The organism is Massilia pseudoviolaceinigra (assembly GCF_030846505.1).
Lineage (GTDB): Bacteria > Pseudomonadota > Gammaproteobacteria > Burkholderiales > Burkholderiaceae_D > Telluria_A > Telluria_A violaceinigra.
This window is the reverse complement of sequence record NZ_JAVCWL010000042.1, coordinates 1-57149: the sequence shown is the minus strand read 5'-3', so window position 1 is coordinate 57149 and position 57149 is coordinate 1. Positions and strand designations below refer to the sequence as shown.

Genomic DNA, 57149 nt, shown 5'->3' with positions numbered 1-57149 from the left:
CTCGGGCAGGCCGCCGGCCCGGTACACCATGCGTGCGCGCCGCGTGCGCGGATCGCGCCCGATGGCCCCTTCGCGAAACAGCTCCAGGCATTGCTGGCGCACTTTTTCGGCGTCGGCGCCCAGGCGTTGGGCCAGCGGGGCTACTTGCGTGGGCCCGTGCGCGAGTGCGGCCAGAATGTTATAGCGAAGTTGATCGACCAGATGACGTCTCATGCCGCCCTCCAGTAAGCGTCGATGGCTTGGGCCAGGGCATCGCTGTCGAGGCGATGGCGCAGCGCGGTCAATTCGCCGATCACGCCACCGGCGGCGATGGTGGCGTTGCGGCTCGCTCGCCAGGCGCATGCGATGGCGAGCAACTGGCGCGCTTCATGATTGAGTTCTGGTTGGACGGTCATCTGTTCTCCTTGGTGGAATGCCTGCCGCTGGCGCGGGCGTGGCGGGACGGCCGCCATCGCAATTGGCAATGGCGCCGGACTTGGGGTCAAACTGGTCGAACTGCCGGGTCAGGCCCGGCGGGCATCAAGCTGCGCGGGCACTGGTGAGGCAAACCCATCGCTGTGACTGATCGCGCAAGCCGTCAGCACAACACGCAGGCCGGCTGGGCGGACGCGTCAGGTGGCTTGAACCGGCCCCGCGAACTGCAGGAGATCGCGACCTCCTGCCGAAGCAAGACCCTGGTAAAGCCGGGCAAGACCCGGATCGGTATCGTTGTGTTCATAACCACTATATTAGTCTTACTAATCGCTTTTGTCAACAGTCAGACTGATTGCATTTTATTAGTTTTACTTATATTGTTCGGTCTATGCCAGCCCTCCCCCTAAACCAACACGAGCTCGCGGAAGCAGCGCAGCTCAAGCAACTCTTCATTGAGTGGCAACACGCGCGCCGCAGCCAAGGGCTGCCCGCGTCCCAGGAAGCCGCCGCCAACCAGATGGAATTTGGCCAAAGCGCGTTGAACCAATATCTCAACGGAAAAATTCCATTGAATATCGACGTCGCCATCAAGTTTTCGAAGCTGCTGGGCGTGCCGATCTCGGCCTTCAGCACGGCGCTGGCCGCGCATGCGGACGACTACGCCGCCGCCAAGGATGCGATGGCCATGGCGCAGTCGCGCGAGAACGATTTCCGCCTCGTCGGCAGGCGCATCACGATCGATGCCGATCAGGATGAATACATCCCCATCAAGAAGGTCAGCCTGACGCTGCGCGCCGGCGTCATGGGCTTCGAGGCCTCGCAAGAGGATCAAACCGACACGACCATCAATCTGCCGCGCCGCTTCATCGAGAAAAACGACCTGGTGCCGCAATGCCTGCTGGCCATCAGCGTCAAGGGCGACAGCATGTGGCCGCTGATGATCGAAGGCGATGTCGTGGTCATCAATATCGCGGACACCAAACCGATCAACAACGAGTTGTACGCGGTAAATTTCGATGGCGAAGCCGTGGTCAAGCAACTGGTGCGCGACGGCCGCGAATGGTATCTATCTTCCATGAATCCGGACCCGGCGTACCACCGGCGGGCTTGCCGCGGTGGTGAATGCATCATCGTCGGACGCGTGGTGCGCCAGGAAGCGCGCACGCTGATGAATCGCGTCTGAGGAGTCCGGGGACACGCCATTGCAGCTCGTCACCGGTCGACCTATCTCCGCCGAGCCCGCCCTCTTCGGGCATTTTTATGGACCTGGCGCACGCATTCGCGGCGAAAATTATCAGCCGGACTACTTGCCTTTATAATTAGTCGGCCGAATATTCAAAGCCGGTGCGCGCATTGCACCGGCTCCAACACGCGTTCTTGGCGTTCATTGCCGCGACGCCATGACTGACTATGAACGGCCCATCACGTGTCGCGGCGGAGCTATGGGCTGAGCACCGGGGCCAGTCAGCGGAGCGGAAACAAAGAGAAGTCGGGCGCAGCACCCACAAGAAAAAACCCGCTACGCCGTGAGGCGTGCGGGTTCTGACTTTGATGCATGTACTTGGTGCCGATTGCCGGAATCGAACTGGCGACCTTCACATTACGAATGTGCTGCTCTACCAACTGAGCTAAATCGGCGAAGACGCGTATTCTAGCAAAGAACGCTGCAAAATTGCTAGTGCGAATGCGCGTTCTTTTACTTTTTTGTGAAAAAGACCACTTTTACTCGGCGTGATAGCTGCTCACGCGCTCGACTTCGCTCTTCGATCCCAGGAACACCGGCACCCTCTGGTGCAGCTTGTGCGGGGCGATATCGAGGATACGGGTGCGCCCGTCGGTCGCGGCGCCGCCGGCCTGCTCGACGATCATCGCCATCGGGTTCGCTTCGTACATCAGGCGCAGCTTGCCCGGCATCGAGGTGTCGCGCGTATCGGCCGGGTACATGAAGATCCCGCCGCGGTTCAGGATGCGGTGCACGTCGGCCACCATCGAGGCGACCCAGCGCATATTGAAGTCCTTGCCGCGCACGCCGGTCGACCCGGCCAGCAGCTCGTCGACATAGCGCTGCACCGGCGCATGCCAGTGGCGCGAGTTCGACATATTGATCGCGAATTCCTTGGTCGCCTCGGGAATCATCATGTGGCGCTGGGTCAGCACCCACGAGCCCATTTCGCGGTCCAGGGTGAAGCAGTTCACGCCATTGCCGGTGGTGAGCACCAGCATGGTCTGCGGGCCGTACACGGCGTAGCCGGCGGCGACCTGCATGCTGCCAGCCTGCATGAAGTCCGCTTCGGTCGGCGTGCCCATGCCTTCCGGCGCCTTCAGTACCGAGAAAATGGTGCCGATCGAGACGTTCACGTCGATGTTCGACGAGCCGTCGAGCGGGTCGAACAAGAGCATGTACTCGCCCATCGGATAGCGGTTCGGGATCGGATGGATGGACTCCATCTCTTCCGACGCCATGGCCGCCAGGTGGCCGCCCCATTCGTTCGCTTCGAGCAGGATCTCGTTGGAGATCACGTCGAGCTTTTTCTGCACTTCGCCCTGGATGTTCTCGGTGTCGGCGCTGCCGAGGATATCGCCGAGCGCTCCCTTGCCGACCGCATGGCTGATGGTCTTGCAGGCACGTGCGACCACTTCGATCAGCAGGCGCAGTTCGGCCGGGATGGAGTTGTGCAGCCGTTGTTCTTCGACCAGGTGTTGCGTGAGACTGACGCGTTTCATTCACTTCCCTTTGGTTTGTTTACATTCTTTGCTGACGACGGCATCAGTTGGCAAGCGCCTTGCTCACCACCTCGCGCACGTCGTTCGATAATTTTTTCACGCCGGCGACCTTTTGCAAGGCCTTTTTCATTGGCGCCTGCAGCGCCGGCGCGTACCTGCGCCAGCGGTCCATGGAGCGCGCCAGGCGGCTGGCCACCTGCGGATTCAAGGCGTCGAGCGCGATGACCTGCTCGGCCCAGAACGCGTAGCCGCTGCCGTCCGGCGCATGGAACTGCGACGGATTGCCGACGCAGAAAGTAAATACCAGGCTGCGCGCGCGGTTCGGGTTCTTGATGTTGAAGGCCGCATGGCGCATCAATTCGCGCACCGCGGCGACATCGGTCGCCGGGGCTGACGCCTGCATCGCGAACCACTTGTCGATCACCAGCGCCTCGTTGTCGAAGTCGGCGTAGAACGACTGTAGCGCGACCTGCGCCGAGGCAGCGCCGGCATGGATCAGGGCCGCCAGCGCGGCTACCCGGTCGGTCATATTGCCGGCGTTGTCGAACTGCGCCTGCGCCAGGGCGATGCCCTCTTCGCTGGAAGTGGACGCGAGGTAAGCCAGGGCCAGGTTTTTCAGGCCGCGCCGTCCCGCCGACAGGGCGTCGGGACTGTACGCGCCGGGCGTCTGGTTGGCGGCGTACTGGGCGCGCAAGTCGACGCGCAGCGCTTGGCCGATGGTGCGCCGCACGAACTGGCGCGCCTGGTGGATGGCCTGCGGATTGACCACGTGCATCTGCTCGGCCATCATGGTTTCGGACGGCAGCAGCAAGGCTTGTTCGCGGAAGGCGGCATCGAGCGATTCGTCGGCCAGGATCTTGCGCAGCGCCTCGATGAAGGTGGTGTCGAGGGTCAAGGTGTCACCTTTGGCCACGGCATCGGTCAGCTTGAGCAGGCGCGCCATCGCCAGGCGCTGGCCGGCTTCCCAGCGGTTGACCGGGTCGCTGTCGTGGCTGAACAGGTGCAGCAGTTCGGTGTCGGTGTAGTCGTATTCGAGCACCACGGGCGCGGAAAAATCGCGCAGGATCGATGGCGTCGGCGCTTCCTTCACGCCGGAAAAGCGGAAGGTCCGCGTTTCTTCGGTCAGTTCCAGCACCGCGGTGACGGCATCGAGGCCATCGACGTTCAGGTGCAGGTCGCGCCCGTCGGCGCCCAGCAGGCCCACCGCCACCGGAATATGAAACGGCAGCTTGTCTTCCTGCCCGGGCGTGGCCGGACAGCGTTGGGTCAGGGTCAGCTCGTAGGTGAGCGCGTCGGCGTCGTAGCGGCCTTCGGCGCGCACCACGGGCGTACCGGCCTGGCTGTACCAGCGCTCGAACTGGGTCAGATCGCGCCCGCCGGCGTCGGCCATCGCGGCGCGGAAGTCGTCGCAGGTCACGGCCTGGCCGTCGTGCCGCTCGAAATACAGGTCCATGCCCTTGCGGAAGCGTTCGCGCCCAAGCAGGGTCTGGTACATGCGCACCACTTCCGCGCCTTTTTCGTACACGGTGACGGTGTAGAAGTTATTGATCTCCACAAAAGAGTCGGGACGCACCGGATGCGCCATCGGCCCCGCGTCTTCCGGGAACTGGGCCTGGCGCAAGGTGCGCACCTGGTCGATGCGGGTGACGGCGCGCCCGCTCTCGGTGCCGATCATATCGGCCGAAAATTCCTGGTCGCGAAATACCGTCAGCCCTTCTTTCAGCGACAGCTGGAACCAGTCGCGGCACGTGATGCGGTTGCCGGTCCAGTTGTGAAAATACTCGTGTCCGACCACGGCCTCGATGCCGGCGTAGTCGATGTCGGTGGCCACGCGCGGATTGGCCAGCACGAACTTGGTGTTGAAGATGTTCAGGCCCTTGTTTTCCATCGCGCCCATGTTGAAGTCGCCCACCGCCACGATCATGAAGCGGTCCAGGTCGAGTTCGAGCCCGAAGCGCTCTTCATCCCAGCGGATGCTGTTCTTGAGCGACTGCATGGCGTAATCGGTCTTGTCGAGATTGCCCTCTTCCACCCACACCTGCAGCAGCGCCGAGCGGCCGTCGGCCAGCTTGAAGGTTTCTTCCTGACACACCAGGCGCGCCGCCACCAGGGCGAACAGGTAGGATGGTTTCTTGAACGGGTCTTCCCACTTGGCGAAATGGCGGCCATCGCCCAGATCGCCCTCCTCGATCAGGTTGCCGTTCGACAGCAGCACCGGATAGGTCGCCTTGTCGGCGCGCAGCATCACCGTGTATTTCGCCATCACGTCGGGACGGTCGGGGAAATACGTTATGTTGCGGAAACCTTCAGCCTCGCATTGCGTAAAAAAGTTGCCGTTAGACACGTACAACCCATTCAGCGTCGTGTTCTTGACGGGTACTGTCAGAGTCTCAATTTCCAAGGTGACCTCGTCGGGCGCGTTGGGAATGACCAGCATCTTGTCGTCCAGCCGGTAATCGCGCTTGGACAGGGTCTTGCCGTTCATCCGCAGGGCGACCAGGACAATATTTTCCCCATGCAACTCAATCTCGCGTACCTTGCTGACGGGATTACGGCTCATGGTCAGGCGGCTGGCGACGATGGTGCGTTCCGGGTCGAGATCAAAGCCAAGTTCGACCGTTTCCACCAGAAAGCCGGGCGGTGTGTAATCTTTGCGATAGATGGTTTGCGGAGTGTCTGTGCGCATGGGATCTCGGGAAGGACGGGTGAGTCGGGTGCCTATTTTACCAATACCGCAACGTTGCGCCGTTCCTCATTGCCTGTATCGCAGTGTGTACCGGGTAACAACTTGTAAAAATTCTGCGAAAATAGACTGTGAGCCATAAAGTTAGCTTCGGTGAAATCCGTTTTGAGTATGGGAGTAATGCGATGAGACGATTATTGATGGCTGCCGGTGCGGCCCTGACCTTGCTGCTGGGAGGCTGTGCGACGACGATCCGCAGCAATGTGACCACCTTTCACCAGTGGCCGGCCGAGCTGCAGGATAAAACCTATGTGTTCGAGGCGCCGCCGGTGCAGGACGACACGCTCGAACTGCGCAGCTACCAGAACCTGGTGCGCGGCCAGCTGGCGCGCCTCGGTTTCCAGGACGCCGGCGAAAGCGGCAAGCCGACCCTGAAAATCTCGATGAAATTCACCACCACCGACGTGCCGGTGCGCGTGGTCGACGTGGTCGATCCCTTCTTCATCCCGCACCCGCGTTTCGCTTTCGGCGGCTATGGCTACGGCTACCGCGGCCGCTACTGGGGCGCGCGGCGCTACTGGGGCGGCTGGCACAGCCCCTTCTACGATCCGTTCTGGAGCGGCGCGCCGATGTACCGCGAGCGCATCGATCACCAATACCGGCGCGAGCTGCAGGTGGCGATCAAGGCTATCCCCGGCGGCAAGCGCCTGTTCGACGTCACCGTGTATAACATGAGCCGCGAAATGTCCACGCCGGCGCTGATGCCGGCACTGGTGCAAAGCGCCTTTGCCGAATTCCCGGGCGTGAGCGGTGTGGCCAGGCGGGTCGAACTCAAACGCGAACGCTGATTGGCCTGCCCTTTACAAAAAAACGCGCTTCACGGTGCGCGTTTTTCTTTGTGCGGCCGGCTTGCTATGGATGGCCGAGCCACGCCTCCGAGCCGAACGTGATGCCCACGATCAGCAGCACCGCCAGCACAAGCCCGATCAGCAGGCGACCGAACTTGGGCGAGCCATCGTCGTCGGGCGCGCTCATGGCACCAGGATCGACGAGCCGGTCGTCTTGCGCGCTTCCAGGTCGATGTGCGCCTGCGCGGCATCGGCCAGTTTGTAGGTCTGGTTGATATCGATCTTCACATCGCCGCTGGCCACCACCGCGAACAGATCGGCGGCCATGGCTTCCAGGTCGGCGCGCCTGGCGGCGTAGCTGAACAGGGTCGGACGGGTGATGAACAGCGAGCCGCGCGCGGACAGTTCGGCCAGCGAAAAATCGGGCACCGGCCCGGACGCATTGCCGAAGCTGACCATCATGCCGAGCGGGCGCAGGCAATCGAGCGACTTGGTGAAGGTATCCTTGCCGATCGAGTCGTACACCACCGAGACCTTTTCGCCATTGGTGATCTCCATCACGCGCGCCACGAAATCCTCGGTGTTGTAGTTGATGACGTGGCTGCAGCCGCTCGCCTTGGCCAACGCCGCCTTTTCGTCGGAACCGACGGTGCCGATCATGTTTACGCCCAACGCGCGCGCCCATTGCGACGCGATCAGGCCCACGCCGCCGGCCGCCGCGTGGAACAGGATGGTGTCGCCGCGCTTGAGCGGCACGGTGCGGCGAAACAGGTACTGCACGGTCAGCCCCTGCAGCATCATGGCGGCGCCGGTCTCGAACGAGATCGCGTCGGGAAGACGCAGCAGCAGCGCGGCTGGCAGGTTGCGCACTTCGGAATAGGCCCCGTTCGGACGGCCCGCGTAGGCCACGCGGTCGCCCACGGCCACCTCGGTGACGCCCTCGCCCACCGCCTCGACTACGCCGGCGCCCTCCATGCCCAGCCCCGCCGGCAGCGGCTGCGGATACAAGCCGGTGCGGAAGTACACGTCGATGAAATTGACGCCGCAGGCGGCGTGGCGCACGCGCGCTTCGCCCGGTCCGGGCTCGCTCACTTCCACATCGACGTATTCCATCACTTCGGGGCCGCCGGTGCGGTTGATACGGATTGCTTTTGCCATCATGCTGGACTCCTTGTTGATTCTAAGCTTGTTTATGCGGCCGCGAGCCTGAGCTGCGAGAGCAGCAAATGGGCGGTCGACAGATTGGTGGCGCAGGCCACATTGTGCACGTCGCAGGCGCGCACCAGCGCGTTGATGTCCGGCTCGTGCGGCTGCGGCGTCATCGGGTCGCGCAGGAACACCACCGCGTCGATCTGGCCCTCGACCAGGGCCGCGCCGATCTGCAGGTCGCCGCCGAACGGGCCGGACTCCTTGCGTTCGACCGCCAGCCCGAGTTCCTTGATCAGGCGCGCGCCGGTGGTGCCGGTCGCCATCAGCTGGCAGCCGCGCAGGAAATCGATGTACTCGGCGGCGAGCACGATCATGTCGTCCTTCTTCTTGTCGTGGGCGATCAGGGCGATGCGGGGCTTGGTCGGATGGCTCATTCAGTCTGCTTTCGTGGGTCGGGTGTGGATGGCTATTTTTTCTTCGACAGCATGTAAATACCCGCCAGGACCATCGCGGTGCCGCCCACCTGCACGCCGGTGATCGGCTCGCCCAGCACCAGCGCGCCGAGGAACAGGGTCGAGACGGGGCCGATCATGCCGGCCTGCGAAGCGGTGGAGGCGCCGATGCGCTGCACCGCGATCATGGTCATGAAGACCGGCAGCACGGTGCAGAAAATCCCGTTGGCCAGCGAATACCAGTACACCGCCGCCGGCTGGACCAGCATGGACACGGGCCGCAGCACGAAGAACTGGCCGATGCAGACCACGCTCGATACGCACATCGCATACGCCACCAGGCGCAGGGAGCCGATGCGGCGCACCATCTCGCCCGACATCAACAGGTAGACCGCGTACGACAGGGCCGAGCCGAGCACCAGCAGCGCGCCGATGGCGGTGCTGCCGGCGCCGCCGTGCAAGTCGTGTACGAACACCAGCACGATGCCGCAGTAGGATACAAGGAGGGCCAGCCACTCGATGCGGCTGATGTGCCGCTTGAGGAACACCGAGGTAATGAGCAGCACGAAGGTCGGCGTGAGGAACAGGATCAGGCGTTCCAGCCCGACCGAAATGAACTGCAGACCGAGAAAATCGAGGTAACTGGAGAGGTAGTAGCCGATCACGCCCAGGAACACCAGGCGCCAGCGGTCGGGCGGGGACAGCGGCGCTTCGGTGCGCATCTTCCAGAGCGCGACAGCGGCGAACACCGGCAGCGAGAACAGCATGCGAAACGCGATCACGGTAACGGCGTCGACCTGGTAGCGGTACATCAGCTTGGCCAGGACGGCCTTGGCCGAAAACAGCACCGCGCCCGCGATGGCGAGGGTCAGGCCGGCCAGCAGGGCCGGGCGCGGGGTCAAGTGGGCGGCGGCGGCCGTTGCGCTTTTGTTCATGCACCGATTGTAGAACGAATCGCGCAAACTGGCTGGCGGCCGGCGGATTTTGGCAGGGCCGCTATGGTAAAATGTCGGCCACTGATGCATACCGTCTAAGGAAATTTCGACATGGCTGGACACAGCAAATGGGCCAATATCAAGCACAAGAAGGCCGCTACCGACGCCAAGCGCGGCAAGATCTGGACCCGATTGATCAAGGAAATCACCGTTGGCGCGCGCATGGGCGGCCCCGACATCGCCACCAATCCGCGCCTGCGCCTGGCGGTGGACAAGGCGGCTGACGCCAATATGCCGAAAGAGAACGTCACGCGCGCCATCTTGCGCGGCTCGGGCGGACTCGAAGGCGTGAACTACGAAGAAGTGCGCTACGAAGGCTACGGCATCGGCGGCGCGGCCATCATCGTCGACTGCATGACCGACAACCGCGTACGCACGGTGGCCGAAGTGCGCCACGCCTTCAATAAACACGGCGGCAACATGGGCACCGAAGGTTCGGTCGCCTTCATGTTCAAGCACTGCGGCCAGTTCCTGTTCGCGCCCGGCGTGGACGAAGACAAGTTGATGGAAGCGGCCCTCGAAGCGGGCGCCGAAGATGTGGTGGCCGACGAAGAAGGCGGTTTCGAAGTGCTGTGCGATCCGTTCAGCTTCGCCACCGTGAAGGAAGCACTGGAAGCGGCCGGCTTCAAGGCCGAAGTGGCCGAGATCATCATGAAACCGTCGACCGAGACCGTGATCGGCGGCGAAGACGGCATCAAGATGCAAAAAATTCTCGACGCGCTCGAGAACCTCGACGATGTGCAGGAAGTCTATACCAACGTCCTGATCGAAGATTAAGCTCCTATGAAAATCCTGGTAGTCGGCTCTGGCGGCCGTGAACATGCACTGGCCTGGAAACTGGCCCAATCCGAACGTATCCAGATGGTCTACGTTGCCCCGGGCAATGGCGGCACGGCGCGCGACATCCGCCTCGTCAACGTCGAACTGACCGATCCGGAGCAGCTGGCCGAATTCGCCCAGCGCGAAGGCATCGCCCTGACCGTGGTCGGTCCCGAGACGCCGCTGGCGGCCGGCATCGTCAACCTGTTCCGCGGCCGCGGCCTGAAGATTTTCGGGCCTACCAAAGAAGCGGCGCAGCTGGAAAGCTCGAAGGACTTCGCCAAGGCCTTCATGCAGCGCCATGGCATTCCGACGGCGACTTACCAGACGTTTTCGGACGTGGCGCAGGCGCACGCCTACATCGACGCCAACGGCGCGCCGATCGTCATCAAGGCCGACGGCCTGGCGGCCGGCAAGGGCGTGGTTGTCGCGATGACACTGGAAGAAGCGCACCAGGCGGTCGACCATATGCTGGCCGACAATCGTTTCGGCGACGCCGGCGCGCGCATCGTGATCGAAGAGTTTTTGGCGGGCGAGGAAGCGAGCTTCATCGTCATGTGCGACGGGAAGAACATCCTGGCGCTGGCGACCAGCCAGGATCACAAGCGCCTCAAGGATGCCGATGAAGGTCCGAACACGGGCGGCATGGGCGCATATTCGCCGGCGCCGATCGTCACGCCGGCCATGCATGCGCGCGTGATGCGCGAGATTATCAACCCGACCATCAACGGCATGGCCAAGGACGGCATTCCGTTCACCGGCTTCCTGTATGCGGGCTTGATGATCGACGACAAAGGCAACCCGAAGACGCTGGAATTCAACTGCCGCATGGGCGACCCCGAGACGCAGCCGATCATGGCGCGCCTCAAGAGCGACCTTTTGACGGTGATGGAGCATGCGGTGAACGGCACGCTCGACACGGTCGAACTGGAATGGGACCGCCGCACGGCGGTGGGCGTGGTCATGGCCGCCGCCGGTTATCCGGACGATCCGCGCAAGGGCGATGTGATCGACGGGATTCCCGCCGAAACGCCGGAATGCGTGACCTTCCATGCGGGTACGCAGCAGGCCAACGGCAAGCTGGTGACCAGCGGTGGGCGCGTACTGTGCGTGGTCGGCCTGGGCGACAGCGTGAAGATGGCGCAGAAGCAGGCTTACGAAACGGTCGACAAAATCCACTTCAACGGCGCGCAGTTCCGCCGTGATATTGGGTGGCGTGGGTTGAAGCACTAAGCGCCTGCCATCGTCCCCGTAGTCACCGACATTGCCGCAGCCCCCGTCGTTCCTGCCATTGGCAGAAACGACGGTGTATTAGCTGCGCATATCATAAAATGCGCGGACGGTGTACAATTCGTCCTCAATTTTTATTCCCCGATCCCGCTCCCCGATGTCATCCCCTTCCCCTGCGGCCGTCAAGGCCTGGCTACTCGACCTGCAAGCGCGCATCGTGCAAGCGCTCGAAGACGCCGACGGCAAGCCGTTCCTGCATGAAGAATGGGAACGGCCCGAGGGCGGCGGCGGCATCTCGCGCCTGATCGAGGAAGGCAATGTCCTGGAACGCGGCGGCGTCAACTTCTCGCACGTGATGGGCGCCAACCTGCCGCCATCGGCCGCGGCCTCGCGTCCCGAACTGGCCGGCCGCGCCTGGGAAGCGATGGGCGTGTCGCTGGTGGTCCATCCGCGCAATCCGTACGCGCCGACGGTCCACATGAACGTGCGCTTCTTCACCGCCACCGCACCCGGCGAGGAGCCGGTATGGTGGTTCGGCGGCGGCATGGACCTGACGCCCTACTACGGCGACGAAGGCGATACGCGCCACTTCCACCAGACCTGCCATGATGCGCTCGCGCCCTTCGGCAGCACGCTGCACGCGCGCTTCAAGCGCTGGTGCGACGATTATTTTTACCTGAAACACCGCAAGGAACCGCGCGGCGTGGGCGGGATTTTCTTCGACGACTTCAACGAAGCCGGTTTCGACCTGTCGTACGCGATGACGCAAAGCGTGGGCGACTCCTTCGTCAAGGCCTACCTGCCGATCCTGATGGCCCGTAAGGACACGCCGTACGGCGAGCGCGAACGCGATTTCCAGGCATACCGGCGCGGCCGCTATGTGGAATTCAACCTGGTGTGGGACCGCGGCACCCTGTTCGGCCTGCAGTCGGGCGGGCGCACCGAAGCGATCCTGATGTCGATGCCGCCGATCGTCAAGTGGCGCTACGACTGGCACCCGGAAGCCGGCAGCGCCGAAGCGGCGCTGTACAGCGACTTTCTGGTCCATCGCGACTGGCTCCTTACGTGACCTTGTGCGTCGCACTGCTGGGAGGCAGTTTCGACCCGGTTCATAATGGTCATGTGGCGCTGGCCACCTTGTTTGCCACCCTGCTCGAACCGGATCAGCTGCGCATCCTGCCGGCCGGCAGTCCGTGGCAGAAGAGCCGCTTGCAGGCCAGCGACGCCGACCGCGTCGCCATGCTGCGCCTGGCCTTTGCCGGCGCCGCTCGCCCGGTCGCGCTGGACCTGCAGGAAATCGAACGCGGCACGCCGACCTACACCATCGACACACTGCGCAGCGTACGCGCCGAACTCGGGCCGCAGGCATCGATCGTATTCCTGATGGGATCGGACCAGCTGCAGCAGCTCGACAGCTGGCGCGAATGGCGCGCGCTGTTCGAGCTGGCCCATATCGGCGTGGCTGCGCGCCCGGGATTTTCGATGGCCGATGCGGCATTGCCGGCGGCCGTCGCCGAAGAACTCACCATGCGCCGGGGCAGCCTGGCGCAATTGCGTAACACCCCGTCCGGCAGGGCTTACCTGGCCGAGACGCTGGACGTGGACATCTCCGCCACCCAGATTCGTGCGGCATTACAACGGGGCGAGAAGGCAAACTCGCTTATCTCCCCGGTAGTGCTAGACTATATTCAACAACATAATTTATACGAAATCTAATGGATATTAAAAAACTGCAGACCCTCGTCGTCGACGCCCTCGAAGATGTGAAGGGCCAGGACATTACCGTGTTCGATACCGTTCACCTGACCAGCCTTTTTGACCGCATCGCCGTCGTTTCCGGCACCTCCAACCGTCAGACCAAGGCGCTTGCCGCCTCCGTGCGCGACAAGGTCAAGGCAGCCGGCGGCGACGTGATCGGCATCGAAGGCGAAGACACCGGCGAATGGGTCCTGGTCGATCTGGGCGACATGATCGTCCACATCATGCAGCCGGCGATCCGCCAGTACTACCGTCTCGAGGAAATCTGGGGCGACAAGCCTGTGAAGCTCGGCGCGGCCAAGCGCAAAGGCACCGTGGAAGCAGCCGAAGCGGCCGAAGCGAAGCCAAAGTCGAAGCACCTCGCCTCGACCCAGGAAGCGCCTGAAGTCAAACCGGTCAATGAGCGCAAACCCGCAGCCAAAAAAGCCGCAGCCGCCAAGACCCCCGCCGCCGCCAAAAAGGCGCCTGCCAAAAAAGCAGCGTCGAAAGCTGTCGGCAAAGTGGTCAAGGTCGCCGCGACCAAGACCGAAGAAGCAGCCGTCAAGGCCCTCAAGGCACTGCCGCCGAAACGCGCAGCCGCCGTCAAGGCGCCAAAAGCACCAGCGGACGCCGTGCCGGTCAAAAAAGTCATCAAGCGCGTCGCCAAAAAAGACGCAGAGTAAGCGTCGATGCAGCTCATTATCGCTGCGGTCGGCCACAAGATGCCCGGTTGGATCGAAACCGGCTTTTCCGAGTACACGAAGCGCATGCCTCCTGAATTGCGCATCGTGCTCAAGGAAATCAAGCCGGTCGAACGCTCCGGCAGCAAAACGGCGGCCACCGCCATGGCGCTCGAACGCGAGCGCATCGAAGCGGTCCTGCCCAAGAGCGCACGCCTGATCGCGCTCGATGAACGCGGCAAGGACCTGACCAGCGTGGGCCTGTCCCAGCAGCTGATGCAGTGGCAGCAGGACGGGCGCGACACCGTCTTCCTGATCGGCGGGGCCGACGGCCTCGATCCCGAACTCAAGGCGCGCGCCGAGGGGCTGATTCGTATTTCCAGTATGACGCTCCCGCACGGCATCGTGCGTGTTATGCTTGCCGAGCAGTTGTATAGGGCGTGGTCGATCACGCAGAATCACCCTTATCATCGCGTCTGAGAAAACGGGAATCCGATGAAACCGATCGACAGAAAAATCTACCTTGCTTCCAAAAGCCCGCGCCGGCGTGAATTGCTGCGCCAGATCGGCGTGGAGTTCGAGCTGCTCACGCTGCGCAACGATACGCCGCGCGGTCCGGACGTGACCGAACTGGTGAACCCGGGCGAAGCGGCCATCGACTACGTGGCGCGCGTGGCCAACGAAAAAGCGGCCTTCGGCTGGAAGATGGTGCAGCACCGCCGCCTGACCCTGCGTCCGGTGCTGGCGGCCGACACCACCGTCACCATCGATGGCCAGATCCTCGGCAAACCCGGCTCGCCCATCGAGGCGAAGGAAATGCTCGAACGCCTGTCCGGACGCACGCACCAGGTGCTGACCGCGATCGCGGTCCATCACACCGACATGCAGCGCCAGGTCACCCAGGTGTCCCAGGTGCGCTTCGCCAAGCTTTCGCCAGCGTCGATCAAGGCTTACTGCTCCACTCCCGAACCGTACGACAAGGCGGGCGGCTACGGCCTGCAGGGCCTGGCCGCGCTGTTCGTCGAACATATCGAAGGCAGCCACTCCGGCATCGTCGGACTGCCCCTGTTCGAGACCGCGCAACTGCTGCGCGAAGCGGGCATTCCGCTGGCCTGATGCGATTGCGCACGCGCTGCGGCCCTGCCTCCCAGGCCTCGTCCCTAACACCATCATCTGCACGGCGGCCCTGAACAATGAACGAAGACATCCTCATTAACATCACTCCGCAGGAGACGCGCGTGGCGCTCATCCTGCAAGGCGCCGTGCAGGAACTGCACATCGAGCGCACGCTCACGCGCGGCCTGGCCGGTAACGTCTACTCGGGCAAGGTGGTGCGCGTGCTGCCGGGGATGCAGTCGGCCTTTATCGACATCGGCCTGGAACGCGCGGCTTTTCTGCACGTGGCCGACATCTGGGAAGCGCGCACCCATGAAGGCCCGAGCGTGGCGCCGACCCCGATCGAAAAGATCCTGTTCGACGGCCAGGTGCTGACGGTACAGGTGATCAAGGACCCGATCGGCACCAAGGGCGCGCGCCTGTCGACCCAGATTTCGATCGCCGGGCGCATGCTGGTGTACCTGCCGCAGGACAGCCATATCGGCATCTCGCAGAAAATCGAAAAGGAATCGGAGCGCGAACTGCTGCGGACACGCCTTCACAGCCTGCTGCCGCCCGAGGAAAAAGGCGGCTACATCGTGCGCACCATGGCCGAGGAAGCCTCCGACAGCGACCTGGCGGCCGACGTGGACTACCTGCGCAAGACCTGGGGCGCGATCTGCCACGGCGCACGCACGCGTCCCGCCACCAGCCTGCTGTACCAGGACCTGAGCCTGGCCCAGCGCGTGCTGCGCGACTTCGTGCACGACGAGACGGCCACCATCCAGGTCGACTCGCGCGAGAACCACGCCATGCTGGTCGAATTTGCGAAAGCCTACACGCCGACGGTGCTCACGCGATTGCAGCACTACACGGGCGAGCGCCCGCTGTTCGACCTGTACGGCGTGGAGGAGGAAATCCTGCGCGCGCTCGGACGGCGGGTGGACCTGAAATCGGGCGGCTACCTGATCGTCGACCAGACCGAGGCGATGACGACGATCGACGTGAACACGGGCGGCTTCGTTGGCGGGCGCAATTTTGCCGATACCATCTTCAAGACCAACCTGGAAGCGGCGCACGCAATCGCGCGCCAGCTGCGGCTGCGCAACCTGGGCGGCATCATCATCCTCGACTTCATCGACATGGACAACAACGAGCATCGCCACGCGGTGCTGCAGGAGTTGAAAAAGACGCTCTCGCGCGACCGCACCAAGGTGTCGGTGTCGGGCTTTTCGGCGCTGGGGCTGGTGGAGATGACGAGAAAGCGCACGCGCGAGTCGCTCGCGCATATCCTGTGCGAACCCTGCCCGGCCTGCGCCGGCAAGGGCCAGGTGAAAACCAGCCGCACCATCTGCTACGAAATCCTGCGCGAGCTGATGCGCGAAGCGAAGCAGTTCAATCCGCGCGAGTTCCGCATCCTCGCCTCGCAAGAGGTGGTCGACCTGTTCCTGGAAGAGGAATCGCAGCACCTGGCGATGCTGGGCGACTTCATCGGCAAGCAGATTTCGCTGCAGGTGGAGACGGCGTATCACCAGGAGCAGTACGACGTCATTCTGATGTGATGGCGCTGGGCAAGAGAATTTTTGCCGCAGCCCAAGAAAACGGCCAATAAAATATTCCCATAGTTAAAATTTTCGATGATAAATTTTTTCTACAGTAAATCCTTTATGTGTTGCGCATATGCTACCGAGCGCACGAGCACGCCTGCTACGATCCGCTGACCACGTGGCCTTCACGTGGCCGGCCGGGTGCGTTGCCAGCCCCGGCGATTCGTAGCATTCCTCAGCGGAGGTAGCCATGTTCGGTAGATTCATCAGTGCGGCGGCACTTGCATGCTGCACCGCCGCAGCCCAGGCGGGGCCCATCGAGTTCAAGTTCAGCTATACGGGTTTTTTCGACAAGGAAGCCGACCGCTTCGATCCGGCAGCGGTCATCGCCGGCAGTTTTATCGCGGACGACGTCAATCGGGACGGGCTGTTCGGGGCCAACGAACTGATTTCGTTCAAGCACAACGGCTCCAACGATTACATCGGTTGCGGCGTGGGGGACCAGTACTACTGGAAATGCACGATTGAACGGTTCGGCTACCGGATCGGCGGCCCGCTGAAATTCTCCACCACGTGGTCCATCTCGGACATCGGGTACCAGATCAACAGTTCGACGATCACCGGCGAAGAATACGTCTACAACTACCGCAGCGCGGGCGGCGTGCAAACGCGCGGCTTGATCTGGACCGGCCAGACCGCTTTCGCGATCAGCCAGGTCAATGCGGTGCCGGAACCGGTCTCGCTCGCGCTGATGGCGCTCGGCGCGGCCGCCATCGGCGTGGCGCGCCTGCGCCGGCCACGCCGCGCTGCCTGACGCGCGGCCCGGTCCAGGGCCGTATCAGCTTTCGACGTCGACCGACTGAATCGTTCCGTCTTCCGCGAACTTGACCGCGACCACATAGTTGGTCAGGTCTTCGCCGAAGGTGAAATCGAACATGGCGAACGAGCCGTCCGATTCGTCCGGCATGGGATGCAGACCGATGTGGCACAGGTGGAGCGTCGCCAGCATGCGCTCTTCAACCGGCAGCGATGCATCGGTACCGTCAATCAGTGCCGCCAGTTCTTCGGGCGACAACTCGGACAGATGATGATCGATGTACGTGTCCCGCACTTCGCCATTGGCATGGAAGTCGGCGATGCAGGCCGCCCGGGCCAGTGCGATCTTGCTGTCGAGCTCTTCCATGAAGCGGGCGACCCGGTCGAGCACGGCCGGATCGAGATCTTTCACCGCAGAAAATTCGGTGATCCCATCCTCGCCCTCGAATGCGTTGAAAAAAGCGAGCGACAGGTCAATTTCCCGTCCGTCGACAGAGTAGATCGCTTCGTTATATTCATTCGGCAAGGCCAGATCGATGGCGCCGAAATAGGGGATGATTTTTTCCATTTTGAATCTTCACGTTGACCAGAACGGGCTATTTTATCAGCCGGCTGACAAGCGCCGGGCCGGTCCCTGTTTGCCGGGAGCTTGGTTTCAATCAGGAAGGGGTTCGATCAATGCTATTTACACACAATTGCAGATAAAATAGTCATTCATTCAACCCTTGAAGCGGAGCACTATCATGGTCCAATTACGGCAATACGCACTGGTGGCACTGATGGCCCTGGCCGGGGCCGCTCACGCCAAGGCACCCCGGGCGGTCACCGGGCAGTTCGACTACTATTCGGTGGCGATGAGCTGGTCGCCGTCCTACTGCGCCAGCCGTAGCGATCCGGATCAATGCGCGGTCGGGCGCCAGCTCGGCTTCGTGCTGCACGGGCTATGGCCGCAGTACGAATCGGGCTATCCGTCCAACTGCAGCAACCAGAAGCTGCCAAACGATGTGCGCGAAAAATACACGCCGCTGTTCCCGTCGCCGAAACTGATCGGCCACGAATGGAGCAAGCACGGTACCTGCTCCGGGCTGGAACCGGCGGCGTATTTCGAGCTGTCGGCCAAACTCAAGGATCAACTGGCGATCCCCGAGCCGTATCAGAAACCGGCGGCGCCCGTACGCACCACGAACGAGGAGTTGTACAGCGCCTTCAAGAGCGCCAATCCGGGTCTGGCCAGGGATGGCGTGCTGCCGTTCTGCGCAAGCGGCGGGCGCTTTTTGCGCGAGGTGCATGCCTGCTACGACAAGAACGGCAGCTCGCGCAGTTGCAGCCCGGGCCAGGTCAAGCGCTCGAAGAGCAGCTGCGGCCAGGCCAGCTTCCTGATCCAGAGCGTGCGCTGACGCGTCACGCTTGCCACACGCCGTAGCCGGCCTCGCGCAGCCCGATGCCCAGTTCGACTTCCATGTCGGCCGCGCCCGCGTAGGGCATCGGGTTGTAGACCGCGTACAGCGCGGGCAGCAGGCGCAGACCATACTTTTGCACGAATTTGTTGGCCTGGATGCCCGCCTTGTGCTTGTCGAAGCGCAGGTCGGGACTCAATCCCGTCATCCCCACGTATACGCACGGTTTTCCGGTCACGTAATCCGGGTTCGACTTCTTGAAACGCGGTTCGTACAGCACGTCCTGCGACAGCTCGATCACATACACGTTGTGGTGGTGGCGCCGGCCCATCGACGGCTTACGGCGCGGTGGCGTTGCGCCCCAGCGCGGCGATGTCGGCACTCTCCAGCACCCGCTTGCGCGCGCCGTTGCGCACCACGGCCAGCATGGCCTGCCCAACCTGGCGCGTGGTCAGCACGTGGTTCGGCATGGCCCCGCGCAGCAGCGGCAGCACGGGCTTCATCAGCGAATAGAAAATGCGGTAAGCGGTGGTCTTGGACTTGATGCCGTCGAGCGGCTGGATCATCCCCGGGCGGAAGATGTACACGCCGCGAAAAGGCAGCGCCAGCAGCGCGTTTTCGGTGCGCCCGCGCACGCGCTCCCACATGGTGGCGCTGGTTTCGCTGCTGTCGGCTCCCGCGCCCGACACATATACGAACACCATGCGCGGATTGAGCGCGACCACTGCGTTGGCAGCGGCCAGGGTCATGTCGTACGTCAACCGGGTGTAGTCAGGCTCGCTCATGCGCGAGGACGTCACGCCGACGCAAAAAAAGCAGGCATCGAAGTCTTCCAGCTGCGCCGCCACGCTGGCGAAGTTGAACAGATCGGCATGCACCAGATCGCGCAGCTTGGGATGGTGCTGCCCGGTTGGCGTGCGTCCGATGGCCACGACCTGCTCCACGTCGGCGGCCTGCAGGCATTCACGCAACGCGCCCTGCCCGACCATGCCGGTGGCGCCAAATAACAGAACTCTCACGTCGTCTTCCTCCTTGCCGCTGGCTTGTTTACCGCACCCTGCGCCGCGCGCAAGGCCGCTATCTTACGCCCTTCCGGTACAGTCTTGCGCTACCGTTGCGCCGACGGGAAAAACAGCTGCTGGCCGCCCGGCCTGAAGCCGGCAATCCTGGCCTGCCCTTCGGCGGACGTGATCCAGTCGATCAGCAGGCGCGCGCCGCGCTCGTTGAGGCCCGGGTGGCGCGCCGGATTGACGGCGATGATCCCGTAGGGATTGAACATCCTGGGGTCGCCCTGCACCAGGATCGCCAGCCCGGTTTTGTCCTTGTAGGTGGCGAAGGTGGCACGGTCGGTCAGGGTGCAGGCTTGCAGCTCGGCCGCCATGGTCAGCACCTCGCCCATGCCCAGGCCGGCCGACAGGTAGCGCGCCGGCGGCGGCAGCACGCCGGCAGCCTTCCAGTAGCTCTTTTCCATCTGGTCGGTGCCGGAATTATCGCCGCGCGAGACGAAGCGCACGTCGCTGGCCGCCAGCTTGCGCAGGGCGGCGACGATGTCGGACCCGCCTTTGAGGCCGGCACGGTCCGACGGCGGGCAAGCCAGCAGAAAATCGTTGTACATCACGTCGCGCCGGCCGACGCCATGGCCGTCGGCCACGAAGCGATCCTCGGCGGCGCGTGCATGCACCAGGGTGACGTCGACATCGCCATTCTTCGCCAGTTCCAGCGCCTTGCCGCTGCCGACGGCAATCACGTGCACCTTCAGGCCTGCCTTGGCCTCGAACGGAGGCAGCAGCCAGGCCAGCAGGCCGGAATTGTCGGTGCTGGTGGTCGTGGACAGGCGCAGGACCTGGTCGGCGGCCAGGGCCAGCGGGGAGGCGGCGCAGAGCCAGAGGGCCAATGCGGTGTACCTGATCATTTGTATTCGAGCTTTCCGTCACGTAGTTTAAGGCGCTGCACGCCGGACATGCCGATCAGGTCACGGTCGTGGCAGGCCATCACCACCGTGCTGCCGGCAACCACCAGGGCCGGGATGAGCGCGATCACCTGTTCGCGCGCGGCGCCATCGAGGTTGGCGGTCGGTTCGTCGAGCAGCAGCAGCGCGGGCCGCAATACCCAGGCACGCGCCAGCGCCACGCGCTGCACCTCGCCGCCCGACAGGCGGGCCGGATCGCTGCCCTGCAGATGCTCGACGCCGGCCCATGCCATGGCTTGCGCCACCGCCTGCGCCGCCTGCGCTTTTGCGACGCCGCGCGCACGCAGGCCGTAGCCGATGTTGGCCGCCACGCTGGTCGAGAACATCACCGGATGCTGGTGCACATACACGATTGCCTCGCGCAGCAGCGGCGGGTACGGCGACAAGGCCAGCGGCTGCCCTTGCCACGTGACGCCGGATGCCTCTCCGGGTTCCAGTCCGGCCAGCACGCGCAGCAGGCTGCTCTTGCCGGCGCCGTTGATCCCGGTGAGCACGTAGGCGCGCGCCGCGTCGAGCACCACATCGTCAAGCTCGAACAGCACGCGTGGGCCATGGGCCTTGCGCAACTTGTCGATACGCAGCAAGGCACTCATGCGCCGGCTCCCGCGGTGCGGGTGTCGCCCTGCAGCAGCATCAGCGCGCCGTTCATGGCCAGCGCCAGCGCCACCAGCACGATGCCCAGCGCAATGCCCTGCGCGAACTCGCCCTTGCTCGTTTCGAGCGCGATGGCGGTGGTGATGGTGCGCGTTTCGCCGGCGATATTTCCGCCCACCATGAGCGCGCAGCCGACTTCCGAAATCACGCGCCCGAAGCCACTGATCACCGCCGCCATGACGCCGAAGCGCACTTCGTGCAGCACCGTGAGCATGGTGCGCCAGCGCGACGCGCCCAGGGCGATCGCGGTGTCGGCGTAGCGCGGGTCGAGCGCCTGCACCGCCGCCAGTGTGAAGGCCACCAGCACCGGCGTGGCGATGATGCACTGGCCGAGCACAATGCCCGGCTGCGAAAACAGCCAGTGCAGCGAACCCCACGGGCCGTGGCGCGACAGCAGCAGATACAGCAGCAGGCCAATCAGGACCGTCGGCAGCGACAAGGTGGCCTGCACCAGCCAGATGGCGATGCGGCGGCCCGGGAAGCGGTAGCTGGCAATCGCATAGCCGAGCACTACCGCCGGCGGCGCCGCCAGCAGCAGGCCAAGCACGCTGGTCTTGAGCGAGATCCAGACGATGCCCCATAGCGCGGCGTCGCCCGACAGCAGCAGCGCGAATGCGGCGTGCGTGGCCTCGGGCAGCGACATCAGGGCGGCAGCGGCTCGAAGTCGAGGCGCCCGTGGCCAGTCAGCAGCAGGAAGTGCTTGCCGGTGCAGCGCGCCAGCAGGGCCATGCCGATCCTGTCGGCGACCATGTGGCCCATCTGCGTGGTGCCGGAGCGCGACAGCAGGAAGGGGATGCCCATCTGCGCGCCCTTGATGACCATCTCCGACGTCAGCCGGCCGGTCGTGTAGAACACCTTGTCGCTACCGGCCACGCCGTCGAGCCACATGCGCCCGGCGATGGCGTCGACCGCGTTGTGGCGGCCCACGTCCTCCACGAAATAGAGCAGCTCGCCCGCGTTCGAAAACAGCGCGCAGCCGTGCACCGAGCCGGCCTGCTTGTAGATCGATTGCTGCGTGCGGATGGTCTCGACGATGCGGTACACGGTGGACTGCGCAATGCGCGCATCGGGTGGCAGCACGATCTGGTCGATATCGTCCATCAGCCCCCCGAATACCGAGCCCTGGCCGCAGCCGGTGGTGACCACCTTCTTCGAGGTGCGCGCCTCGACATCGGCGATGCCGCCGCGCGTGAGCACCGCCACCGCATCGACCGACCAGTCGACCTGTACCGAGACGATGTCAGCGATCGATTTCACCAGGCGCTGGTTGCGCAGGTAGCCCAGCGTGAGCGCTTCCGGCGCGCCGCCCAGGGTCATCAGCGTGACCAGCTCGCGCTTGTCCACATATACCGTCAGCGGCCGCTCGGCCGGGATGGCGATGGTGGAGAGGCGGCCGCGTTCATCGAGCACCTCGACCTCGTGGGTCAGGGCCGCGCGGGCGTCGCTCAGTTGCGGCAGTGTCATGTGATGCTCATCCGCGCCAGTACCTGGCCGCCGCCGAAACTGCCCTGCTGCTCCACCACGCCGCCGAGCGCCACGCGGATGGCACAGTATTTGAACTCGGGGATCTTGCCGAACGGGTCGAGCGCGGCATTGGTCAGGCGGTTGATGGCCGCTTCGTAATAGCAGAACGGCACAAAGATCGCGCCGCGCGGCGAACTGTCGTCGGCGCGCGCATACAGGGCCACTTCGCCGCGGCGCGAGGCAATGGTCACCACGTCGCCCGGTTTGCCGCCCAGCGCCGCCAGGTCGAGCGGGTGGACCAGCGCCACCGGGTCAGGTTCGATCGCGTCCAGCACCGCCGTGCGGCGCGTCATGCTGCCGGTATGCCAGTGTTCGAGCTGGCGGCCGGTGATGAGCACCATCGGATACGCGGCGTCGGGGCGCTCGTCGGCCGGAATGATATCGGCCGGGACGAAACGCGCGCGGCCGGACTCGCGCGGGAACTGCTCGGTGAAGACCACCGGCTGGCCCGGATCGCCCTCCTTGGTGCACGGATAGGTGACGGCGTGCTCGCGCTCCAGCCTGTCCCACGTAATACCGCCGATGCTCGGCATGATGCGGCGCATTTCGTCGAACACCTCCGACACATGGCCGTACTGCCAGTCAAGGCCCAGGCGCGCGGCCATCTGCTGGATAATCCACAAATCCTGCCTGGCCTGGCCCGGCGGATCGATGGCCTGGCGCCCGATCTGCACCAGGCGGTCGGTGTTGGTAAAGCTGCCCGTCTTTTCGGGAAAAGCACTGGCCGGCAGGATCACGTCGGCCAGGTAGGCGGTCTCGGTGAGGAAGATATCCTGCACCACCAGGTGATCGAGCGCGGCCAGCGAAGCGCGGGCGTGGTTGGCGTCGGGGTCGGACATGGCGGGGTTTTCGCCCATGATGTACATTCCGCGGATTTCGCCGCGCGGTATGGCGTGCATGATCTCGACCACCGTCAGGCCGGGCGTGGAGTCGAGCGGCATGCCCCAGGCCTGTTCGAACTTCGCCAGCGCCAGCGGGTTGTCGACCCGCTGGTAATCGGGAAACATCATCGGGATCAGCCCGGCGTCGGACGCGCCTTGCACATTGTTCTGGCCGCGCAGCGGATGCAGGCCGGTGCCGGGGCGGCCAATCTGGCCGGTCATCAGCGCCAGCGCGATCAGGCAGCGCGCGTTGTCGGTACCGTGGATGTGCTGTGAAATGCCCATGCCCCACAAGATCATCGACGCTTTCGAGGTCGCGTACAGGCGTGCCACGTAGCGGATGGTGTCGGCGTCGACGCCGCAGATCGGCGCCATCAGCTCAGGGCTGTAGCCGGCCACGTTCTGTTCCAGCTCCGCGTAGCCGATGGTGCGGCTGGCGATGAAGTCCTGGTCGACCAGGCCTTCGGCCACGATCACGTGCATCATCGCGTTGAGCAGGGCCACGTCGGTATCGGGCTTGAACTGCAGGTAGCGGTGCGCGCTGCGCGCCAGGTCCGAGCGGCGCGGGTCGCACACTACCAGCTTGGTGCCGTTCCTGATGGCGTTCTTGATCCAGGTCGCCGCCACCGGATGGTTGACGGTCGGGTTGGCGCCGATGACGATCACCACCTCGGCCAGGGTCACGTCCATCACCGGGTTCGATACCGCGCCCGATCCGATCCCTTCCAGCAGGGCCGCCACCGACGATGCGTGGCACAGGCGGGTACAGTGGTCGACGTTGTTGCTGCCGAATCCGGTGCGTACCAGCTTCTGGAACAGATAGGCTTCTTCGTTGCTGCCCTTGGCCGAGCCGAAGCCGGCCAGCGCGCGCTTGCCGTAGGTGTCGCGGATGCGCGCCAGCGAGCCGCCGGCGGCATCGAGCGCTTCTTCCCAGGTGGCCTCGCGGAACACATCGAGCACGCGCGCCGGGTCCATGGTGAATTCGCCGCTCTTGGGCGCGTCGGCGCGGCGGATCAGCGGCACCGTCAGGCGGTGCGGATGGTGCGCATAATCGAAACCATAGCGGCCCTTGACGCACAGGCGTTCGCGGTTGGCCGGGCCATCGCGCCCCTCGACGAACAGGATCTTGTTGTCCTTGATGTTGTAAGTCAGCTGGCAGCCCACGCCGCAGTAGGGGCATACCGAATCGACCTGTTTGTCCGGTACGGCCAGGGCGGCGTCGCGCGCCGGCATCAGGGCGCCGGTCGGGCAAGCCTGCACGCATTCGCCGCAGCCGACGCAGGTGGAGTCGCCCATCGGGTCATCCATGTCGAACACAATCTTGACGTGGTCGCCGCGCAAGGCCAGGCCGATCACGTCGTTGACCTGCTCGTCGCGGCAGGCGCGCACGCAGCGCGTGCACTGGATGCAGGCGTCAAGATTGACGGTGATGGCGGCGTGCGAGGCGTCGCGGGACGGCTGGCTGCGCGCGGCGAAACGCGGCTGGCCGAGAGCGAGCTTGCGCGCCCAGAAATCGACTTCGTTGTGGCGCGTGTAGGCCCGTTCGGGCATGTCGGACTGCAGCAGTTCGAGCACCATCTTTTGCGCGGCCACGGCGCGCGCGCTGTCGGTACTGACCTTCATGCCGGCGGCCGGATGGCGGCAGCAGGATGGCGCCAATACGCGCTCGCCATCGATCTCCACCATGCACGCGCGGCAGTTTCCGGCCGTGTCCATGCCGGGCTTGTAGCACAGGCGCGGGATCTCGATGCCTTCGCGCGCGGCCACCTCGATCAGCGTTTCGTGGGCAAAGGCTGCTACCTGCCGGCCGTTGATTTCCAGCTCCACCGGCGCGCCCTGCAACGCCGCATGCTTGCTCCTGCTGATCGCATTCATGGCTTCACCAGTTCATGTGAAAAGTATTTGACGACGCAGTCGAATGGATTGGGCGCGGCCTGGCCAAGGCCGCAGATCGACGCGTCGCGCATCACCTGCGACAGTTCGGCAAGCAGCGGCGTGTCCCAGTGCGGTTGTTCGATCAGCGCCAGCGCCTTGGCGGTGCCGACGCGGCACGGCGTGCACTGCCCGCACGATTCGTCCTTGAAAAAGCGCAGTGTGTTGCGCGCGGCCGCCACCGCCGAATCCTGGTCCGACAGCACCACCACGGCGGCCGAACCGATGAAGCAGCCGTACGGCTGCAAGGTGTCGAAGTCGAGCGGGATCGAATTGAGCGCGGCGGGCAGGATGCCGCCGGATGCGCCGCCCGGCAGGTAGCCGTAAAACTGGTGGCCCGGTGCCATGCCGCCGCAGTATTCATCAATCAGTTCCTGCACGGTGATGCCGGCCGGGGCCAGCTTGACACCCGGTTCGCTTACCCTGCCCGAGACCGAAAACGAACGCAATCCCTTGCGGCCGTGGCGTCCCTGGCCGCTGAACCAGTCGGCTCCCTGCTCGACGATGGCGCGCACCCAGTGCAGGGTCTCGAAGTTGTGCTGCAGGGTGGGCAGCCCGAACAGGCCGACCTGGGCCACGTACGGGGGACGCAGGCGCGGCATGCCGCGTTTGCCCTCGATCGATTCGATCATCGCCGATTCTTCGCCGCAGATGTAGGCGCCGGCGCCGCGGCGCAGGATCAATTCGGGCATGGACTGGAACGGCGGGTCGGCGCGCAGGCGCGCCAGTTCGGTTTCGAGCATCGCGCGGCAGCCGTGGTATTCGTCGCGCAGGTAAATATAGATGGTGTCGACGCCGGCCACCCAGGCCGCCACCAGCGCGCCTTCGAGGAAGCGGTGCGGGTCGCGTTCGAGGTAATAGCGGTCCTTGAAAGTGCCAGGCTCGCCCTCGTCGATATTGATCGCCATCAAACGCGGGCCAGGCTCATTGCGCACGATGCGCCATTTGCGCCCGGTCGGGAAACCGGCGCCGCCAAGGCCGCGCAGGCTCGATGTTTCCATGGTCGTGATGAGCGCTTCGGCATCGCGCTGGCCGTCGTGGCATTCGCGTGCCAGCACGTAGCCGCCGGCGGCGCGGTAGCTGTCGTAGTCGATGTAGCCGGTGGGCGCATGCGTGGTGTGGCCGTGCGCCACCGCGGCCGCCACCGTGTCGCAGCTGGCATGGGCCAGCGGGTGCTGGCCGACCACGGCTGCCGGGGCTTGTTCGCAGCGGCCGACGCACGGCGCGGCCAGTACGCGCACGTCAACGCCCAGGATGGCGGGAAGGCGCTCGATCAGGTCGCGCGCGCCGGCCATCTCGCACGACAGGCCGTCGCACACGCGCACTGTCAACGCCGGCGGCGCGCTGTCACCCTCACGGACGACATCGAAGTGATGGTAGAAGGTGGCGACCTCGTAGACCTCGGTCTGCGCCAGCTTCATTTCCTGCGCCAGCGCCGCCAGATGGGTGTGCGACAGGCAGCCGAAGGCATCCTGGATCCTGTGCAGATGCTCGATGAGCAGGTCGCGCTGGCGCGATTGCGCGCCCAGCAGCGCCTGCACCTCCAGCAGCGCTTGCGGATCGACGCGGCGGCCCTTGGGCGCCTGGCGCTTGCGCTGGCGGGTGCTGCCCTGGGCCATGATCGGAATGACGGGATGGTTCATCAATTAACCTTGTCAAAAACAGCATCGCGCCATGATTTTACTCCCACGGCGCGGTGACGGATTCACATTTGGCGCAGCTCATGCCAGACCATGGCGGGTTCGAGCTTTTCCATGCAGTCGTGGTGGCCCAGTGGGCATTCGCGCTGGCGGCAGGGCGAACAGGCCAGCCGCAGCGAGATCGAGCGCGCGATGTCGGAGAACGGCGGTGCATGGTCTGGATCGGTCGGGCCGTACAGCGCAATTACCGGCCGGTTCAGCGCCGAGGCAATGTGCAGCAGCCCGGAATCGTTGGCCACCACCGCGGCGGCGCCGGCAATGAGCGCAATGGCTTCCGCCAGCGAGGTGGCGCCGGCCACGTTGTGGATGCCGTCGGTTCCGGTCAGGGCCGTGATCTCGGCGCAGGCTTCGCGGTCCTTGGGGGAGCCGAGCAACGCAATGTGCGCAGACGGATCCCGCTCGCGCACCGATTGCGCCAGCGCGGCGAAGTGGCGCGCCGGCCAGCGCTTGGCGGCGCCGAATTCGGCGCCGGGGGCAAACACCACCAGCCGCCCCGCTCCACCCATGCCATGGCGCGCGCGCACTTCAAAAATCTGCTCCTGGCTGACACGCATCGCCGGCCGCGGCACGTCGGCCCGCAGCGCGGCGCCCGGCGCGCCGGCCAGGGCGGCGTAAAACGGCACCATCGGGCGTTTGGGCTTGTCGTCGTGATGCACGACGTTGAGCAGCCCGTAACGCATTTCGCCCTTGTAGCCGACCCGGCGCGCAATCCCGGCCAGCCACGGGATCAGCGCGTACTTGATCGTATTGGGCAGCACGTAGGCGTCGACGTAGCCGCGCGCGCGCAGCACCTTGGCGTAGCGCCAGCGCTCGCCCAGCTGTAGCGCGCCGTGGCGGAACGGGGTTTCGAGCACGCTGTCGACTTCCGCCATGGCGCGCCACGCCGGCGCCACCGAGGGCGGCGCCAGCACGTCGATCGGGCGCGCCGGATGCTGCTGCTTGAGCAGCTGCAGCAGCGGCTGGGCCATGACCGCGTCGCCGATCCAGTTCGGCGAAATGATCAGGGTGCGGCCAATGCTCATGCTTCCACCTTGTTGGCGAACTGCAGGCGGTACAGGTTGGCGTACATGCCGTCCAGCGCCAGCAGTTCGTCGTGGCGGCCCGCTTCGACAATCCGGCCCTGGTCGAGCACCACGATGCGGTCGGCGCGTTCGATGGTCGAGAGGCGGTGCGCGATGACGAGCGTGGTGCGCCCGGCCATCAGGGTGTCGAGCGCGCCCTGCACCGCGCGTTCCGATTCGTTGTCGAGGGCGGAGGTAGCTTCGTCCAGGATCAGGATCGGCGCATCCTTGTAGATGGCGCGTGCGATCGCCACGCGCTGGCGCTGGCCGCCCGACAGGCGCATGCCGTTTTCGCCGATCGGGGTATTGACGCCTTGCGGCAGGGCCGCCACCACGTCGTCCAGGTGGGCCGCCGTGATGGCCGCGGCCAGGCGCGCCGGGTCGACCCGTTCGGCGCCGTAGGCGATGTTGGCGCCCAGGGTGTCGTCGAACAGCACCACATTCTGGCTGACCATGGCCAGCTGCGCGCGCAGGCTTTGCAGGGTGATGTCTTCGTACGGCACGCCGTCGAGCAGAATGCGCCCGCCTTGCGGCGAATAAAAGCGCGTGACCAGGTTCACGAATGTCGATTTGCCGCCGCCCGACATGCCCACCAGCGCCACGGTCTGCCCCGGCAGCACGTCGAGCGTGACGCCGCCCAGCGCCAGCGGGTTGTTGTCGGTGTAGCGGAACAGCACGTTCTGGAGCTGCAGGTGCCCGCGCGCGCGCTCGATGACGACCTTGCCCGGGTCTGCTTCGACCGGGGTGTCGATCATGGCGAACACCGTTTCGGCGGCGGCCATGCCGCGCTGCAGCGGACCGTTCACGCCCACCAGGGATTTGAGGGGCGCTAGCAGCATCAGCATCATGGTGATGAAGCTGATGAATTCTCCCTGCGTCATCCCGGATGACATGGCGATGACGATCACCACCGACACCGCCAGCGCGGTGGCGCTCTGGGTGATCGGCACGGTGGCGGCACTGGCGACCGTAATGCGCTGCGAGAAGCCGAGCAGCGCGCTGCTGCGCTGTTCGAAGCGTTCGCGCTCGTAACGCTCGCCGGCGAACACGCGGATCACCTGGTGCCCGCGCGCCGCTTCCTCGACCACCTGGGTCATCTCGGCGGTCACGCGCTGATTGTCGCGGCTCAGGCGGCGCATGCGCTTGGCCGTGGTGCGCACGATGCCGGCGGTGACCGGCATGACCACCAGGGCGATCAGGGTCAGCTTCCAGTTGGTCCACATCAGCATCAGCAGCAGGCCGACGATGACGAGCGAATCGCGCACGTAGGCGACGAACACGGAGTTGATCATGTCGACCACCTGGCGCACGTCGCCGATGACGACGTTGATGATCTTGCCGGTCGATTCTTCATGAAAGCGCGCCACGGGAAGGCGCAGCAAGCGGTCGAACACCATGCGCCGCAGGTCGTTGAGCACGCGGCTGATCACCCAGTTGTTCAGGTAGGCGGTGGAGAAGGTGAAGATGCCGCGCCCGATGAAAATCGACAGCAGCACCAGTGGCACCAGCCACAGGCTGAATTCGACCCGGTTCGGGCCGAAGCCTTTATCGATCAGCAGTTGCAGCGCATAGCCGAGCGCCGGCTCGGTGACGGCGGTGCCGGCCATGGCCAGCAGCGACATCAGCGCGCGCGCGCGGTAAGGTTTGACGATAGCCAGCAGGCGCCGGACTATGACACTATTTTCCATCGTTTTCTTTCGCGTTCAGGCTACAAGCCATGTGCGGTTGCGGCATGCCGCCATCTTAAGACGCGGCCGGTACCGGAGGCCCGACATTCTCGCACAGGCGGTCCGCGTGCGGCCATAACAACATCGCGGCCAGCGTGTAAATACAATCGGGAAGCGGCTTCGCCGGCTTCGCACCGGCGCGGCGGCCGCCCGCCAGAGACGGTACTGTAAAATGGCGAACAATTTTCAGGGTGCCGGCGCCGCAAGGGGCCTGCACCCGGTATCGCCACGCTCCCGGCGCGGCATGCACGACCGAGGTCGCTTAACAAGGCTATTGCTACAATGCAAGATTCTCCCGCTTTTCCGATTTCCCGGCTCGAGCGCGCGGTCCAGTACCTGCTCCTGCTCGCGCTGTTTTGTGTGCCGTTCTCCACCTGGCTGACCAATGTCTTTGCCGGTTTGTGCGTGCTGTGCTTCGTGGGCGCGCTGGCCACCAGCGCCCCGCTGCGAGCCGCCGTGCGCACGCCGCCGGCGCTGCTGGCGCTCGGTTTGCTGGCGCTGCTGGCCATCGGCGCGAGCTGGTCGATCGGGCCGCAGGCCGACATCGTCTCGGCCCTGAAAAAATATGCGCGCCTGCTGGTGCTGCCCATCGCGGTGGCCACCAGCATGCGCGACCGCGCCATGCCGGCCCGCGCGCTGGCCGCGTTCCTCGGCGGCGCCACCGTGCTGGCTACGTCGAACTACCTGGTCTGGCACGACCTGATGCCGACCTCCCGGCTTGGCTGGTGGCGCATCGGCGACGCCAAGGACGCGTTCTCGTTCAAAAATCACATCACGATCGGCATCCTGCTCAGTTTTGCCACCGTGGTCAGCATGCTCGGCGCGACCTACGTGCAGGGCGCGCGGGCGCGCGTGGCGTGCCTGGTGGCCGGGGTGCTGTTCAGCGTACCGATCATCTTCCTGAACCAGGGCCGTACCGGTTACGTCACCCTGTTCGTGGGCATGGTGGTGCTGTTCCTGCTGCGCGTGCGCTTCACGGTGCTGCGCACGATTTTCGGGGTGGGCGCCATCGTGCTGCTGTTCGTCGGCTTTTACGCCAGCTCGAACAACTTCAAGGCGCGCACCGATGACCTGATCACCGAAGTGCGCACCGACCAGAAACGCTCGCCCAATGGCCTGCGTATGAGTTACCTGAGGGCCGGCACCGGCATCATCGTGGCCCATCCGCTGGCGGGCCTGGGAACCGGCTCGTTCGCCGAAGTGTATGCGCCGACCGCGCGCCAGGACTGGCCGGAGGACAAACTGGCCGAAACGCGCCACCAGCCGCACAGCGAATTTTTGCTGATCGCCGCGCAGCTTGGCCTGCCCGGCCTGCTGCTGTATTTCGCCATGCTGGCCAGCCTGCTGCGCCCGGCCCTGGCCGTGCGCTCCTTCCATGCCGATGCGCTGGTGCTGCTGTGGGCAATCTACGTGGTCAGCTCCTCGTTCAACAGCTTGTTGTGGGATGTGACGGAAGCGTACTGGTTCCTGCTGCTTGCCGGCTCCCTGTATGCGAGCGCGCGCCTGCCCCGCCAGCCGGCCCAGGCCCCGGTCCCGGCCACAGGAACCTGACCATGCAGCAGGACGCACTCATTTCCGTCATCATCGCCACTTACAACCGGCCGGACGCGCTGGAAGCGGTGGTCGAGGCCTGCTTCGCGCAGAGCGACCGCCACTTCGAGATCATCATCGCCGATGACGGCTCGGGCGAGCCGACCCGGGACTGCGTCGCGCGCCTGCAACAGCGCGCCCCAGTGCCGCTGCGCCACGCGTGGCAGCCGGACCAGGGCTTTCGCCTGGCGATGGCGCGCAACCAGGGCATCCTGGCTTCGCGCGGCGAGTACATCCTGCTGCTCGATGGCGACTGCATTCCGCAGCACGATTTCGTTGCGCGCCACCGCATGCTGGCGCAACCGGGCTTCATGGTCACCGGCAGCCGCATCCTGCTCGACGAAGCGTTCACGCAGCGCGTGCTGGCCGAGCGGCGCGACCTGCACGCGCTCGGGCTGGGCGAGAAGCTGGCGCTGCGCGCGCGTGGTCATATCAACAAGGTGCTGCAGCTGCTGTTCAAATTGCCGGACCTGGGCCGGGTGCAGAAGCGCTTTACCTGGCGCCGCATCAAGGGCTGCAACATGGCGGCCTGGCGCGCCGACATCGAGGCGATCAACGGCTTCGACGAAAGCTTCGAGGGCTGGGGACACGAGGATGCCGACTTCGTGGTGCGCCTGTTTAACGCAGGGGTCCAGCGCAAGGATGGCGCTTTTGCCACGGAAGTGTTCCATCTCTGGCATCGCGAAAATGCGCGTGACGAAGCGTCGAGCAACCGCGCGCTGGTGCGCCGGCGCGCCGATGAACGCACCGTGCGCGCCGCGCGCGGGCTGGCCTGAAGCCGGATCGCCGGGGCGGCGCTCAATACGCTGGACTGACTGTGGCGGGCACGTATAATACGTATGTACCACTGCATGCTGCCGCTGGCAGTGAACATCGCTTCACCTGGAAATCATCGTGCCACGCCCTACCACCATTTCACTGATCGTCAGCACCTACAACCGGCCGGATGCGCTGGAAGCGGTGCTGCGCGCCTGCCTGGCGCAGGAAGATGACGATTTTGAAATCATCGTCACCGACGACGGTTCGACCGAGGCCACGCGCCACTGCATCGAGCGGATCGCGGCCGGAACGCACAGGCGCCTGGTCCACGTGTGGCAGCCGGACGACGGTTTTCGCCTGGCGCGCGCACGCAACCAGGGCGTGCTCGCCGCGCGGGGCGATTATGTGGTGTTCCTCGATGGCGACTGCGTGCCGCGCAAGGATTTCGTGGCGAGCCACCGGCGCCTGGCGCAGCCGGGCTGCATGATCACCGGCAGCCGCGTGCTTCTGTGTCCCGACTTTACCCGCGCCACCCTGGCCGAGCAGCGCGACCTGCACGAAATGGGCCTGGACGTGTGGTGGCGTGCCTGGCGCGCCGGGAACATCCAGAAGATCCTGCAGCTGGCGATCCGCCTGCCCGACCTCGGACGCGTACGCAGCGGCTTTACGATGCGCCGCATCAAAGGCTGCAACCTGAGCGCCTGGCGCAGCGATATCGAGCGTGTGAACGGCTTCGACGAATCGTTCTGCGGCTGGGGCCACGAGGATGCCGATTTCGTGGTGCGCCTGTTTAATGCAGGCGTGCGGCGCAAGGATGGCGCTTTCGCGACCGAAGTGTTCCACCTGTGGCACAAGGAGCGCGAACGCGACCAGTCGGACCATCACGACCGGCTGGTACACGAGAGCCAGGTCAACAAGATCATTCGCGCGCCGGTCGGGCTGGCGCGCTAGCACGAACGCTTATGGCCACGCACGCCCCGGCGCCGCAGCCGCTGCTGAGCATCATCGTCCCCGCCTACAATGTGCAGCACTACATCGGGCCGTGCCTCGATTCGGTGCTGGACCAGATGGGCAGCGCCCATGAACTGATCGTCATCGATGACGGCTCCAGCGACGCCACGCTGGCGCGCATCCGTGCGCTGCTGGCCACGCGTCCCGACATCGCCGCGCAGGTGCTGGCGCAGGACAACCAGGGCATCGCGGTGGCGCGCAATAACGGCCTTGCCGCCGCGCGCGGGGAATACATTGTCTTTGTCGACAGCGACGACCGCCTGCTGGCAGGCTCGCTGGCGGCACTCGAACAGGCCATCGCAGAACATCATCCGGACGTCATCGCCTGCGACTTCCGGATGTGGTATCCGGACCAGGAAGCGAAGTCGCACCGGGTCGGCATGCGCTATCCGCCTGGCCTGCTGCGCGACCAGGCCACCATCTTGAATACCTTCTTTGCCGACCGCCAGATGTACGTCTGGGCCAATATCTTCAGGCGCGCCATTTATCAGCAGCTGGACGCACCGGTTTTTCCGCCGGGCCGCGTGTTCGAGGACATGTCGACCCTGCCGCGCTTGCTCAGCCAGTGCGCCAGCATGGTGTATGTGCCGCATGCGATCATCGACTACCGCCAGCATGCGGCCAGCATCACCAAGCTTATTTCGGAGAAGTGGTGCATGGACCTGGCGGCCGCGCTGTCGGTGGCGCGCAAGCATCTGGACCTGCGCGGGGTGGACGAGTCGGTGAAGACGCACTTCGATATCGCGGCCGCCTATTTTTATATCGGCGTGGTCAAGGATTCGTATGAACTGCCGCGCGCCGAGGGACGCCGCGTGCGCGCGCGCATCAAGCCGATCTTTGTCGAGAGTTTGTATGGCGATTGCGCCAGCATGCTGGAGGCGGCGCGCGGGGTTGAGACGGTGTCGTACGACCGCGGTCACGATGCGCGCACGATCCGGCAGGTGGAACGCGCGCTGGCGGGGGATTTCGTGTTCAGGGTCCGGCAGACGGCCAGCCGCAAGATCAAGGTGTGGAAGCGCTTGCGCAAGAACCGCAAGGCGGCGGCCAGCTTCTAATCGCGTTAGCTTGAAAACCGTGGTTCCCGCCGAGGGCCGCCTCGGCGCGGGAACCACGGAGCTATATTCGACGCGCCTTAATACTCCACCGCGACTTCGCGCGCCCCCAGCACCTGTTCCAGCGCCAGGGTCAAGGCGTCCGATGGCGCCACGCGCCAGTCGTCCCCGAACTGCAGGGTGCAGTCGACGCCCTGCGGCTTGACCCGCATTGCCACCGGCAAGCCCGTCATGGCACGGTGCGGCTGCAGCACTTCGGCGATCTTCGACGACGCCACCCGGGTCGGCAAATACAAGCCGAGCTGGCGCCCGTAATGCACGCGCGCGGACGTCAGATCGAACACCTTCTCGGCCGTGATGCGCAAGCCGCCGTTGAAGCGGTCTTCCGATACCTTGCCCACCACCGCCAGGAATTCATCTTCCTTGAAGATGTTCTTGTTCGACTCGACCACTTCGCTGTAAACCGTCACTTCGACCGTGCCGCTCTTGTCGTCGAGCGAGACGATCAGGATCTTGCCGCGCTGGGTCATCTGGGTGCGCACGCCGGTGATCACGCCGCACATCATGCGCGGCTCGCGCGACGGTTCCAGGTCGGTCAGCTTGGTGCGCGCAAAGCGGCGCGCCTCGGTCGCGAACGAATCGAACATGTGACCCGACAAATAGAAGCCGAGCGCGATTTTTTCCTCGGACAGCTTCTGGCGGTCGGTCCACGGCGTCGCCTTCACGTACTCGGGCGGCGCCACCAGGTCGCTGTCGTCGCCGCCGAACAGGCTGACCTGATTGACCGAGGCCGAGGCCTGGTCGGCCACTTCGACCGCAAAGGGGACCGACGCCAACAGAATCGCGCGGTCGACCTTGAAGCAGTCGAAAGCGCCGCTGCGGATCAGGGACTCGATGGTGCGGCGGTTGATCTGCTTGCGGTCGACGCGTTTGCAAAAGTCGAACAGGTCGGTGAACGGCCCGCCGCTGGTGCGCGCGGCGATGATCGCTTCGATCGCCGACTGGCCCGAACCCTTGACCGCGCCCAGGCCGTAGCGGATGTTGGTGACGCGCTTGCCGGTGACGGACGGCGGCGGGCCTTCCGGCATGAAGCGGTAGTCGGAATGGTTGATATCGGGCGGCAGCAGGGTCAGGCCGCACACGTCGAGCGAATCCTCGACCAGGATCTTGATCTTGTCGGTGTCGTCCATCGCCAGCGACAAGTTGGCCGCCATGAAGGCGGCGGTGTGGTGCGCCTTGAGGTACGCCGTGTGGTAGGACAGCAGCGCGTAGGCGGCGGCGTGCGACTTGTTGAAGCCGTAGCCCGCGAACTTTTCCATCAAATCGAAAATCTCGTCGGCCTTTTCGGCCGTCAGGCCATCCTTGGCGGCGCCGGCGCGGAAGATCTCGCGGTGCTCGGCCATCTCCTCGGCCTTCTTTTTACCCATCGCGCGGCGCAGCATGTCGGCGCCGCCGAGCGAGTAGCCGCCGACGATCTGCGCCATCTGCATGACCTGCTCCTGATACACCATGATGCCGTAGGTTTCGGACAAAATGGATTCGGTGCGCGGGTCGGGGTAATCGAAACGTTCGCCGTGCTTGCGCTTGCAGAAGTCGGGAATCAGGTCCATCGGGCCCGGACGGTACAGCGCGACGAGCGCGATGATGTCCTCGAAGCGGTCGGGCCGCGCATCTTTCAGCATGCCCTGCATGCCGCGCGACTCGAGCTGGAATACCGCGACCGTCTTGGCCTTGGTCAGCAGCTCGTAGGAAGCCTTGTCGTTGAGCGGCAGCTTCTCTAACGCGAAGTCGGCATTGGCCGGGTCGAGCTGCTTGATGTAGCGCACCGCGCGGTCGAGAATGGTGAGCGTGGTCAGGCCTAAAAAGTCGAACTTGACCAGGCCCACGGCCTCCACGTCATCCTTGTCGTACTGCGAGACCACGCCCGAGTCGCCGCCCTGGGTGTACAGCGGGCAGAAGTCGGTCAGTTTGCCGGGGGCGATCAGCACCCCGCCGGCGTGCATGCCGATGTTACGGGCGATGCCTTCGACCTGCTGCGCCAGCGCCAGCAGCTGCTTGACCTCGTCCTCGTTCTCCAGACGCTCCTTGAGCATCGGTTCTTCTTCGATGGCGTCGGCGATGGTCACCGGTTTGCCCGGCTTGAACGGGATCAGCTTGGAGATGCCGTCGCAGAAGTTGTAGCCGAAATCGAGCACGCGGCCGACGTCGCGGATCGCGCCCTTGGCCGCCATGGTACCGAAGGTGGCGATCTGCGAGACCGCTTCCTTGCCGTACAAATCCTTCACGTGCTGGATGACGCGGTCGCGCCCTTCCTGGCAAAAGTCGATGTCGAAGTCGGGCATCGAGACGCGTTCGGGATTCAAGAAGCGCTCGAACAGCAGGTTGTATTGCAAGGGGTCGAGGTCGGTGATCAGGAGCGAATATGCAACCAGCGAACCGGCACCCGAACCGCGGCCCGGGCCGACCGGCACGCCGTTTTCCTTGGCCCACTTGATGAATTCGGCCACGATCAGGAAGTAGCCGGGGAACTTCATGTTGCAGATGGTATCGGTCTCGAACTTCAGGCGCGCGTCGTAGCGCGGGCGCGCCGCTTCGCGCTTGACCGGATCGGGATACAGATGGATCAGGCGCTGTTCCAGGCCGGCCTGGGATTCGGCGACCAGGAATTGGTCGATGGTCATCCCTGGCGGGGTCGGGAAATTCGGCAATTGCGGCTTGCCCAGGGTGAGCACGACGTTGCAGCGCTTGGCGATTTCGACCGAGTTGGCCAGCGCGGCCGGCATGTCGGCGAACAGGTCGGCCATTTCGGCCTGCGACTTGAAGCGCATCTCTTCGTTGAAGCGCTTGACGCGCTTGGCGTTGGCCAGCATTTCGCCTTCGGCGATGCAGGTGCGCGCTTCGTGGGCGATGAATTCTTCGGCCGAGAGGAACTGGATCGGGTGGGTGGCGACCACCGGCAAGCCCAGTTTGGCGGCCAGTGCGACGGCGTGGCGCACCTGGGCTTCCTGGTTGGGCTGGCCGGCGCGCTGCACTTCGATGTAGAAGTGGCCGGGGAAGACCGCGGCCCAGCGCTGGGCGCAGCGTTCGGCCAGCGCCAGGTTGCCGTTTTCGATGGCGGTGCCGACGTCGCCGAAATGGGCGCCGGAGAGCACGATGAGGCCATTGGCCTGGTTTTCGCCCGGGGACAGGGACGATTCGCTGGTCGCCAGCGCATCGAGCCACTCGGGATGGATTTCGGCGCGGCCCTTGTGCTGGTTGGTCAGCCAGGCCTTGGACAGCAGTTCGCACAGCTGCAGGTAGCCCATGCGGTTTTTGGCCAGCAGCAGCAGGCGCGAAGGCTTGTCGCGGTTATCGTCGTTGCTGATCCAGGCGTCCACGCCGATGACCGGCTTGATGCCCTTGCCGCGCGCGGATTTGTAGAACTTGACCATGCCGAACAGGTTGGCCAGGTCGGTGATGGCCAGCGCCGGCTGCTTGTCCCTGGCGGCGGCGGCGACGACGTCGTCGATGCGCACCAGGCCGTCGACGATGGAGTATTCGGAGTGCACACGCAGGTGAACGAAAGCCGGTGCGGCCGGCTTGGCTGGCGCGGCGAGCGTGGTGCTCCCGGCTTCGATGACATCGGTACTCATGTGTGTTTCGCCTGCTGTGCAAAGAGTGCTATTTTACCGCGCTGGCGCCTTGCCGGACAAAACCTCGTGCCACCGGCAGATGCTCCAGCCGCCTCACCCCCCGCCGGGCCGGATGTCCCTGAGGCCAACGTGGACATTGTTCTATAATATCGGCTTTCCCGTTTTCCGATCCTTCACCGATCCTTCGCCCCATGCAAGCTAATACTGCTTTACAAGCTGAAGCGCATGCCGCCATCGCCGCAGCTGCCGCTCACGTCAATATCGCCGCCTACAAATTTGTCACTTTCGACAACATTGAGGAAATGCGCCCCCTGTACCAGGACATCTGCAAGCGCCTGGCGCTCAAGGGCACGATCCTGTTGACGCCGGAAGGCATCAATATGTTCCTGTCCGGTCCGCGCTCGCACATCGACGAGTATCTGGCCTGGGTACGCCAGGATGCGCGCTTTGCCGATATCGAGGTCAAGGAAAGCTATTCCGAGGAACAGTCGCACAAGCGCATGCTGGTGAAGATCAAGAAAGAGATCATCACCATGCGCATGCCGCTGATCCAGCCGGAAAAAGGCCGCGCGCCCTTCGTCCGCCCGGCCACGCTCAAGCGCTGGCTGGACGAGGGCGTCGACGACGATGGCCGTCCGGTAGTGATGATGGAAACGCGCAATGCCTTCGAGGTCGATGTGGGTACCTTCGAGAACACCCTGGACTACCGGATCGACAAGTTCAGCGAGTTTCCCGAGGTCGTGGCGCAGCACCGCGAGGAGCTTGAAGGCAAGACCGTGGTGACCTTCTGCACCGGCGGCATCCGCTGCGAAAAGGCGGCGATCCACATGAAAAATATCGGCTACGAGAGCGTCTACCAGCTCGATGGCGGCATTCTGAAGTATTTCGAGGAAGTCGGCGGCGCCCACTACAAGGGCGATTGCTTCGTGTTCGACTACCGCACGGCGCTCAATCCGCAGCTGGAAGCGACGGTGACGACCGTGCAGTGCTTCGCCTGCCGCGCGGTGGTGACGCCGCGCGACCAGCTCTCGCCGCTGTACGTGTATGAAAAATCGTGCCCGCACTGCCATCCCGAGCGCGACCGCGCGCCAGCCGCCGCGCACGACAGCGCCGGCGCAGCCTAAGTCAGGGTGGGCTGGCCGCCCACCCTCCCCCGTCAAACGCGGCCGTAGTTATCCTGGAAGCGGACGATATCGTCCTCGCCCAGGTAATCGCCGCTCTGCACTTCAATCATCACCAGGTCGAGCACGCCCGGATTTTCCAGGCGGTGCTTGTGGCCGGCCGGAATATAGGTCGACTCGTTGGTGGACACGAACAGTTCGCGATCCCCGTTGACGACCTTGGCCATGCCGCTGACCACGATCCAGTGCTCGCTGCGGTGATGATGCATCTGCAGGCTCAGGCTCGCGCCCGGCTTGACTTCGATGCGCTTGATCTTGAAGCGGGTGCTGTCTTCCAGCACGGTGTAGGTGCCCCACGGACGGTGCACGGTGCGGTGCAGCTTGTGCACGTCGTGCCCTTCGGATTTGAGGCTCACATACAGGTGCTTGACGTCCTGCACCCGGCTGCGGTCGGCCACCAGCAGCGCGTCCGGGGTGTCGACGATGATCAGGTTGGACACGCCGACCGCGCCCACCAGGCGCTCATTGCTCTGGATAAAGCAGTCATTCACATCGTGCAGGCGCACGTCGCCATCGATGCGGTTACCATCCGCGTCCGGTGCGATCAGCTCGCCCAGCGCATTCCAGGAACCGATGTCGCTCCAGCCGATATTGCACGGCACCACCGACACCCTGGCCGATTTTTCCATCACCGCGTAATCGATCGAATCGTCGGCGACCTGCTCGAAGGCGGCCGCGTCCAGTTCGCACTGGGTAAAGTTCTTGCCGGTCGCGCTGCGCGACGCGGCCAGGCAGGCGCGGGTCGCGGCCAGGATCTGCGGGCAGTGCAATTCCATCTCGGCGATCATGCTGCCCGCGCTGAAGCAGAACATGCCCGAATTCCACAGGTAACGGCCGGTGGCAAGATACTCGCGGGCTTTTTCCAGGCTCGGCTTTTCGACGAAGCGCAACACCGTGTTGCCTTCCGCCTCGATGTAGCCAAAACCGGTCTCGGGCGCATGCGGTTCGATGCCGAAGGTCACCAGGCGGCCCGACTGGGCCAGGGGAATGGCTTGCGCCACGGCGGCGGCAAAGGCGGCCTGGTCGGAAATCAAATGGTCGGCGGCTAGCACCAGCAACAGGGCGTCGGGGCCATGCGTGGCGGCCACGTGCAGGGCGGCGGCGGCGATCGCGGGGGCGGTGTTGCGGCCGAACGGTTCCAGGATGTAGCTGTTGGCCAGGCCCTGATTGCCGCCGGCGACGGCGCGGTAATCGTCTTCGGTCTTGAAAAACAGTTCGCGGTTGGTGACGGTCAGCACCTCGGCCACCTCGGGCAGGGCGGCGCCGCGCAGCCAGGCTTTCTGCAGCAGGCTGTGGCCGTCAGCGAGACGGATGAAGGGCTTGGGATGGAGTTCGCGCGAAACGGGCCACAGGCGCGAGCCGGCACCGCCGCATAAAATGGTAGGGATGAGTTTCAACTGCGGTTCCTTTAGTGCATGCATGCCGGATCATCCGGCGATTGATGTGTCAACGCAAATAACGTTGCGCATTCTACATCATTGGATGCACCGGAGGAATCGCAGCACCGTGCCGGCGGCGCCAGGGCGGCGCCATCGGCACGGTCCGGTTGGTCTTATTGCGCGGTTTTCGGCAACAAATCTTTCAGCACGCTCTTGTAGGTGCCGCGTGCGGTTTCATAGATGGCCAGCTGGGCGTTCAGGCGCGCCATTTCGGATTCCACGAAGCGCAGGTTGGCAACTTGCTGTTGCGCTTCCTGGGACAGTTCGGACACTTTATAGCTGACGCCGCCGGTGCTGATTTCAAGTTCGTTATTGCTCATGATTCCTCTTATGATAAAAAAAGCCGGCGCCACGTGGCCGCCGGCAGGGGGTTGCGGGTTAGTCAGCGGAAGTACGATGCCAGGCGGTTGACGTCGTCACTGCCCAGGGTGCCGGCCGCGGCGCGCAGGCGCAGCGAGGCCAGCAGGTAGCCGTAGCGGGCCTGGGCCAGGTCGCGCTTGGCGGTAAACAATTGCTGCTGGGCGTTGAGCAGATCGAGGTTGATGCGCACGCCGCCCTTGATGCTCTGTTCGGTCGCCTTGATCAGCAGATTGCTCGACTCCACCGCGCGGTTGAGCGCGTTGACCTTGGCCGTGCCGCTTTGCACCGCGCTGAACTGCTTGCTCACTTCGATCAGGGCCTTGTCGGTCTTGGCCTGCAGGTCGGCGCGCGCGCGTTCCAGGCCGGCGACGGCCTGGCGCGACGTGGCGTTGACCGCACCGCCCGCATACAGCGGCACGTTGAGCTGGATGCCGATCGCGCGCACGGTCGATTCCTGGTTGTAGGTATTGATCGTCTCGGACGTGTTCTTGCTGTAGGAAGCCACAAAATCGAGGCGCGGCGCATGGCCGGCGCGGGCCTTGAGGATTTCCTGCTTGGCCACTTCGAGCGCGAGGGTCTGGGCTGCCAGCTCGGGATTTTGCTTGAGCGCCAGCGCCTTCCACTCTTCCACGCCGGTGGGCGCCAGCGGCAGCATGCGGAAGGTGTCGTTCAGGCCGACCAGGGTGCCGATCTCGCCGCCGACCATGCCGGTCAGGGCATTCCTGGCGGTGGCCTGGTTATCCTTCGCTTCGATCAGCTGGGCTTCGGCCAGTTCCAGGCGCGCCTGCACTTCGAGCACGTCGGTGCGGGTGCCTTCGCCGTGCTTGAGCAGGCGCTCGTTGACGGCGCTCTGCTCCATGTAGGCGTCGCGCTGGGCCTGGATCAGGGCAACCTGCTCATCGGTGAACAAGGCGTCGAAATAGGCGCCGATCACGCGCAGCAGCAATTCCTGGCCGCGCACGCTGAACATCTGGTCGCTCAGCATGGCCTGGGCCTTGCCCTGCTTGAAGCGCGCATAGGCGTCCACGTTGAACAGGGCCTGGCGCAGCTGGATGGTGGACACCCGGCTGATGTATTCCGGCTCGGTCACCGAGGTCGGCGTCTGGATATCGGCGCGGTTCTTGCTCGCGTTGTAATTGGCCTGCACGTTCGGCAGCAGGCCGGCGCGGCCCAGGATCGCATTTTCCTTGCCGCTCTGGTTTTCATAGAAAGCGGCGCGGTAAGTCGGATCGTTCTGCAGCGCCTGCTGGTAGGCTTGCTGCAGATTGATGGCGCTGGCGCCGGTGCTGGCAAGCAGCATGGCGGCGGCCGCGGCCACCGTTTTCAGGCGCCGGCTCTGGCGTAAGGCGATCAGGTGAAACGTCATTTAATCCTCCGACAACGCTGTCTCGGCGCGATCGAAGATCGGCTTGAACAGGTAATTCATCATGGTGCGTTCACCGGTCTTGATGAACATTTCCGCAGGCATGCCCGACTGGATGTCGAGTTTGTTCTGGGCAATCAGCTTGGCGCCTTCCGGGGTCACCCGGGCCTTGATCTTGTAGTAAGGCATGCCGGTGCGTTCTTCCACCGTGCGGTCGGCCGACACTTGCGTGACGATGCCGGGAATGTGCGGAGTCTTGTTGGTGTTAAAGGCCGAGAAAATGAACTCGACCGGCAGGCCGACACGGACCTTGTCGATCAGGTTGACCGCCAGCTGGCCCTCGACCACCATGGCGTCCGAGCTCGGCACGATATTCATCATGTGCGCGCCGGGACCGACCACGCCGCCCTTGGTGAAGATTTGCAGGCCGACCACGGTGCCGTCGACCGGTGCCTTCACTTCGGTGCTGGCCAGTTCAAAGTCCTGGGCCACGATGCGGCTGGCCAGGGAACTGCTTTCCTTTTGCACATCGGCCAGCTGGGCGGTCACTTCCTTCTGGTATTCCTGGGTGCGCTGGATGCGGCGCAGCGAAATTTCCATCACCTGGTTCTGGGCGCGGCCGATATTGCCGATATCTTCGGAAATCGTGCCTTGCAGCGACATGTAGGTGCGTTCCATTTCCAGCAGGCGCGAGCGCGGCACATAGCCATCCTTGGCCAGTTCGCGCATGCCGTCGAGCTGTTCCTTGATGATCAGCGCCTGGCTTTTCTTGCTGGCCAATCCTTCCTGCAAGCCCTTGACCTGGGATTTCAGGCCGGCGGCGTTCTCGTCCATCGCGGCGAGTTCGTTTTTCAGTGCCGACTGGCGCGAGGCCAGCAGCTGCTTTTGCGATTCCATGGCTTCGATGGCACGCGAGTCGCTCTTGGCCTCCGTCAATTCCTTGGGAAACACCGGCTGTCCCTTGCCGTCGCGCTCGGCCTGCAGGCGCGCTTCCGCGGCCAGGGAGCCGAAGTACTGGGAACGGGTGATCTCGGCCGACGAACGGGCCACGGTCGGATTCATGCGCACCAGCACCTGGCCCGCCTTGACCACATCGCCATCCTTGACCAGGATGTCCTCGACCAGGCCACCGGCCGGATGCTGAACGGCCTTGCGGCTGGTTTCCGTCGCTACCGTGCCCGACAGCGGAACGCCGCGGTCGAGCGGGGCCAGCGAAGCCCACAGGATGAAGCCGACCACGCCCACCAGCACGATGAACCAGCCGAAACGGGCATACTTGCGCGAGTCGACGCTGTCGGCGTTAAACGGCACCACGTCGTGGGCCACCACGTCGGTGGCGTTTCTGGTCCTGCTCAGGATTTTCATAGTCATGGCTTATTCCTTTTCCGTTGATACCGCAGGGCCGCCAGCATTGAGCTGAGGCTGGGCCGACTGGCCTGGCTGCGGTGGCTGGCCCGGCGCGCCGCCTTGTTGTGCCTGCTGCTGGCGGGCCGCTGCTTGCTGCGCTTCAATAATTTTCTTGTTGGCTTCGTGGATCGCCTGCATGACCTGATTGGTCGGGCCGAACATTTGCACGGCGCCGTCACGCAGGACCAGCATCTTGGTCGAGGCGTTGATGGCGGCCGGACGGTGCGTGATCAGCACGATGGTCTTGCCGCGCTGGCGCAGTTCCTGCACGGCCATCATCAGGGCTTGCTCGCCCACTTCGTCCAGGTTCGAGTTCGGCTCGTCGAGCACCAGCAGGGACGGGTCGCCGTACATGGCGCGCGCCAGGCCGAGACGCTGCTTCTGGCCGCCGGACAGGCCGGCACCGCCGTCGCCGAGCACGGTGTCGTAGCCGGACGACATCTTGAGGATCATTTCATGCACGCCGGCACGCTGGGCGGCCAGCACGACCTGCTCCGGTTCGATATTGCCGAAACGGGCGATGTTTTCGCTCACGGTGCCGCCGAACAGTTCGATATCCTGCGGCAGGTAACCCATGTGCGGGCCCAGCTCATCCTTGTTCCACTGATAGATATCCGCACCGTCCAGGCGAACCTTGCCGATCACGGCCGGCCACACGCCGACCAGCAGGCGCGCCAGGGTCGACTTGCCCGAACCGCTGGGGCCGATCACGGCCAGCACATCGCCCGGCTCGACGCCGAAACTGACGCTCTTCAGGACCGGCGTGGCGGCGCCCGGAGGACCGGCGGTGATGTTATCGATCTGCAGGTGGCCGGTTGGCTTCGGCAGGCTCATGTTTTCTTTGCGCTCTTCGTTCTCTTCCAGCAGCGTTTCCAGGCGTTCATACGAACTGCGCACGCCGGCAAACGATTTCCACACGCCGATCACTTGCTGGACCGGCTGCATGGCGCGCCCAACCAGGATCGAGGCGGCGATCATCATGCCCGGGGTCAACTTGCCTTCGATAACCAGCAAGGCGCCCAGGCCGAGGATCAGCGATTGCAGCGATACCTGGACAAACTTGGTGATGGCGCCGACGGTACCGGCCTTCTGGCTCGCTTCGGCCTGCAATTCCAGGAACTTGCTGTGCAGCTTGTACCAGCGTGCCTGCAGGTTCGGCAGCATGCCCATCGCTTCGATGACTTCGGCATTGCGCAGATTATTCGTGGCCATGTTGCCGGCCATGATGGAGGTGGTGCTCGCTTCGGCCAGCGGCTTGTGCGACACGCGTTCGTTAACCACGGCCAGGATCACCAGGATGGCGGTGCCTCCCAGCGCGAACCAGCCCAGTATCGGCTGGAAGAAGAAGATCACGATCAGGTAGATCGGGAACCATGGCGCGTCGAAGAAGGCGAACAGGGCGTTACCGGTCAGGAACTGGCGGATATTGGTCAGGTCGCTCAAGGCCTGGCCGGCATTGCCGCCGGCCTTTTTCAAGTTCTTTTCAAACGCGGCCGTGTACACGCGCTTGTTCATCTGCATGTCGAAGGCGGCGCCGACCCGCACCAGGATCAGGCTGCGCATCAGTTCCAGCGCGCTCATGAGCACGTAGGCGCCCAGCATCAGCAGGGTCAGCATGAGCAGGGTGATTTCGTTCTGGCTGGCCAGCACGCGGTCGTACACCTGCAGCATGTACAGGGACGGCACCAGCATCAGCAGGTTGGTGATGGCGCTGAACACGCCAACGGTATAGAAGGTGCTCTTGAACGTGAGCAGCGCTTGCCCAATTTCGTTCTTTTTATCGAGAAGTTTTTTCATTTGAGACCAGCACAATTCATTAGTAATTCACGAGGGACAGAGCGGACAGCGGCTGCTTCCCGATCCTGATGCGCGGGCTGCACGGGGCCGGTGAGGCGAACAACAGGGAACCGGGCGACAGGATGTCAAAAAAATCCGCTTGGAAATGTGATGTGGATCACAAGTTCAAAAGCTTAGCATAAGCAAGGTTTTAACACCAGAGAAGATTTATTGTGTGCAGTATCAAATTTGCAATGACGCCACGCACGAACGGCAGGCGGATAAAAAAAGGCCAGGCGGTGAGCCTGGCCTTTTGCGTGGCTTGAAAACGCAGGCCCGAAGGCCCGCGCTTCCTTGCTACAGGGACTAATTATTACATAACAACCAGCGAACCAGCACCGTAGGTGGTGTTGAAGTTGGCAACGCTGGTACCAACAGCGGTGTCATCTGCATTAACCAGACCGGTCAGGTGCAGGGTGGTGGTGGTGCCACCGTTGGTTGCGACCACATCGATGATGCCGTCGGCCAGGTTGGTGTTGACGATCGACAGGACGCTGCCGGTCACGAACTGGAACACGTCGAAATCGGCGTAGTTGGTCACGTTGGTCGTGTAGGTACCGGTAGCAACGCTGAACGTCACGTTACCAGCGCCCGCGTCGATCGAAGCGACTGCCGAGTTGATTGGGGTCGTAGCAGCACCCGAAACAACGATCGAACCAGCACCGAAGAAGGTGTTGAAAGCAGCGGTGTCAGCGATCGGATCGACGATTGGGTCAGCGATCGGGGTTTGCACCACGATGGTCTGAACGTTACCGCCGTTGGTCGCGGTCAGGGTCACTTCATTGTCGCCTGCGGCGCCGTCAGCAACAGTGACAACGGTACCAGCAGCGAATACGAACTTGTCGCCAGTAGCATAGTTGCTGACCGTCGAGGTGTACGTACCGTTGTTAGCGACGGTGATCGTGACGTTGTTGTTGTTACCAGCGTTGTAGCCGGTAGCACCAGTCATGGTGTAAGCAACAGCGGTCGGTGGAACGATCGCTGCAGGTACGCCACCAGCTGCGCCTTCGAGCAGGTAGTAGTTAGCTGCTTCGGAGTTGACGAAGTTAGCCTGGGTCAGCGAGTTCCACAGCGAAGTGCCTGCGGTGATCGTTTGAGCCAGATCGATGGTGCCAGCCTTGACGATGGTCGCGGTGTTTGCACCGATTGCATCGGCGATCTGGTACACGGTACCGATCGAGGTAACCGAATCAACAGCCACGTACACGTGGGTCTGGGCAGCGATGTTGTTAGCAGCGTACAGAGCCGAGATTGCGGTCTCGGTCAGTGCAACATTGATCGCGGTACCGATGGTGATCGACTTGTCGGTCGTCAGGGTATTGGTCAGCGTGGTGCCGCCCAGTGCCGTGAAGTCCAGGTGATCGATGCCAGCGCCGGTCACGTCGAAGTTGACGATCGTGTCGTTGCCGAATGCAGGAGCGTAGACAACGGTTTCGTTGTTCGACACAGCGAATTCGGTGCTCGTTGGAGCAGCCAGATCAACTGCGATGACTTCCTTGTTGCCCAGAACGATAACGTCATTACCCGTGCCGCCGGTGATGATGTTGTCGCTGATTGCAGCGCTTTCAGCGCCGGTCATTGCAACGAAGGTTGCTGGCAGAACTGGATCGAGCGCGGTAGCGAAGGCCGAGTTGTAATCGCCTTTGATGCCCAGAGCATTGATCGAATTCTGCATGGCAGTGTACACATTGGCGCCGTTAGCGTCAGCAACGATACCGTATGCCTTGGCAGCAGCGGTGATGTCAGCAGCCGACAGGCCGGTGGTTGGAGCAACCAGGGCGATCGACAGATCGGTGACAGCGTGCAGGCCATCGGTCAGCGCCGTGACGTGCAGTGCGTTCGATTCAGCATCGGTTGCGGACAGCAGCTTGCTCAGCACTGGATCCAGGTTGATCGCTTTTTTGATCGCCTGGTTGATGTCGAGGTCGGTTGCGGTGTAGGTGGTGCTGTTTGCCAGGGTGATCGTCGACACGATACCTTTGTACGTCACGTTCACTTTCGTGTTGTACAGGAAGTAGGTGTTGTTGAAGTCCGAACGGGTGTCGCTGACGAAACGGTCGGCGTCCAGGGTCAGTGCGACCTGGTCAACAGTGTTGAATACCCATGCTGCGTTGGTCGACGTTGCAACAGGCGTGGTCGAACCGTACACCAGAACATTCACAGGCTGACGGCCGGTGTTTTCGCTGTAGATGGTGTCGTCGCCTGCGCCGCCGGCGATGCGGGTGTCGCCATCGCCCAGTTTGCGGATGGTGTCGTTGCCGTCGCCGCCGCTGACGCTGATGTTGTTGTTCAGATCCTGGTTGTTAGCCCAGTTGGTGGTTGCGGTAACGCCGCCACCAGCAACAGCAGGAGCCACGCGCAGGGTCAGTGCATCGTTACCAGCGCCGCCGTTCAGGCCGAACGTGAAGTCTTCCAGGCCGCTTTCGATACGTGCACGGCTGCCAGCAACGGCTGCGTCCAGATCGACGATCATGGTGTCGTTGCCCGTGCCGCCGGTGTAGGTGAAGGCGATGTTGTCAACAGCAGCGTCAGCCTGGGTGTCGGCTTTGTTGACGTACTTGGCGATCGAACGGTCGGTCACGACAGCGGTGAAGCTCAGGTCGCCGCTCAGGGTCGAACCATCGATCAGGCGAACGTCATGGAAACCATACATGTCGCCATGCTGGCTGCCGCCGCGCTGGGAAACGGTACCAGGCATTGGGAAGTCGCTACGGGTGCCAACTGGGGTGCCGCCGGTTGGCAGGCCACCGATGGTGCCCAGAACAGCATCGACCAGCGGGGTCAGTGGGAACAGTGCGTTCGGGTTCAGAGCCGAGTTGATCAGGTTCTGGTTGCCGATGACCGACAGGTTACCTTTGGTAACGCCGTTGACCAGAACAACTTCTTCCAGCGCATTGTTGGTCGAGTTGATCGTTTGCAGCTTGCTGGTACGCTCAACGGTGATTTCGAAACGCTCAACGCCTTTCGAGTTCGAGGTGTCGCCAACCGACAGACCACCGATGACCAGATCGCCACCGTTCGAGCCACGGCCCACGTCGTCCAGAATGATGGTGCTGGTGACTTTGAACGCCTGGGTTGCAGGGGTGTCGGTCAGGATCGCGGTGTGCAGACCGGAGTTTGCTGGCACTGCGGCTTCAGCCAACCAGCCCGATTCGCTGTCGATGGCGATAACGCCGGCGCCTGGGTTGGTGATGTTGATTTCAGTACCGGTCTGTGGACGGCCCGACTGGGTATCGACAGCGGTAAAGGTAACGCCTTTGGTCACAACGAAGTTCTGGATGCCAGGAGTGTTGGCAACAGCGGCTTTCACTGCGGTGAACAGTTCGTCGTAGTTTTTAGCCTGGTCGATTTCTTGCGAGCGAACAACGATTGCCTTGCCGTCCAGTTTGAACGTGAAGCCGTTGTATGGATTGCTGGTCAGTGGTGGCAGCGACGCATCGGATGCGCGGGTGTCCATCAGTTGCAGACGCATCGTGGCGCCGCTCTGGGCAACAGGAGCTGCGCGCAGGGAGTGCTGGTCAAAATACAGGCCGAAATCGACGTTACCTGGATCGGTGCCAACCATGGCGATGGTGATGTCGCGGGTGATTTGCGAAGGGAGAATGCGGACATCTTCGATTTGCAGATCAGCGCGGCTGTCGCGGTCTTCCCAACGCAGAACGCCTACCATGTCCTGGGCATCGATTTGCGTCTTGCTGGTGCGCTCGGTGTTGTTGTCGGTGCTGTCACGCGAGATAGCTTGTGCGCGCAGAACAACGGTCTCAACGCTGGCCGTTTCGACGAGCATTGCGAAGTTGTTCGAATCGCCCAGGTCGGCACGCAGGGTGTCGTTGCCGCCGCCGCCGTTGATACGGTCGCCAGCTTGCAGGGTGTTGTCGTTGTTGGTGAACGTAGCGATGAAGCTGTCGTTCAGAGCGGTGCCAACCAGAGCATCTTTATTGATGGTCAGGTCCAGGCTCGAGCCAGGAACGGTGCCCAGCACCAGATTGGCGATGGTGCTGTTGACGGTCGACTGGTACACGGCGACGTCGGTGGTGGCGTTGACGTTAGCCAGCAGCTTGCGTGCTTCGGTAGCAGCGGCAGCGCCTTTGTAGGCGGTCACTTCGTTGTCGGTGTCGACAGCGGTGGTGAAGCCTTCAGCAACAGCAACTTTACGAGCGATAACAGCAGCGTCGGCACCGCCAACGATGTCGATTGCGCCGGTCATGATGGCGTGTGCTGCACCAGCTTTGGTGACTGCACCGGAATCGATCTGCTTGGTCCAGAAGGTCAGGCCGGCTTCCAGAGGAGCGCGGTTGAACAGGTTCTGGTAGATGGCGGTAACGAACTGGCTGGTGGTCGCGCCAGCGTACAGAGCCTGGGACTCGGCGCTGGTGCCGAAGCTGTTGATCAGCTCTTTAATAGCAACGTTGCCTTCTTTCGACGTGTAAGCCAGTTCCAGGCCGGAGGTCGAGGTAGGAGCATCCGCAGCCGCGAGCGCAGCAGTCATGGCTGCCAGACCAGCAGGGTCAGCCGGACGACCGAAATAGGAAATGTAAAGTTCTTGTGCTACTTTTGTGTACTCAGTTGCTGCGGCCATGATTGATCCTTTAAATGAATAGATATAACCAAATTTCTGCGGCTCGGGAGGGGTAGAAGTACCCCGCCAGACGCCTTTTTTGCAGAACAGGGAGTATATTGCCACATCGTGGGGCACAGGTTGTGACCGCCATCACAAATCACGGACTATTCGCACTTTTTTCCCGATTTTTTGGCTTTATATTTTGCTCTTGAACAAATTTTGCTGCTTTATTGTGCAACCAACGCTGCGCTGCCGCATTTTTGATGCGTTTCATTGCCCGCCCGCTTGCGGCGGATAATACGCGCGCCGCGCCGGCTTAAATCCCTCCGTTTTAAGACCGGATTAATAAGACGAATATCCATATGCGCTTTCCAGGCCTTCAAAAGGCACTCCACGCCCCGGGCGCGCGCCCGCACAGGCCGCGCGCCCTTGCCTTCGGCGCTCCCGCCCCAAAGCGTGTTCAATTACCACCCTTGTCCTTTGGAAACGATTATGTTTGACCCCACGTTTCTATAAGAGGATCTGCGAAATAAACAGCAAAAGAAAAGGCCGCCTTATCGGCGGCCTTGGAACTGATAATCGCGCAATTAATAAACGGGCGATCCGGATAATACGGAGGCGGGCATGATCGCGCCCTCCAGGAACGTCAGCGCGTCCACTGAGTAATGCCCTCGGCGGTCAGGTTCGGATCGTTGCGCGACTTGAAGATGAACGTCGCCGCAGTGCCCTTGTCGCCACTGAGGTAGCCGCGGATCAGCGAATTCGACACGGCCTGGTTGTACAGGTCGCCCTTGGAAAACACATCGCCCACGCCGGTCACTTTCATCTGCGTTTCCGGGCTGTAGACCATCATGCTGGTGACGAAGGTCTTCTTGCCGAAATCGACCTTGAGGCTGGCGTCGCCGATGGTGGCGCCCAACGCATCGCCGCCGGTGCGCTGCAGGGTCGCTTCGCCGCTCTGCAGGGCGAATGACGCCGTGCCTTCGGTCGGCAGTACCAGGTTGCTGGTCAGCTGCCTGCGCACCGCATACGCGCCCAGCACATAGCCCTGGTTATAGTCGGGATTGCTCAAGCGTTCGATGACGGCCGGGTCGGGCGGTGTATTGGCGATGCGCTCCCAACGGCCCCAGATGACTTCGGGGCCTTTCGGCACGTCCGGCACCGGTACCGGCACCACCACGGTCGGCTTCGGCGGCACGCCGGTGCCGCCGTTGTTGTTGTTGTTATTGTTGGCGTTGTTGGCCACCGCCGCCTTGGCGATCTGCTTGCTGTTGTCTTTCTGCGCATCGAGGCTGACCCCGGAGCCCGGCGTGGCCGGAACGGTGGTGGCGGCCTGGCCTGACGGCTCGTCCGGGCGTGGCGGGACGACTTTATCCGGATTGCTGGCCGGGCTGTTGAGCAGCTTGGGAATATTCTGCCCGCGCTCGACCTGCAGCAGCATGCCCCGCTGGCCGGCAAACAGTTCGCGGCTGGCGGTGCCTTCGCACGGTCCCCCGCCTTCCGGGCGGCAGGCGCCGGCAAAGCCGCTCACCACCACCCCGCCCGAGACCACGGCGATGCGCGAGGTCTGCTGGTCGGTGGAGACGATGAAATCGGTGCCGCGCACGCCGATGGCGGCCACCGGCGTATTGAAGCGGTAGTTCTGGCGCGACAGCTTGACGCCCTGGCCGGAAATGCTGCGCGCCACGCCGCTGAGCAGCTCGAGCTTGACGCGCGTGTTGGCCGGATTGGCGGCGTCGACCTTGTAGGCGATGATGCGCGCCTTGCTGTTCGGACGCAGGATCAGGAAGCCGCCGTCCACGGTCTTCATATAGACGTAGCCCTGGGCGCCGGTACTGAGCTCGTCGCCCTCCTGCACGGCGCTGTCGAGCACGGCGGCGCGGCTGGCCACCTGCACTTCGCCGGTCACGAACACGATGCGGCCCGCTTCGCCGGCAACGGCGTGGGGCAGCGCGGCGCACGATGCGGCGAACGCGACAGACATGAATCCAGCTCTGATAATTGATTGACTAAACATAAATTCTCCCTTACTAATTGAGATTATGCTCTCATCGCCCCACCGAAAACGTGTTCTGCGTCACATTTTTGCATCCCGATACAATTCTGCGACGTTCGTGCGACAAGCGTGACACCTGTTGCTCTGCATAATGTGTGCGCCGCGGGACATGCAGACACACTCCCGATGGCCTTGGCGCGCAACAGGCGCTATACTTGCAGCTATTTTACCTCGGCAACGTTTCTGTTTAAGCATCAGATGGCGCGGGGATACTTTCCACAGTACTGGTCAACTTGCGCCTACCTTCCGCCTCTTTTCTGCACCTGACCATCCCGCTCGCCGCCTTGCTGCTGGCCGCGTGGGCGCAGCTGCCGCGCGGCCCGTCGGCGCTCGACGCCGCCGACGAGTGGCTGCGCGACCGCTTCGTGGTGGCCCAGGCGGTCGATACCCTCGAGCCGCGCATCCTGGTGGTCGACATCGATGAAACCAGCCTGGCCGCCCATCCGTGGCCGTGGTCGCGTGGGCGCCTGGCCGACCTGGTCGAAACCCTGCTGGCCGACGGCGCGCGCGGCGTGGCGCTCGACATCATCCAGGGCGAGCCGGGCGAGCCCGGCGGCGACGCCCGCCTGGCCATGCTGGCGCAACAGGGGCCGGTGGTGCTGGCCCAGGTCTTCGACTACGAACAGCGCCCCCAGCCACTGCGTTTCGGCAAGCCCGCGGGCGGCAGCACGGCCGCCGCCGCTGCCGGCGCGGTGCCGGCCCATGGCTACATGGCCAACCACGCCGGCCTGGCCGCGGCCCCGCACGTGGGCAATATCGGGGTGCTGCCCGATCCCGACGGCGTGCTGCGCCGCGTCCCTATGTATACCTGGTTCGAAGGGCGGCGCTACCCGACCCTGGCGCGCGCCCTGCTCGACTGCTGCGGCGCGCCGCCAACAGTGGCCCCGGGCCCGCGCGAGGATGGCTTCGTGCGCGTGCCGTTTACCCGCTCGCTCGACGCTTATCTGGTGGCCAAGGCCGGCGACGTGCTGGCCGGGCGGGTGGAACCGTCGCTGGTGGCCGGGCGCCTGGTGCTGATCGGCTCGTCCTCGCTGAGCATCGGCGACCGCGTCGCCTCGCCCATGGGGCGCAACAGCGCCGGCCTGCTGGTGCACGCGGCCATGCTGACCACCCTGCTCGACCGCGACAGCGGCCTGGCGCCGGCACCCTGGCCCGGGCGCCTGCTGGCGGTCCTGTTCGCCGCCGCCGTGGCGGCCCTGGCCAGCCTGACCTTCGCGCGCCTGTCGGCCGCCTTCAACGTACTGATGCTGGGCGCCGCCGCGTTGGCCTGGCTGGCCCTGGCCTACGGCCTGAGCGCCCACGACGCCCATTTTTCCGTCAGCGGCCCGCTGCTGGCGATTCTGTTCCTGCTGGCCGTGGGCGTGCCGTTCCACTGGCAGCTGGCGCAGTCCGGCTCGCGCCGCCTGCTCGACACCATGCGCCGCTACGTGGCCGGCGAAGTGGTCGACGAACTGCTGCGCAGCGGCCTGAAAAACCCGCTGGCCCCGCGCAGCCTGCAGGTGACCACTCTGATCGCCGACATGCAGGGCTACACCACCCAGGTCGAATCGCTGCCGGTCGAAGAAGCGGCGCGCCTGACCACCGATTTCCTCGACTGCCTGACCCGCCCGGTGCTGGAACAGCGCGGCACGCTCGACAAATACACGGGCGACGGCCTGGTGGCCTTCTGGGGCGCGCCGATTCCCAACGACGAGCACGCCGACCTGGCACTCGACGCCGCCGCCCACATCCTGCGCGAAGTGACCATGCTGAGCCGGGCGCGGGTGCGCGCCGGCGGCCAGCCGCTGCGCGTGCGCATCGGCATCGAAAGCGGCCCGGCCATGGTGGGCGACTACGGCACCGCTTTCCGCAGCATCTATACAGCGGTCGGCGACAGCGTCAACACCGCCTCGCGCCTGGAACAGGCGGCGCGCGACTTCCCTCACGACGTCATCATCGGCGAAGGCACCGTGGCCTACGCCAAACGTCACCGTTTCATCAGCCTGGGACAACACACCCTGCGCGGCAAGGAGCACCCGATGCAGCTCTACACGCTGGAGGCGGCCGCATGAAGCGCACGCCATGGACCCTGCTGCTGGCCGGCGCCACCCTGTGCGCCGCCGCCCACGCCCAGCAGGCCGACCGGCCGGCCGCGTCCGCCGGCAATGAAGCGGCCAGCGCTGCCGTTCCCGAGACCGTTGCCGAGAGCGTTCCGCAGGCTGCCGCCGAGGCCAGCCCGGCGCCGTCCGACGCCAGCGCCGACGACAATGGCGCGGCGGCCGCGGCGGCTGCCGCCCAGGAAGAAAAACTCTACCTCGACGCCGTGCGCGCCCTCTCCGAAGGGCGGCCCGACGAAGCCACCGGCAAGCTCGAACGCTTGCTGGAGAAAAATTCACTGCACGCGGGAGCCTGGCTCGACTTGGCCATCAGCCATTGCTCGCTGGGCAACGAATCCGAGGCCGAGCGCATGTTCGAGCAGATCGAAACACGCTTCAACCCGCCGCCCGCGATCCGCGAGCTGATCGCCCACTACCGCAAGTCCGGCTGCAAGGGAGCGCAGGTGGCGCGGCGCGCCATGTCGTTCAAGCTCGGACGCGGCTACGACAGCAACGTCAACCAGGGTTCGAGCAACCGCTTCATCACCGTCGGCAGCGGCGACAAGCTGTCCCAGGTGGAACTTGGCCCCGATTCGCTGCCCAAGGGCGACCATTTCAACGTGCTCTCGGGCGACTTCAACCAGCCGCTCGGCAGCCGCGGCATGCTGCTCATCGCCCAGCTGCGTGCGCTGCGCCACAGCCGCGTCGACAGCCAGGACACCAGTTCGGGCTTGCTGGCGCTGGAAAAACCATGGAGCGCCGGCACCTGGACCGGACGCGCCACGGCCGCTTTCGGCCTGGTGCGTTTGGGCGGCGACCTGTATCAGCGCCAGGGCCAGGTGCTGCTGCGCGCCACGCCGCCGGTGGCGCTGGGCGAAGCGACCAGCTGGTCGCTCACGGCCGGCTACAGCGGGGCCGAGTATCCGACCCGCCGCTATTACGATTCGCACACGCTGGACCTGGGCAGTACCGTGGCCTGGAGCGCCAAACGCGCCAGCGTCGTGCTCGCGGCCGGCGTGCTGGCCGACCATGGCCGCGACACCCGTCCGGGCGGCGACCGCGCCGGCTGGTACGGCTCGGCCAATGTCTTCGGCGCGCTGGGCGACAAGGCCATCGGCGAAGTGGGCGTCAGCCGCCAGTCGTGGCGCAGCGATCATGCCTATTCGCCGGGCCTGATCGACACCACGCGGCGGCAGGACACCACCCAGCTGCGCGCCAGCCTGCAAGTGCCGGTCGGCACCCACAGCGCCCTGCAGCTGGAACTGCGGCGCACCTGGAACCGCGAGAACATTCCCCTGTTCCGGTACGACAGCCATGCGGTCCAGTTCAGCTGGCGCACCGACAACTGGTAAGATAACAGTCCAGCACGCTGCTGGCGGAACCGCGGGTGCAATCGCTGCCGGCGGTCCGACTGTTGATGTGGACTTTATGACTTGGGAATTGATCTTGTTTTTACTGGGCACGATTGCTATCGTGGCAGGCTGCCTGGTTCCGAACGAATGGCTGCCGCCTTTACCGAACGACAAACTGCTGCACTTTCTCGCCTTCGGCGTCCTCGCCCTTCTGCTGGCCCGCATGGTGCCCGGAGGATGGATCCTGCAAGTAAGCTTGCTGGGCCTGCTGCTGGCCGGGCTGCTGATCGAAATCCTGCAGGAATTGGTCCCCGGGCGGAAATTTTGCTGGCGCGACATGGCAGCCAATGCCGCCGGCATCGCCACGGTGGCGCTGTGCGCACCGCTGCTGCACGCCTATCAATGACGGAAGTATTTGCATGAGTACAGACAACAATAACATCGTGTCCGCGCCCAAGCATGGCGCGCCGGTCAGCGAGGCTGACGCCGGCTCGGTCATGCCGGTGCCCAAGGATTCGCAGAACAAGATCAGCTTTCAGATTCATCTGCGCAAGATTCCCCTGCTCGCCAACCTGAGCCAAGACGAAATGCGCCAGGTGATGACGGATTTGCGCATCCGCACCTATGCCAAGCGCGATGTGGTGCTGCAAAAAGGAGCCAGCGGCGACAGCCTGCTGTTCCTGCTGTCGGGCCAGCTGCAAGTGATCGACGTGACCGAGGATGGACGCGCGATCGGCTTGCGCATGCTCGCGCCGGGCGACTTCTTCGGCGAAATTGCCGTGATTAACGGCTCGACCCGCTCGGCGTCGGTGGTGGCGCTCAGTCCGGTGATGGTGGCCCTGCTGCCGCGCAACACGGCGCTGCATCTGTTTTCGCACTCGCCGTCGGTAGCCAATCACATGCTGCGCTTTCTGGCGGAAAAAGTGCAGCGCGATTCGCAGTTCCGCGCGCTGCTCAGCATTCACAACACCGCCAAGCGGATTTATACCTTCCTGGAACTGCTCAAGGAAAAGAAAGACGGCGATGTGGAAGTGGTGGAAAACCTGCCGACTCACCAGGATATCGCGAACATGATCAATACCAGCCGCGAGACCGTCACCCGCACCCTGCTGACCCTGGTGCAGCAGGGGATTATTGAAAAAGGCACGCACCGGCTGATCATTCTCGATCCGGCGGCCTTGCAGAAGCTGGCGCAGACGTAAGGGGCGCCAGCGCGGACGTCATGCGCGTCGGCATCGACCCGCCCGCCTGGTGTGATGCAGCGTGGGCATGCTCTTGCAACGGGAATAGCAGGAGGTGGAAAAATGAATGAAATAATTGCGACCTATTCAGCGCCGATGAATAGCTATCTTTGCAAGAACATCTCGGCGGAAGAATTTGAACAGGCATACTTCGACGCCTTTCTAGTGTGGTGAGTTAGAAATTTCTTGAATAATTTTCC

General features: G+C 63.9%; 49 protein-coding genes and 1 tRNA gene (1 of these 50 running past the window's edge). 21 read left to right on the top strand and 29 right to left on the bottom strand.

Going from position 1 to position 57149, the window contains the following annotated elements:
- Positions 1-213: the 5' portion of a DprA-like winged helix domain-containing protein gene (locus RBA40_RS29650; protein ID WP_306652168.1), read on the bottom strand. It extends 165 nt beyond the left edge of the window; the window shows 213 of its 378 coding nt (coding positions 1-213); it begins with the start codon at positions 211-213; its stop codon lies off the left edge, out of view.
- A complete protein-coding gene (locus RBA40_RS29645) occupies positions 210-395 on the bottom strand; it encodes a hypothetical protein (protein ID WP_306652167.1) in 186 nt (61 codons plus the stop codon). Before RBA40_RS29645 ends, RBA40_RS29650 begins: the two co-directional genes overlap by 4 nt.
- A gap of 407 nt (positions 396-802) precedes the next feature.
- Between RBA40_RS29645 and RBA40_RS29640 the strand changes: the two genes are divergently transcribed.
- Complete coding sequence (locus RBA40_RS29640) at positions 803-1597, top strand: LexA family transcriptional regulator (protein WP_306652166.1); 795 nt, start codon at positions 803-805, stop codon at positions 1595-1597.
- A 379-nt stretch (positions 1598-1976) separates the two neighbouring features.
- Here RBA40_RS29640 and RBA40_RS29635 read toward each other — a convergent pair.
- The 3 genes from RBA40_RS29635 to pepN all read right to left on the bottom strand — a co-directional run bounded on the left by RBA40_RS29635 (position 1977) and on the right by pepN (position 5824).
- Positions 1977-2052, bottom strand: a tRNA-Thr gene (locus RBA40_RS29635).
- An 84-nt stretch (positions 2053-2136) separates the two neighbouring features.
- Positions 2137-3138 carry a class 1 fructose-bisphosphatase gene (locus RBA40_RS29630; RefSeq protein ID WP_306652165.1) on the bottom strand — a complete coding sequence of 334 codons (1002 nt, stop codon included), beginning with the start codon at positions 3136-3138 and terminating at the stop codon, positions 2137-2139.
- A gap of 43 nt (positions 3139-3181) precedes the next feature.
- A complete protein-coding gene (gene pepN / locus RBA40_RS29625) occupies positions 3182-5824 on the bottom strand; it encodes an aminopeptidase N (RefSeq protein ID WP_306652164.1) in 2643 nt (880 codons plus the stop codon).
- A gap of 182 nt (positions 5825-6006) precedes the next feature.
- Between pepN and RBA40_RS29620 the strand changes: the two genes are divergently transcribed.
- On the top strand, positions 6007-6669 hold the full coding sequence (locus RBA40_RS29620; protein ID WP_306652163.1) for a DUF4136 domain-containing protein: 663 nt from the start codon (positions 6007-6009) through the stop codon (positions 6667-6669).
- 64 nt (positions 6670-6733) lie between these two features.
- Here the strand turns inward: RBA40_RS29620 and RBA40_RS29615 are convergent, their stop codons facing one another.
- From RBA40_RS29615 to RBA40_RS29600, 4 genes are read right to left on the bottom strand one after another with little or no spacing between them, the layout of a single operon-like run.
- Positions 6734-6856, bottom strand: coding sequence for a hypothetical protein (locus RBA40_RS29615; RefSeq protein WP_306652162.1), 123 nt, complete (start codon positions 6854-6856; stop codon positions 6734-6736).
- Positions 6853-7827: a quinone oxidoreductase family protein gene (locus RBA40_RS29610; protein WP_306652176.1), complete on the bottom strand. Its 975-nt coding sequence runs from the start codon at positions 7825-7827 to the stop codon at positions 6853-6855. Before RBA40_RS29610 ends, RBA40_RS29615 begins: the two co-directional genes overlap by 4 nt.
- A gap of 32 nt (positions 7828-7859) precedes the next feature.
- The gene (locus tag RBA40_RS29605; protein ID WP_099875370.1) at positions 7860-8252 is read right to left on the bottom strand and encodes a methylglyoxal synthase; all 393 of its coding nucleotides are present in this window, start codon (positions 8250-8252) and stop codon (positions 7860-7862) included.
- Between the two features lie 32 nt (positions 8253-8284).
- Positions 8285-9205, bottom strand: coding sequence for a DMT family transporter (locus RBA40_RS29600; RefSeq protein WP_306652160.1), 921 nt, complete (start codon positions 9203-9205; stop codon positions 8285-8287).
- A 111-nt stretch (positions 9206-9316) separates the two neighbouring features.
- Between RBA40_RS29600 and RBA40_RS29595 the strand changes: the two genes are divergently transcribed.
- The 9 genes from RBA40_RS29595 (at position 9317) to RBA40_RS29555 (ending at position 17187) form a co-directional block, all read left to right on the top strand.
- Positions 9317-10042: a YebC/PmpR family DNA-binding transcriptional regulator gene (locus RBA40_RS29595; protein WP_306652159.1), complete on the top strand. Its 726-nt coding sequence runs from the start codon at positions 9317-9319 to the stop codon at positions 10040-10042.
- A 6-nt stretch (positions 10043-10048) separates the two neighbouring features.
- Positions 10049-11317, top strand: a complete 1269-nt coding sequence (purD, locus tag RBA40_RS29590; RefSeq protein WP_306652158.1) for a phosphoribosylamine--glycine ligase — start codon at positions 10049-10051, stop codon at positions 11315-11317.
- A gap of 154 nt (positions 11318-11471) precedes the next feature.
- Positions 11472-12383 (top strand): oxygen-dependent coproporphyrinogen oxidase, encoded by a 912-nt coding sequence (gene hemF / locus RBA40_RS29585; protein WP_306652156.1) that lies wholly within the window; start codon positions 11472-11474, stop codon positions 12381-12383.
- On the top strand, positions 12380-13030 hold the full coding sequence (locus RBA40_RS29580) for a nicotinate-nucleotide adenylyltransferase (RefSeq protein ID WP_306652154.1): 651 nt from the start codon (positions 12380-12382) through the stop codon (positions 13028-13030). Before hemF ends, RBA40_RS29580 begins: the two co-directional genes overlap by 4 nt.
- Complete coding sequence (gene rsfS, locus RBA40_RS29575) at positions 13030-13734, top strand: ribosome silencing factor (RefSeq protein WP_099875364.1); 705 nt, start codon at positions 13030-13032, stop codon at positions 13732-13734. The genes RBA40_RS29580 and rsfS overlap by 1 nt, the downstream gene beginning before the upstream one ends.
- Positions 13735-13740: 6 nt before the next feature.
- Entirely contained in the window at positions 13741-14211 is a 471-nt protein-coding gene (gene rlmH / locus RBA40_RS29570; RefSeq protein WP_054264401.1) for a 23S rRNA (pseudouridine(1915)-N(3))-methyltransferase RlmH, read from the top strand.
- Positions 14212-14226: 15 nt separating this feature from the next.
- Positions 14227-14847 (top strand): Maf family protein, encoded by a 621-nt coding sequence (locus RBA40_RS29565; protein ID WP_099875363.1) that lies wholly within the window; start codon positions 14227-14229, stop codon positions 14845-14847.
- 77 nt (positions 14848-14924) lie between these two features.
- Positions 14925-16388, top strand: a complete 1464-nt coding sequence (rng, locus tag RBA40_RS29560) for a ribonuclease G (protein WP_099875362.1) — start codon at positions 14925-14927, stop codon at positions 16386-16388.
- 235 nt (positions 16389-16623) lie between these two features.
- Positions 16624-17187, top strand: a complete 564-nt coding sequence (locus RBA40_RS29555; protein ID WP_306652153.1) for a PEP-CTERM sorting domain-containing protein — start codon at positions 16624-16626, stop codon at positions 17185-17187.
- A 24-nt stretch (positions 17188-17211) separates the two neighbouring features.
- On the opposite strand, the gene RBA40_RS29550 is transcribed toward RBA40_RS29555, so the two are convergent.
- Positions 17212-17757: a DUF2004 domain-containing protein gene (locus tag RBA40_RS29550; RefSeq protein ID WP_306652151.1), complete on the bottom strand. Its 546-nt coding sequence runs from the start codon at positions 17755-17757 to the stop codon at positions 17212-17214.
- Positions 17758-17932: 175 nt separating this feature from the next.
- Between RBA40_RS29550 and RBA40_RS29545 the strand changes: the two genes are divergently transcribed.
- The gene (locus RBA40_RS29545) at positions 17933-18586 is read left to right on the top strand and encodes a ribonuclease T2 family protein (RefSeq protein ID WP_306652150.1); all 654 of its coding nucleotides are present in this window, start codon (positions 17933-17935) and stop codon (positions 18584-18586) included.
- Positions 18587-18590: 4 nt separating this feature from the next.
- On the opposite strand, the gene RBA40_RS29540 is transcribed toward RBA40_RS29545, so the two are convergent.
- The 10 genes from RBA40_RS29540 to msbA all read right to left on the bottom strand — a co-directional run bounded on the left by RBA40_RS29540 (position 18591) and on the right by msbA (position 29995).
- Positions 18591-18917: a hypothetical protein gene (locus tag RBA40_RS29540; RefSeq protein WP_306652148.1), complete on the bottom strand. Its 327-nt coding sequence runs from the start codon at positions 18915-18917 to the stop codon at positions 18591-18593.
- Between the two features lie 7 nt (positions 18918-18924).
- Positions 18925-19605 carry an NAD(P)H-binding protein gene (locus RBA40_RS29535; protein ID WP_306652147.1) on the bottom strand — a complete coding sequence of 227 codons (681 nt, stop codon included), beginning with the start codon at positions 19603-19605 and terminating at the stop codon, positions 18925-18927.
- Between the two features lie 89 nt (positions 19606-19694).
- Entirely contained in the window at positions 19695-20498 is an 804-nt protein-coding gene (locus RBA40_RS29530; RefSeq protein ID WP_306652145.1) for an ABC transporter substrate-binding protein, read from the bottom strand.
- On the bottom strand, positions 20495-21148 hold the full coding sequence (locus RBA40_RS29525) for an ABC transporter ATP-binding protein (protein WP_306652143.1): 654 nt from the start codon (positions 21146-21148) through the stop codon (positions 20495-20497). The genes RBA40_RS29530 and RBA40_RS29525 overlap by 4 nt, the downstream gene beginning before the upstream one ends.
- Entirely contained in the window at positions 21145-21852 is a 708-nt protein-coding gene (locus RBA40_RS29520) for an ABC transporter permease (protein ID WP_306652141.1), read from the bottom strand. Before RBA40_RS29520 ends, RBA40_RS29525 begins: the two co-directional genes overlap by 4 nt.
- Complete coding sequence (locus RBA40_RS29515; RefSeq protein WP_306652140.1) at positions 21852-22673, bottom strand: formate dehydrogenase accessory sulfurtransferase FdhD; 822 nt, start codon at positions 22671-22673, stop codon at positions 21852-21854. Before RBA40_RS29515 ends, RBA40_RS29520 begins: the two co-directional genes overlap by 1 nt.
- Positions 22670-25489, bottom strand: coding sequence for a formate dehydrogenase subunit alpha (gene fdhF / locus RBA40_RS29510; protein ID WP_306652138.1), 2820 nt, complete (start codon positions 25487-25489; stop codon positions 22670-22672). The genes RBA40_RS29515 and fdhF overlap by 4 nt, the downstream gene beginning before the upstream one ends.
- Positions 25486-27189 carry an NAD(P)H-dependent oxidoreductase subunit E gene (locus tag RBA40_RS29505; RefSeq protein WP_306652136.1) on the bottom strand — a complete coding sequence of 568 codons (1704 nt, stop codon included), beginning with the start codon at positions 27187-27189 and terminating at the stop codon, positions 25486-25488. The genes fdhF and RBA40_RS29505 overlap by 4 nt, the downstream gene beginning before the upstream one ends.
- A gap of 62 nt (positions 27190-27251) precedes the next feature.
- Positions 27252-28268, bottom strand: a complete 1017-nt coding sequence (waaF, locus tag RBA40_RS29500; protein ID WP_306652134.1) for a lipopolysaccharide heptosyltransferase II — start codon at positions 28266-28268, stop codon at positions 27252-27254.
- Positions 28265-29995, bottom strand: coding sequence for a lipid A export permease/ATP-binding protein MsbA (msbA, locus tag RBA40_RS29495; RefSeq protein WP_306652133.1), 1731 nt, complete (start codon positions 29993-29995; stop codon positions 28265-28267). Before msbA ends, waaF begins: the two co-directional genes overlap by 4 nt.
- A 321-nt stretch (positions 29996-30316) precedes the next feature.
- Here msbA and RBA40_RS29490 point away from each other — a divergent pair, with 321 nt between their 5' ends.
- The 4 genes from RBA40_RS29490 to RBA40_RS29475 all read left to right on the top strand — a co-directional run bounded on the left by RBA40_RS29490 (position 30317) and on the right by RBA40_RS29475 (position 34449).
- Complete coding sequence (locus RBA40_RS29490) at positions 30317-31585, top strand: O-antigen ligase family protein (RefSeq protein ID WP_306652131.1); 1269 nt, start codon at positions 30317-30319, stop codon at positions 31583-31585.
- A gap of 2 nt (positions 31586-31587) precedes the next feature.
- Positions 31588-32400 (top strand): glycosyltransferase family 2 protein, encoded by an 813-nt coding sequence (locus RBA40_RS29485; protein ID WP_306652129.1) that lies wholly within the window; start codon positions 31588-31590, stop codon positions 32398-32400.
- A 118-nt stretch (positions 32401-32518) separates the two neighbouring features.
- Positions 32519-33334, top strand: coding sequence for a glycosyltransferase family 2 protein (locus RBA40_RS29480; protein WP_306628011.1), 816 nt, complete (start codon positions 32519-32521; stop codon positions 33332-33334).
- 11 nt (positions 33335-33345) lie between these two features.
- Positions 33346-34449: a glycosyltransferase family 2 protein gene (locus tag RBA40_RS29475; protein WP_306652127.1), complete on the top strand. Its 1104-nt coding sequence runs from the start codon at positions 33346-33348 to the stop codon at positions 34447-34449.
- A 77-nt stretch (positions 34450-34526) separates the two neighbouring features.
- Here the strand turns inward: RBA40_RS29475 and dnaE are convergent, their stop codons facing one another.
- The gene (gene dnaE, locus RBA40_RS29470; RefSeq protein WP_306652125.1) at positions 34527-38078 is read right to left on the bottom strand and encodes a DNA polymerase III subunit alpha; all 3552 of its coding nucleotides are present in this window, start codon (positions 38076-38078) and stop codon (positions 34527-34529) included.
- A gap of 191 nt (positions 38079-38269) precedes the next feature.
- On the opposite strand from dnaE, the gene RBA40_RS29465 reads away from it, so the two are divergent.
- Positions 38270-39202 (top strand): sulfurtransferase, encoded by a 933-nt coding sequence (locus RBA40_RS29465; protein WP_306652123.1) that lies wholly within the window; start codon positions 38270-38272, stop codon positions 39200-39202.
- Between the two features lie 32 nt (positions 39203-39234).
- Here the strand turns inward: RBA40_RS29465 and RBA40_RS29460 are convergent, their stop codons facing one another.
- The 8 genes from RBA40_RS29460 to RBA40_RS29425 form a co-directional block, all read right to left on the bottom strand.
- Positions 39235-40656 (bottom strand): mannose-1-phosphate guanylyltransferase/mannose-6-phosphate isomerase, encoded by a 1422-nt coding sequence (locus RBA40_RS29460; RefSeq protein WP_306652122.1) that lies wholly within the window; start codon positions 40654-40656, stop codon positions 39235-39237.
- Positions 40657-40811: 155 nt separating this feature from the next.
- Entirely contained in the window at positions 40812-41018 is a 207-nt protein-coding gene (locus RBA40_RS29455; RefSeq protein WP_099875343.1) for a DUF6447 family protein, read from the bottom strand.
- A gap of 62 nt (positions 41019-41080) precedes the next feature.
- Entirely contained in the window at positions 41081-42424 is a 1344-nt protein-coding gene (locus RBA40_RS29450) for a TolC family outer membrane protein (RefSeq protein WP_306652120.1), read from the bottom strand.
- Positions 42425-43792, bottom strand: coding sequence for an HlyD family type I secretion periplasmic adaptor subunit (locus tag RBA40_RS29445; protein WP_306652119.1), 1368 nt, complete (start codon positions 43790-43792; stop codon positions 42425-42427).
- Between the two features lie 3 nt (positions 43793-43795).
- Positions 43796-45625, bottom strand: a complete 1830-nt coding sequence (locus tag RBA40_RS29440) for a type I secretion system permease/ATPase (RefSeq protein WP_306652117.1) — start codon at positions 45623-45625, stop codon at positions 43796-43798.
- Positions 45626-45977: 352 nt separating this feature from the next.
- On the bottom strand, positions 45978-50243 hold the full coding sequence (locus RBA40_RS29435; RefSeq protein ID WP_306652116.1) for a DUF4214 domain-containing protein: 4266 nt from the start codon (positions 50241-50243) through the stop codon (positions 45978-45980).
- Between the two features lie 209 nt (positions 50244-50452).
- Positions 50453-50587, bottom strand: coding sequence for a hypothetical protein (locus RBA40_RS29430; RefSeq protein ID WP_306652115.1), 135 nt, complete (start codon positions 50585-50587; stop codon positions 50453-50455).
- Positions 50588-50871: 284 nt separating this feature from the next.
- Positions 50872-52209, bottom strand: a complete 1338-nt coding sequence (locus RBA40_RS29425; RefSeq protein WP_306652113.1) for a FecR family protein — start codon at positions 52207-52209, stop codon at positions 50872-50874.
- Positions 52210-52514: 305 nt separating this feature from the next.
- Here RBA40_RS29425 and RBA40_RS29420 point away from each other — a divergent pair, with 305 nt between their 5' ends.
- Genes RBA40_RS29420 through RBA40_RS29405 form a run of 4 tightly spaced genes read left to right on the top strand, consistent with a single transcriptional unit; the run spans position 52515 to position 56910 of the window.
- On the top strand, positions 52515-54332 hold the full coding sequence (locus tag RBA40_RS29420) for a CHASE2 domain-containing protein (RefSeq protein WP_306652111.1): 1818 nt from the start codon (positions 52515-52517) through the stop codon (positions 54330-54332).
- Positions 54329-55708, top strand: coding sequence for a tetratricopeptide repeat protein (locus tag RBA40_RS29415; protein ID WP_306652110.1), 1380 nt, complete (start codon positions 54329-54331; stop codon positions 55706-55708). Before RBA40_RS29420 ends, RBA40_RS29415 begins: the two co-directional genes overlap by 4 nt.
- Positions 55671-56114, top strand: a complete 444-nt coding sequence (locus tag RBA40_RS29410) for a VanZ family protein (RefSeq protein WP_306652109.1) — start codon at positions 55671-55673, stop codon at positions 56112-56114. The genes RBA40_RS29415 and RBA40_RS29410 overlap by 38 nt, the downstream gene beginning before the upstream one ends.
- Before the next feature lie 13 nt (positions 56115-56127).
- Positions 56128-56910, top strand: a complete 783-nt coding sequence (locus RBA40_RS29405) for a Crp/Fnr family transcriptional regulator (RefSeq protein ID WP_306652107.1) — start codon at positions 56128-56130, stop codon at positions 56908-56910.
- The last annotated feature ends 239 nt before the right edge of the window (positions 56911-57149 follow it).

What these genes read in the sequence shown, in the direction of transcription:
- RBA40_RS29445 (WP_306652119.1), bottom strand. Translation starts at nt 43,792, where the DNA reads ATGACTATGAAAATCCTGAGCAGGACCAGAAACGCCACCGACGTGGTG.
- pepN (WP_306652164.1), bottom strand. Translation starts at nt 5,824, where the DNA reads ATGCGCACAGACACTCCGCAAACCATCTATCGCAAAGATTACACACCG.
- RBA40_RS29475 (WP_306652127.1), top strand. Translation starts at nt 33,346, where the DNA reads ATGGCCACGCACGCCCCGGCGCCGCAGCCGCTGCTGAGCATCATCGTC.
- RBA40_RS29520 (WP_306652141.1), bottom strand. Translation starts at nt 21,852, where the DNA reads ATGTCGCTGCCCGAGGCCACGCACGCCGCATTCGCGCTGCTGCTGTCG.
- RBA40_RS29430 (WP_306652115.1), bottom strand. Translation starts at nt 50,587, where the DNA reads ATGGATATTCGTCTTATTAATCCGGTCTTAAAACGGAGGGATTTAAGC.
- RBA40_RS29605 (WP_099875370.1), bottom strand. Translation starts at nt 8,252, where the DNA reads ATGAGCCATCCGACCAAGCCCCGCATCGCCCTGATCGCCCACGACAAG.
- RBA40_RS29505 (WP_306652136.1), bottom strand. Translation starts at nt 27,189, where the DNA reads ATGAACCATCCCGTCATTCCGATCATGGCCCAGGGCAGCACCCGCCAG.
- RBA40_RS29600 (WP_306652160.1), bottom strand. Translation starts at nt 9,205, where the DNA reads ATGAACAAAAGCGCAACGGCCGCCGCCGCCCACTTGACCCCGCGCCCG.
- RBA40_RS29465 (WP_306652123.1), top strand. Translation starts at nt 38,270, where the DNA reads ATGCAAGCTAATACTGCTTTACAAGCTGAAGCGCATGCCGCCATCGCC.
- RBA40_RS29410 (WP_306652109.1), top strand. Translation starts at nt 55,671, where the DNA reads ATGCGGTCCAGTTCAGCTGGCGCACCGACAACTGGTAAGATAACAGTC.
- RBA40_RS29610 (WP_306652176.1), bottom strand. Translation starts at nt 7,827, where the DNA reads ATGGCAAAAGCAATCCGTATCAACCGCACCGGCGGCCCCGAAGTGATG.
- hemF (WP_306652156.1), top strand. Translation starts at nt 11,472, where the DNA reads ATGTCATCCCCTTCCCCTGCGGCCGTCAAGGCCTGGCTACTCGACCTG.
- RBA40_RS29645 (WP_306652167.1), bottom strand. Translation starts at nt 395, where the DNA reads ATGACCGTCCAACCAGAACTCAATCATGAAGCGCGCCAGTTGCTCGCC.
- RBA40_RS29530 (WP_306652145.1), bottom strand. Translation starts at nt 20,498, where the DNA reads ATGATCAGGTACACCGCATTGGCCCTCTGGCTCTGCGCCGCCTCCCCG.
- waaF (WP_306652134.1), bottom strand. Translation starts at nt 28,268, where the DNA reads ATGAGCATTGGCCGCACCCTGATCATTTCGCCGAACTGGATCGGCGAC.
- RBA40_RS29565 (WP_099875363.1), top strand. Translation starts at nt 14,227, where the DNA reads ATGAAACCGATCGACAGAAAAATCTACCTTGCTTCCAAAAGCCCGCGC.
- RBA40_RS29515 (WP_306652140.1), bottom strand. Translation starts at nt 22,673, where the DNA reads ATGACACTGCCGCAACTGAGCGACGCCCGCGCGGCCCTGACCCACGAG.
- RBA40_RS29640 (WP_306652166.1), top strand. Translation starts at nt 803, where the DNA reads ATGCCAGCCCTCCCCCTAAACCAACACGAGCTCGCGGAAGCAGCGCAG.
- RBA40_RS29450 (WP_306652120.1), bottom strand. Translation starts at nt 42,424, where the DNA reads ATGACGTTTCACCTGATCGCCTTACGCCAGAGCCGGCGCCTGAAAACG.
- RBA40_RS29540 (WP_306652148.1), bottom strand. Translation starts at nt 18,917, where the DNA reads ATGGGCCGGCGCCACCACCACAACGTGTATGTGATCGAGCTGTCGCAG.
- RBA40_RS29615 (WP_306652162.1), bottom strand. Translation starts at nt 6,856, where the DNA reads ATGAGCGCGCCCGACGACGATGGCTCGCCCAAGTTCGGTCGCCTGCTG.
- RBA40_RS29415 (WP_306652110.1), top strand. Translation starts at nt 54,329, where the DNA reads ATGAAGCGCACGCCATGGACCCTGCTGCTGGCCGGCGCCACCCTGTGC.
- dnaE (WP_306652125.1), bottom strand. Translation starts at nt 38,078, where the DNA reads ATGAGTACCGATGTCATCGAAGCCGGGAGCACCACGCTCGCCGCGCCA.
- RBA40_RS29455 (WP_099875343.1), bottom strand. Translation starts at nt 41,018, where the DNA reads ATGAGCAATAACGAACTTGAAATCAGCACCGGCGGCGTCAGCTATAAA.
- RBA40_RS29405 (WP_306652107.1), top strand. Translation starts at nt 56,128, where the DNA reads ATGAGTACAGACAACAATAACATCGTGTCCGCGCCCAAGCATGGCGCG.
- RBA40_RS29525 (WP_306652143.1), bottom strand. Translation starts at nt 21,148, where the DNA reads ATGAGTGCCTTGCTGCGTATCGACAAGTTGCGCAAGGCCCATGGCCCA.
- rsfS (WP_099875364.1), top strand. Translation starts at nt 13,030, where the DNA reads ATGGATATTAAAAAACTGCAGACCCTCGTCGTCGACGCCCTCGAAGAT.
- RBA40_RS29490 (WP_306652131.1), top strand. Translation starts at nt 30,317, where the DNA reads ATGCAAGATTCTCCCGCTTTTCCGATTTCCCGGCTCGAGCGCGCGGTC.
- msbA (WP_306652133.1), bottom strand. Translation starts at nt 29,995, where the DNA reads ATGGAAAATAGTGTCATAGTCCGGCGCCTGCTGGCTATCGTCAAACCT.
- rlmH (WP_054264401.1), top strand. Translation starts at nt 13,741, where the DNA reads ATGCAGCTCATTATCGCTGCGGTCGGCCACAAGATGCCCGGTTGGATC.
- RBA40_RS29550 (WP_306652151.1), bottom strand. Translation starts at nt 17,757, where the DNA reads ATGGAAAAAATCATCCCCTATTTCGGCGCCATCGATCTGGCCTTGCCG.
- RBA40_RS29425 (WP_306652113.1), bottom strand. Translation starts at nt 52,209, where the DNA reads ATGTCTGTCGCGTTCGCCGCATCGTGCGCCGCGCTGCCCCACGCCGTT.
- RBA40_RS29555 (WP_306652153.1), top strand. Translation starts at nt 16,624, where the DNA reads ATGTTCGGTAGATTCATCAGTGCGGCGGCACTTGCATGCTGCACCGCC.
- RBA40_RS29485 (WP_306652129.1), top strand. Translation starts at nt 31,588, where the DNA reads ATGCAGCAGGACGCACTCATTTCCGTCATCATCGCCACTTACAACCGG.
- purD (WP_306652158.1), top strand. Translation starts at nt 10,049, where the DNA reads ATGAAAATCCTGGTAGTCGGCTCTGGCGGCCGTGAACATGCACTGGCC.
- RBA40_RS29545 (WP_306652150.1), top strand. Translation starts at nt 17,933, where the DNA reads ATGGTCCAATTACGGCAATACGCACTGGTGGCACTGATGGCCCTGGCC.
- RBA40_RS29620 (WP_306652163.1), top strand. Translation starts at nt 6,007, where the DNA reads ATGAGACGATTATTGATGGCTGCCGGTGCGGCCCTGACCTTGCTGCTG.
- rng (WP_099875362.1), top strand. Translation starts at nt 14,925, where the DNA reads ATGAACGAAGACATCCTCATTAACATCACTCCGCAGGAGACGCGCGTG.
- RBA40_RS29435 (WP_306652116.1), bottom strand. Translation starts at nt 50,243, where the DNA reads ATGGCCGCAGCAACTGAGTACACAAAAGTAGCACAAGAACTTTACATT.
- fdhF (WP_306652138.1), bottom strand. Translation starts at nt 25,489, where the DNA reads ATGAATGCGATCAGCAGGAGCAAGCATGCGGCGTTGCAGGGCGCGCCG.
- RBA40_RS29595 (WP_306652159.1), top strand. Translation starts at nt 9,317, where the DNA reads ATGGCTGGACACAGCAAATGGGCCAATATCAAGCACAAGAAGGCCGCT.
- RBA40_RS29630 (WP_306652165.1), bottom strand. Translation starts at nt 3,138, where the DNA reads ATGAAACGCGTCAGTCTCACGCAACACCTGGTCGAAGAACAACGGCTG.
- RBA40_RS29440 (WP_306652117.1), bottom strand. Translation starts at nt 45,625, where the DNA reads ATGAAAAAACTTCTCGATAAAAAGAACGAAATTGGGCAAGCGCTGCTC.